This is a genomic window from Shewanella marina JCM 15074, from assembly GCF_000614975.1.
In the GTDB taxonomy this organism is placed as follows: Bacteria; Pseudomonadota; Gammaproteobacteria; order Enterobacterales; family Shewanellaceae; genus Shewanella; species Shewanella marina.
Map to the genome: position 1 here is coordinate 1 of NZ_BALM01000015.1, position 57,671 is coordinate 57,671.

Consider the following 57,671-nt stretch of genomic DNA (forward strand, 5'->3'; position numbering starts at 1 on the left):
CAAAAACAAATGTTAGAAATAAATATCAGCTAATCGATAACATCGAGCTTGCTGAATCGAACGGAGTCAGTGCAGATTTGCTGCGTGTTCTCAATCGATGGAGCCAGTTTACTCTCATCGCTAAAAGTAACAATGCGGTGTTTTTGAAAATGATTATTACTGTGTGGTAATAATTTGAGCGTTAATTCGTGAGGTGGATCGCGTTTATCTTAGAGGGGATGTTTTATTGATAATGCTGTTAAGGATTGTTCTTTAATCGCTAGAGTTACTGGTTTATTACTTCAGTTTAATGTGAGTAGAAAGGGATTAATGTTCCAGTAAGAGAAGCGTATGATAATGATTTACTATCGAATTAATGAATTATGGCAAGTTTAATCAGTACTCCATTTAAACGTATGCGTCGTATGCGCACTAGCGCCAATATGCGTGATTTAGTGCGTGAACATGAATTTAAATTAGCAGATCTTATTCATCCTATTTTTATTGAAGAAACACTGACCGAAGCCGTGCCTATTACTACTATGCCTGGCATTGATCGTATTCCTGAAAGCATGCTTGCTGATGAAGTGACTGAGTTATATCGATTAGGGGTACGTTATGTGATGCCGTTTGGTATCTCACACACTAAAGATGAGATTGGCAGTGATACTTGGAATGATCAAGGATTACTGGCGCGAATGGTGACCACGATAAAAACTGCTTGCCCAGATATGATGGTGATTCCTGATATCTGTTTTTGTGAGTACACCACCCATGGTCATTGTGGCGTTTATCATGATGATCAGGTGCTAAATGATGAAACCCTAGCTTTGCTTGTGAAGCAAAGTGTTACGGCTGCTCGTGCTGGAGCCGATATGTTAGCGCCATCAGCAATGATGGATGGGCAAGTGCAAGCGATTCGTCAAGGATTAGATGCTGCTGGCTATGAACATGTGGCGATTTTAGCGCATGCCGTTAAGTTTGCATCGGCATTTTATGGTCCATTCAGGGTTGCGGTTGATTGCGAATTACATGGGGATCGCAAAGCGTATCAAATGGACTGTGCTAATGGTCGCCAAGCATTGCAAGAAGCGTTACTTGATGAAGAGGAGGGGGCTGACATTTTGATGGTGAAACCGGGCACACCCTATTTAGATGTGGTGGCTAATTTACGTCAGCAAACCCATTTACCGCTAGCGGTTTATCAAGTGGGTGGTGAGTATGCATCCATTAAATTTGCTGCTCTTGCCGGTGCGCTTGATGAAAAACGTGTGGTCTATGAAACCCTTACAGGCTTTAAGCGTGCAGGCGCTGATCTTATTGTGAGTTATTACACCAAACAAGTTGCTCAATGGTTAGCTGCAGATAAAAACAGTTAATATTAGCGAGTGAGTGGCAATAAAATAAGGGCTATGACGATGTCATAACCCTTATTTTTTGTTTGTTCTAATTAATTGCCATCATCTTTTTGCATTTAGGATAGTTACTACAACCCCAGAATTGATTACCTGCATTACTGCCTCGCTTGGCAGTACGTAATACCATTGATGCACCGCATTGAGGGCATTGTGGTGCCATATCAGTTTTGGACATTGTTACTACGGGCTCTTTTTGTTCAATATCCTGTTGTTGCTTTATCTTAATTGGCGGTACTGGTTGCAGACTTGGTTCAAGTTTCGCGGCCTTGATCGTTTTGACATGTTTTACATGCTGCATATGGGTTTTGATATTAGCGGCTAAACGCTTATCTGCGATTGCGTGGTGATTTGTGCAACTTGTTCCAGTGTTAATACTTGCTCCGTCTGAGCACGAATATAGCTTAGGCAAGCAGATGCATAAGTCACATTGTCAGGCATGGTTGTCTTAAAAGTGCTATCACCAATAAAGACGATAACAGAGAAAATAACATCGTTTGGGAGTTCAAGTAACTGCGCGAGGGTTTGGGTATGTTTATAGTTTTGGCGTAGCGGATTTTGAAATTGATTACGATGACGATATATCTGTTGCGTCCACATAGCTTGATTCGCATTACCAAAAATCCAACCTTTAATATTTTTAGTTTCAATCACGAAAATACCAAATTGAGATACCACAATATGATCAATTTGAGTGGTGCCATCAGCTGTTGGTAAGGTAATATTTTTTAGGCAGTGATACTCTGTTTTAGGTAGACGTTTGAGCATCATATTGACTTGAAACTCGCCCCAAATTCCTTTCCACCAGTTGGTTTTTATAATTGCCAGTAGCACCATTAGTACTGGAATGTACCAAAAATTAGTTAATAGCTGAGTCAGTGTTTGTTCGACAATTTGAGAAATATTCATCGGCATTTATTAGTTAAATCAAATGAATATTAGTGTAGAGGAATGGGCAGAATATGACGGGAGGTATGTCATGGATTCACTAGTAATTTCTAGTTATTGCAAACAAAAAGGGCTATGACTGTGTTATAACCCTTAAAGATCGAACGTTTATCTAGACTTGCGCATGGTGCATAAATACTATTTATGTTTGTTTTTGGAGAATTTAAATTTCAGATATCTCACTCTCCAAAAAGATGCTTAGGTATAAAAGCTGATAGTTCAGAGGTTGAGTTCATCTCGCTGATATTGAATGTATCACCATTCACGAATCCACAATGAGTAGGGAATCTTTTATAATGGGATGTGTTTTTACTCCACCGTAATGCGGAATAACCTGCCATGATACGGTGTCCAACCCATCTTTCATCTATCAGTTTGTATCCACTAGGTTTGTTTAGCAGAAGTAAACTACCCATAAATTGAAGCCATTGGTCATGAGTCAGAAGCCTGTTTCCATATGCATGGAACGATCTACCACTTTCATAGATGCTGAAGTTCATATTCCAATACCTACATAATTCTTTAATACTTTCTGATGCTGATGGACTGTTTCCTTTCGAACCAAAGTCAATCATAGGTAGATGATAAGACTCATTGCCAATAGTAACTTTTGAATGTACAGCTAACTCATACTCAGATTCTAAAGAAACTAACATTTCTAATAGGGAGCGCTCAGTAATATCACTTATAGGTAAAGTGAAAATAGCCCTATAATCATGAAATGATTGAGGTACATAGTGATATTTACTCATGTATAAATGAGCATGACTAAGAGCCCATGGGGATAAAATTTGTGACACCCAGGCAATAGGATGGCGATTTAGCTTCATACCATGGACACTATTGATGTGACTATTTGACATTTATCCCCTTAAGCATTTGGAAAAACTCCATTGAGAATTGGTCTGTCATACCAGAAACAAAGTCAATGATCAAATGAGTACGTAAATTCCATTCTTTATATAAATCAATTTTGTCGAAATGTTCTTTAAAAGTGTTGTTTAGATAATCTTGAAAATGATTAGCTAAGTATTCAATTTGTTCTTCTTTATTTTTAATACCTTTTTCAGAAAGTAAAGTCTGTTTTAGTTCTGGTATAGACTTGTCTATAATTGCAGTTTTGTATGCATTGAGGTGTTTTTGAGGTAAACGGTTGAATAATCTACGGTGTATATGGAGTTCATTATTTTTAATGCCATCAAAGTGGTTGATAACTAAATATATAAACTTTTTTTTTATTTAATGATAATAGAGGCTTATATTCTTCTAATATTCCCGAAATTATTGAAAATCCAGATAACTCCATACGCTCAGCTTCGCTAGAGGTGAATAGATATTTTCCAGTATAATCCTTTAATAAGCTGAGTAATTTATGCTCAGTCGAATTTTTAGAAATTATCTCTTCCTGAATATCGAAAGTAATGAATTTTTGATAATTGTCGATAAACTTCTTCGCTACGGCACTTACAAGATAATTAGATAGATATGTTTTGAAGTTTAAAAATGGTCCTATTGCCGTGTCAGGATCTGGATTGAGACTTTCTATTAATTTCTGGTAAATTGGGTGAGGATCATCACTTTTTTGGAGAGATTGGATTCCTATTAGCATATCTTTCTTGAATTGAGATTCTTGAATAATCCCTTTTTCTATTCCATCTTCAATATCACTAATACAATAAGATATGTCATCAGAAGCTTCCATCAGAAAACCAAGTGGATGCCGACTATGTTCAGGCATGTTAAGTTTAGCCCAAGCTGCTTTTATTACATCAATCTCGGTATCGAAAAATCCAATCTTTTTAGAGAAAGGAGCAGATGTTTTTTGCTGGACTTTTGACATTGGGCTATGAGTATATTTGATGAATGCAGCTAATTGAGTGTAAGTTAGATTTAGTCCATAGAAGCCGTCTTCACCCTGTAATTTCGTAATAATTCTGAACCCTTGGGGGTTGCCATCGAAATACTTGAAGTCATCCAATGCGGTAAGTTCTACCTTTTTTTTGTCGGTATTGGTTGCTATACACAAGCAATTAATTGCATCATCTGATCTTGCCCATTGAGATATTGCTGCTTCTCCAAAATGCCCAAAAGGTGGATTACCAATATCATGCATAAGACATGCTGTTTCCACAATATTTGACATTGCTAAATTATTGTCGAGCCAATATTTTTTTATTTCATTTGTTAAGTTTGATGCTGATATTTGTTCGCTGATACTAGCAATAATATAGCGACCAATATGAGAAACTTCTATAGAGTGAGTAAGTCGAGAGCGAACGGCTGAGTTGCTTTCTAGTGAAAATACTTGAGCTTTTTGTTGTAGTCTGCGAAATGCAGCGGAATAAATAAGCCGTGCTTTGTCGCTTTGTGTTGATGCTAAAAATGTAGAGTGGCTAGCATTAGATTTTCTATGACGGTCTATTTGATTATATTTATCCATATTACTTTTGAGTAGTGATTAATATTATTAGGGATTTTACACCTTTTTTCGAATAAATATTTACTGGTGGCTTATTTTTTCTTTTATAAACAAAAGCTTAATTAGGTTTTTAGTGTTTAAGTAAAAGGGCTATGACTGTGTCATAACCCTTAATGGTTAAACGCTTATCTAAACAAACAGCGTTTAACGCATGGTAACAAACTCTTCTGCGCCTGTTGGGTGCAATGCTACGACGGCATCAAAGTCTGCTTTAGTTGCGCCCATCTTAATGCTACGCCAAAGCCTTGTAGGATCTCATCCATACCAAAACCGATACCGTGAATACCCACTACTTTTTCATCTTCGCCAGCACAAACTAACTTGAATTTACACTCTTGGCGATGCGCGGTAACTGCGGTGTACATTGACGCAAATGTTGAGTTGTACACTTTAATGTTGTCTGCGCCATATTGCTTAACGGCATCTGGCTCGCTTAAGCCCATAGTGCCGATAGGTGGGTGGGTAAATACCACGGTTGGCACTGTTGTGTAATCCATTTTGGCATCTGTCATGCCGTTAAATAGACGCTCTGATAATAGACGACCCGCTTTAACTGCAACTGGCGTTAGCTCAATGCCACCCGCCATAATATCGCCGACACAGTAGATGCCTTTAGCTGAAGTGTTTTGCTGTTCATCAACAAAAATAAAGCCTTTTTCATCCATAGTCACATCGGTATTTTCTAGGCCGATATTGCCAGTTGATGGGTGACGACCAATTGCCCAAATGAGGCAATCAACCACATGCTGCTCACCACTTTCAAGCTCTAGCGTTAAGCTGCCATCATCGTTTTTAACCACAGCTTTTGGGGTGCTATTGGTGTGCAGTGTTGGGCCTTCTTTGGCCATAACTGCCATTAATTGCTCTGACAACATTGGGTCAAAGCTACGTAGCGGTGAATGCTTACGTACAAATAGATGGGTTTCACTGCCTAGTGCATTTAATACGCCTGCAATTTCGACGGCAATGTAACCTGCACCCACTACCGCAACACGCTTTGGTTGCTCGGTTAGGGCAAAGAAGCCGTCGGAGTCGATACCGTACTCTGCGCCCGGTACATTCGGGATACTTGGGGCGCCGCCAGTGGCAATCAAGATATGATCGGCGGTGTAATGCTCGCCATTGACTTCAATGGTACGGTTATCGACAAAACGGCCATAACCTTCTAAAAATGTAACGCCATTGCTGGCTAAACCACGGTCGTAACCTGCATGAATGCGATCAATATAGGCTTCACGACTGTTGACTAGGGTTTGCCAATCAAAATTATTCACGGTGACATCAAAGCCATAATCCTTGGCATATAGGTGCATTGCCTCTGCTACGTGTGCGCCATACCACATCACTTTTTTAGGTACGCAGCCGACGTTGACACAAGTTCCACCTACTTTCTTGGCTTCAATTAACAGCACTTTTGCACCGCGCATTGCTGCTCGGTTAGCTGATGCGATACCGCCGCTACCTGCACCTAAGCAGATATAGTCGAAGTGTTGAGCCATGTTTCTCTCCATGTAATTGTTGATATCAACGAGAGTCGATTAAGTATTAGATTAACTGCAGATTATTGTAGGCGGATTTTTTTGTGATAACTAGACTTATTTAATACCAATCAAATTAAGAAAATGAACATTCAGCGGGAATTCAAGGTGCTGTAAACAAGGCGAATATTTGACTGGAATAGTTATTCTCGGCAACTGCTCCTGCGTTGCTCTACCTCCTGCGTCCATGCAGTCGTATTTTGAAAATATGCAACGCAGTATACAGTGCCTTGAAACCCGCACTAGGTGAGCTTTTCAGACCTTTTCATTTCGGTGTTGCATTGATTTGAAAGGGGATAGCCATTACTACATCAATGCGCCTAGAACTGAAAAATCTGACAAGCTCTGAATGGCTCATATCTTTAATGCGATTGGTATATTGACACTTCCGATAGTCACGATAGGTATTGCCGTTATTACATTTCAGGCACTTCCATTCCTTTTTTAATGCTCGAAGCTCTTGTTTTATTGGGTCGGTTTGACCGAGTTGTGGAGCTTGTTTGATCTGTTTTTTAAGGTGTTTGATGCGTTGATTTAGCCAGCGGCAGCTTGGGTCGGAATGACTTTTAACTAACAAGCTTGGGGTTTGTATCGTTGTTGCTGCGCTGGCTAAATTGGGACTTATCAGTAAGGGACAGATAAGTAAAAGTGCTATTTTTATGGGCATATCGGCCTCGGCTGTGGTGCTTCCTTGCATACAGCCTAGACCAATAAAAGCTTAGAATTGGTAAGTTAAGTGAATACCTGCAAAGGTTTGATCTAATTTCGCACTTGGGTCATCGGCATTTTCTTGTTTGATATCTTGCTGAGCAAAAGATTGGTTAATCTGAGCGCTTAATACAAGCTGTGATGTCAGCTGGTATTGCGCCTCTACACCGATAAGCAGGTTGTTGACACCATCGTGCTCGGCGCTGACATAACCATAGTCAAAACTCTGGTGTAAATACGGACTAATGGTCAGTTTTGAGGTTACTTGCCAGTCGTGTTGTAGGGCTAATTCAATAAAGTAGCCATCTGCCTCTGTGGCATAGGTATAGTTAATACTTGGCGTGATCCAACTGAGTTGCTGATAGCTAATCTCGGCTGAAAATTCATTGTCATGGCTGCGTTCATCACCATAGATTTCATTACGTTGATAACCTAGAACTGTTTCAAATCCATAGACTTGCGGCAAACTGTATTGTAGGCCGTAATTCCATTCTGTGTAATGGACACTGTCACCGCGACCAACAGTGGCATAGCCATGCAGATTGCCTTGTTCAACGGCTAAGGTACTCCAATAAATACCGCCTTTATCTAAATTATCACGACCTTGCGACACATATTTACTGTCCCAGCCCATATCAAGGCTTACTTGTGGTGCAGCTAATGTCGTAATTGGCAAGCTCGCTAAAACTGCTGAAAATAGGCAATGTTTAAAGGTCATAATCTGCTCAGGTAATCGGTAATTGCGATCATAGTAATCTATTTTATGATCAAGTAAATGATAATTGTTACTATTTGTAACCTAATTCTCATTTGTTGAAATTGTTATCTTAATGCTTGATAGAGTGTGATCTTAGTCGATGTTTTAATGATTTTTGTTTGTTAGGTCATAAGACTAATACTGATCTAAGGACTTGAAATTTGCGATTAAAGCCCTTATTAAAGAAGCTATACCCAAGTTGTTTGAGGAATCATAATGAGTAATCCGTTGCTAAGCCAAACTGAGTTACCTCAGTTTTCTAAAATTAAGCCTGAACATATTCAGCAAGCGGTCGAGCAGGCAATTACTCATTGCCGCGATACCATTGAGCAAGTACTGGCAGATAACCAAGAATACACTTGGGCCAATTTAGTGGCGCCACTTGAAGAAGCCGATGACCAATTATCTAAAATTTGGTCGCCGGTTTCGCATATGAACTCTGTGGTGAGTAATCCTGAGTGGCGCGAAGCCCATGATGCATGTTTACCTTTGTTGTCTGAGTTCGGCACTTTTGTCGGCCAGCATCAAGGTCTGTATCAAGCTTATAAAGCATTAGCGGCGAGTCCTGAATACGCGACTTTACCTCGTGCTAAGCAACAGGTTATCGATAACAGTCTGCGTGATTTTGAATTATCAGGTATTGGTTTATCTGATGAGCAAAAAGTACGTTATGGTCAGATCGTTAAGCGTATGTCTGAACTGACTAGCCAATTCTCAAACCAGTTATTAGATGCGACCCATGCGTGGAGCAAGTTAATTACTGATGAAGCTGAATTAGTCGGCTTACCTGATTCTGCAAAAGCTGCCGCTAAGGCGATGGCCGCAGCTAAAGAGCAAGACGGTTGGTTATTTACCTTGGATTACCCATCGTATATGCCAGTGATGATGTACAGCGAAAACCGTGAATTACGTGAAGAGTGCTACCGCGCTTTTGTGACTCGCGCATCTGAACAAGGCCCTAATGCGGGTGAGTTTGATAACAGCGAATTGATGGAAGAGATTGTGCGCTTGCGTCATGAGGTGTCACAACTGTTAGGTTTTGCTAACTACGCTGAAAAATCATTAGCGACTAAAATGGCTGATACCCCTGAGCAAGTGATTGAGTTTTTAAACGAGCTAGCACTGCGTTCAAAGGCACAAGCCAAAGCAGAATTGTCTGAGTTAACTGAGTTTGCTCAAACTGAATATGGTGTGTCTGAGCTTGCTGCTTGGGATTTAAGTTTTTATGCTGAAAAATTAAAGCAGCATAAATATGAGATTTCACAAGAGGAGTTACGTCCTTACTTCCCTGAAGATAAAGTGATTTCTGGTTTGTTCTACACAGTATCTCGCCTGTTTGGTTTGAAGATTGAAGAGCAATATGATTTTGACCGTTGGCATAACGATGTGCGTTTCTTCCACATTTATGACAGCGAACATACCCTACGTGGCAGCTTCTATTTAGATTTGTACGCCCGTGAAGGCAAACGTGGTGGTGCTTGGATGGATGACTGCCGTGCGCGTCGTTTAAGCCAAGGTGAACTACAAAAACCTGTGGCGTATTTAACCTGTAACTTTAGTCGTCCTGTTGATGGCAAGCCTGCGTTATTTACCCATGATGAAGTTACGACTTTATTCCACGAGTTTGGTCATGGCATTCACCATATGCTGACTAAGATTGATGTGGCGGGTGTGTCTGGTATCAACGGTGTGGCATGGGATGCGGTTGAGCTACCAAGTCAGTTTATGGAAAACTGGTGCTGGCAAGAAGAGGCATTAGCTGAGATTTCTGGTCACTATGAAACAGGTGAGCCATTACCCAAAGCGATGTTAGACAAAATGCTAGCAGCGAAGAACTTCCAATCTGGCATGATGATGTTGCGCCAGCTTGAGTTATCGCTATTCGATTTCCGTCTACATTATGAATTTAAGCCTGAGCAAGGCGCACAAGTACAAGCCATGCTTGATGAAGTGCGTCGCCAAGTGGCCGTGATTATTGCACCTGAATTTAACCGTTTCCAACACGGTTTTGCGCATATTTTTGCGGGCGGTTATGCGGCTGGTTATTACAGCTATAAGTGGGCTGAAGTATTGTCTGCTGACGCTTTCTCTCGTTTTGAAGAGGAAGGCATTTTTAACGCTGAAACAGGCCATGATTTCTTGGTGAATGTGTTAGAGATGGGCGGTAGTGAGGCACCTATGGAGCTATTTACTCGCTTTAGAGGTCGTGAGCCGAATATTGACGCATTACTGCGCCATAGTGGTATTCAAGCTTAATATTTAAGCAGTTAACACACTAAAAAAGGTGCCTAAGTGGCGCCTTTTTTGTTTAATTGTTAATAAGTGTTTATTTTAAATCACTTTATTGGTTTTATTTTAGCTAATCATTGCTGCAAAATTATGCTTTACAACGGCAGCGTTTCAAATTAGATTGAAACTCCATTATTTCACGAGCGTATGAGTTATGTTTCTAAATACTCGCAACAATCAGGCTGTATCTAATACTGCATCTGCCAAGATTGCGGCCGCGCTTGTCTCTGTCGTCATCGTCATTATTAACTGACGCTGACGGTGTATTTATTCGTCAGCTAAGCTGGCGGATATCAAGTCTCTCCTTTTTAATCTTCCAGCAAACTGACAAAACACTTTGATATGAGGTATGTCGTTTGAATAGAAGAGAACTCGCCGCCATCGGATTTATGACATTTGCACTGTTTTTAGGTGCAGGTAATCTTATTTTTCCGCCATTAATGGCACAACAAGCTGGTGAAAATTGGTTATATGCCATTGCTGGATTTTTAGTGACCGCAGTGGGTCTGCCTGCGCTAACCTTAATTGTATTAGGTCGCTTACCTTCAATTGATAAATTAACTGCGGCATTACCACAGTGGATGGATCGTAGCTTCTGGTTTTTAATCTTAACCACCATTGGCCCTGCATTTGCGCTACCGCGTGCAGTTACCGTGGCGTATGAAATGGGCATCAAACCATTTTATTCGGGTAATGGTTTATTACTGTTCTCAATTATTTTTTGCGGACTCACCCTCGCGTTAGCATTAAAGCCGGGTAAATTGGTTGATTATATTGGCCGTATAATGACGCCTGCATTGATTATTATGCTGGCACTATTGACGGTTTTTGCGCTGTTTAATCCACTTGGTGCCCCGATGGCTGCAACTGAAGCCTATCAGCAGTCGCCAATTGCCAATGGCTTAACTCAAGGTTATATGACCTTAGATGCGATTGCAGCGGTAGTATTTGGTTGGGTGATCATCAACACTATTCGTCTACGTAGCAGTGGTAATGAAAGCGCGACTTTCCGTTATATCTTAATTATTGTGGCAATTTACGCGGCATTAATGGCGCTTTGTTATCTGGCAATGGGCTATTTAGGCGCGACTTCATCTAACATTGCCGCCCATGCAACCAATGGCGGTGAAATCCTAGCGGCTTATGCGGCAGGTCAGTTTGGTGCGATGGGCCAAGTGATGTTAGCGGTGATTACCTTAATTGCGTGTTTAACCACGACGGTGGGGATTACTACGGCAAATGCTGAATATTACCAAAACAGTTACGGTTTTAAATTTAAGATCAGTGCAGTAGTGATTACGTTATTAACTGCGACTATCTCTAATGTGGGCTTAGAAACCATTATTAAAGTAAGCTTGCCTGTGATTTTAGTGTTATGTCCGATTGCGATTGCCTTGATTATGGCGGTTATTTTTATCCCTAAAATCAGCCGCAGTAATGTACGTGAAATCTCTGTGGGTCAATTGGTGGTAGTGACTATTGCTACACTATTTGGCACGCTTGATGCGCTAAATATTCTGGCTAAACTGCCTGAGTCGGTCATCAAAATTGCACAGCAATATTTACCATTATTTAATGACAATGTGTCATGCTATTGCCAGTAATGATTGCGCTAGTATTGGTGAAGTTAACCCGTATGTTGACCCCGCAAAAGCAGCCATTACTTAATTAATCTGAGTTTTATGCTGTTAAAAGACGCCTATTATGGCGTCTTTTTTGTTGGCTTGTTCTCTGGTAAGACCTCTGTTAGCCTTGATCTCAATTATTTAGGGATGAAGATATGAACTTATATTTTAGATTGATCTGGTTATTTTTGTGGCGCATTAAAAAACAGGCGCGTCATATCGACTTTTTAGGGACAAGCCATATTCGTTACCGCGCACTGCCAAGCGATTGTGATGTTAATTTTCACCTAACCAACTCCCGTTATCCTGCTTTTATGGATTTAGCTCGCACCTTTATGCTGGCTGAAATGGGCTTATTAAATAAGTTTTTAAAGTTGAAGTGGATGCCAATCGTTAATGCGGCTGAGTTTACCTATATTAAAGATATTAAACCCTTTGCGACCTTTGATATTGCCACTAAGTTAGTCGGCTGGGACGAGAAATATTTTTATATAGAACAGCGCTTTGAAAGTGATAAAGGGCTACATTGTATTGTCCATGTGCGGGGTGTATTTGTGTGTAAACGCAAGCAAGTCCCCGTCGCCGATTTAGTTGAACAAGCGGGTTATGTGGGCGAGGCACCGAGCTTGCCACCCGAAGTACTAAAGTGGAAAGCCTTTTTAGAGGTGAAGAAGCAGCAGAATTTGAAGTAAGGAGCCATAAGTGGCAGCTGAAAAGTTTGAAACCATCTATCAGCGGGCTGCTGATAGAAAGGGCGGTGAGCAAGCATTGGCGTTATTAATGCCAACCACCTTATCTAATGCCCAAATTGGGCATTACACCGATGCTGAGTTATTGTCAGCAATGAGCAAAAAAGTATTCCAATCTGGTTTTGTATGGCGCGTGGTTGACAATAAATGGCCTGCTTATGAAAAGGCCTTTTTTGATTTTGTACCGCAAAAGGTATTAATGATGTCGCCTGATCAAATCGATGCCAGAGCCAGTGATGCGACTTTAATTCGCCATCAAAAGAAAACCCAAGCGATCTATGATAATGCCTTGATGATCCATGAGCTTACTCTAGAACATGGCAGCTTTAGTGAGTTAATTGCCAATTGGCCGAGCGATAATATTATTGAGCTATGGCAGTTATTAAAGCGTAAAGGCAGCCGTTTAGGCGGTAATACAGGCCCTTACTTTTTACGTGAGATTGGTAAAGACAGCTTTTTATTAACCCGTGATGTACAGAGTTATTTAACGGCACATAAACTGGTGGATACTGGTTTTAGCTCTAAGTCAGGTTTAGCTCAGGTGCAGCACGTATTTAATCAGTGGCAGCAGCAGAGTGGTTTTGGCTTTGCTGAAATCAGCCGTATTCTCGCCTGCAGTGTCGGCGATAATCATTTATAAATCGTGGCCTATAGATAACAAAAATCCCCGTAAAAACGGGGATTTTTTTTGAGCTTCTTAGTAGAGATTAGAAGCTCTTGCTAACACCGATAACAACTCGGTCATCAAAAATAAGGGTTTGATCGCCATAAACTTTATGGTCTGTATCAACTGTGCTGCCGTGGTAACGTAAATCGAATTTTAGACCAGCGTATTCTTTTGATACACCAAGGTTCCAGTGGCCCCAGCCTTCAGCGCCATTACCTGTTAAGTCTTGGTATCCGACAGAACCAGAAATCTTAAAGCCATTATCGAAGTTGTAGCTAGGGTGCATGGCGTAGTTAACACCGTGCCAGCCATCAACACCGAACCAATCATCAAGGGTTGGCGTCACTTCTAACTGTAAGCTTGCATGGCCAAAGTCTTTTGACATCTTTAACCATAATTCTGTGTAGTTTGAATATGAAGCACCAGGATAAAGGTAAGAGAACACCATGACGTCATATTTGAAACCACTGTCGCCAAATGCGCCCGCTTTACCAATAAAAGGTGCGGTTACGATTTCAAGATTAGGATCTTTAAATTTAATGTTTGATGCAAATACACCAGCGTACCAACCATCAGGGTTGCTCCAGCCTAGGGTGCCTTGAACTACGGGTACATCCCCATCCATTGTTTCTGATTCGCCACGGAATACGTAGTCAGACGCAAAAGTAAGGTTACCGTTAATGGTGCCGCCAAGCACTTCATTTGGTTGCTCTGCGTAAGCCATGCTTGAAGAAGCGGCCATTAGGCCTGCGATTAGTAGTGCGTATTTTTTATTGATCATCATTAAACTCCCATCTCTGTTGACTTCATATTAGGAAACCTTTGTTAATGAATTTCTGGTACAACATGAATTGCTTAATAAGGGTTATGAACAATTGTGAACAAATGTAGCAGTGGCGTGATGACGATCACTTATGTTCTGTTTTTATTAATAGTTTTTGGTATCTGGTTCCTATCTTTTTCAAATGTTGCTGCAAATTTATACTAAATTTGCAGTGATACAGCGTGATACAAAGGTTTTTTTAATTGGAATAAGTTGGTTAACTGTTTCATTATTGTTTATTATGGGTCAGTTTTGTGAACATGTTATTGGTTCATTATCTAAATTTTCATTCCTTTACAATTTTGTTGAAATTCGAGTTGTTGATCGGTTGCCTTTGTGAGATAAAGCGCTGATTTATTTTGTTCAAATACGTGCTCCCTACGCTAAATATCGATGGCTTATTGCCTAGTGCTAGGGAAGATAGCAAGGAGTTTTCATGCGACAGCTAGTTAAAATCACCTCCGTGGTGTGTATGGCATTAGGGATTGCAGCTTGCGAACCTAAAACCGAAGCACCAAAAGGAGCCGGTGCACCTCATAGTGTTCCTGTTACCGCGGTTGAAGTTAAATCGCAATCTCAGTCGTTAATGGTTGAGCTACCGGGCCGAACTAAAGCATTTTTAGAAGCAGAAGTAAGACCGCAAGTAAGCGGTATTATTGCAGCTCGTAATTTTGTGGAAGGCGGTGAGGTTAAGGCTGGCGAGTCATTATATTCAATTGATGATTCGACTTATAAAGCGAATGTATATAGTGCTGAAGCTGAATTAGAGCGTGCAAATGCGGCTTTATCTGCGTCATCATCAACTTATAAGCGTTACCAAAAGCTCGTTAAAACCAATGCCATTAGCCAAGAGCAGTATGATACTGCTGATGCTAACTATAAGCAGGGGTTAGCGAGCGTAGCGCAAGCTAAAGCAAATCTTAATAATGCACGTATTAACCTTGCTTATACCAAAGTTGCTGCACCAATTTCTGGCCGTATCGGTCAGTCAAATGTTACCCCAGGTGCATTGGTGACCGCGAATCAAGGCAATGCTTTAGCTACAGTACAGCAACTTGATCCAATCAATGTTGATATCGTCCAATCAAGCACTGAGATGTTGCGCTTAAAGCAGCAATTAGCATCAGGTGCATTGGATAAAGCGGCTAATGCTAACGTGAGCCTTATTCTTGAAGATGGCTCTAACTATAAGCACATTGGTCAGCTTAAATTTACTGAGTTAAGTGTTAATGAAACCACTGGCTCTGTGATTATTCGTGCGCAATTCCCTAACCCTGAAGGTTTACTATTACCGGGTATGTTTGTGCGTACTCAGTTAAGCGTTGGTATTGATCCACAAGCGATTTTAGTACCGCAAAAAGGCGTGACACGTAATCCTAAAGGTCAAGGCGTTGTGATGGTCGTTAATAGCGACAATAAAGTGGAAGCAAAAATTGTGACTACTGGCGGCGTGATTAACAACCAATGGGTAATTACTTCTGGTTTAGCTGCGGGTGATAAGGTGATTGTTGAGGGATTACAGAAAATCCGTCCCGGCGCACCAGTAACCGCGACCCTTGCTAATGCCACTAATTCTAAGTAAGTAGGGCGATAATATGGCACGTTTTTTTATCGATCGCCCCATCTTTGCATGGGTAATTGCGATCATCATCATGTTAGCGGGAACCATGGCCATTTTTGGCCTACCAGTTTCCCAGTATCCTAGCATTGCACCGCCAACGGTAGTGATTAATGCTAACTACCCTGGCGCATCTGCTAAAACGGTTGAAGACTCAGTGACTCAGGTGATTGAGCAACGTATGACGGGTCTTGATTACTTACGTTATATCAACTCAACCAGTGATAGCTTTGGTAATGCGACTATTACTTTAACTTTTAACTCTGAAGCGGATCCTGATATTGCTCAGGTACAGGTGCAGAATAAACTACAAGCCGCGATGCCATTGCTACCTCAAGAGGTGCAGGCACAGGGTGTTAAAGTTGATAAATCCAGTACTGGCTTCTTAATGGTACTTGGCTTTGTGTCACAAGATGGCTCAATGAATGAAAGCGATATTGCCGACTACGTGGCAGCTAACATTCAAGATCCTATGAGTCGTGTGGCAGGTGTAGGTGGTATTCAGCTGTTTGGTTCTCAGTATGCGATGCGTATCTGGCTTGATCCATTAAAGCTAAACCAATACCAAGTAACGACTTCAGAAGTGTTGCAAGCGATTCGCGAGCAAAACGCACAGGTATCTGCAGGTCAGTTAGGTGGCACGCCATCACTAAAAGGCCAAGAGCTAAACGCAACCGTATCGGCGCAAAGCCGTTTAAGTTCGCCTGAAGAATTTGCCAATATCATTTTAAAAGCGGATACCACTGGTGCCAAAGTGCACTTAGGTGATGTGGCTAAAGTTGAAGTGGGCGCTGAAAGCTACGCCGTTGCAGCATATTACAACGGTCGCCAAGCGTCAGGTATGGCAATCCAATTAGCGACAGGTGCTAACGCACTGGATACCGCTAAATTGGTGATGGAACAAGTTGAAGAGATGAAACCATTCTTCCCGCAAGGGCTAGAAGTGGTGATTCCTTACGATACAACCCCGTTTGTGAGCGAGTCGATTGAAGGTGTGGTACATACGCTGATTGAAGCGATTGTACTGGTATTCTTGATCATGTACTTGTTCTTACAGAACTTCCGCGCAACGTTAATTCCAATGATTGCGGTACCAGTAGTACTACTGGGCACCTTTGGTATTTTAGCGGTAGCTGGTTTCTCGATTAACACCCTAACCATGTTCGCGATGGTACTGGCCATTGGTTTGCTGGTGGATGACGCGATTGTGGTGGTGGAAAACGTCGAACGTATTATGAGTGAAGAGGGCTTAAGCCCGCTTGAAGCGACTCGTAAGTCGATGGATCAGATTACTGGTGCATTAGTGGGTATTGGTTTGACCCTATCTGCGGTATTTGTACCAATGGCCTTTATGGCGGGTTCAACGGGTGTGATTTACAGACAGTTCTCAATTACGATTGTGGCTGCAATGGCATTGTCAGTATTAGTGGCAATGATTCTAACCCCTGCACTATGTGCAACCATGTTAAAGCCAGTTAAGAAAGGTCACTCGTTAACAGATACCGGTTTCTTCGGTTGGTTTAACCGTAAGTTCGACTCGTTAACTAACCGCTATGAAGCAAGTGTTGCTGCAATTTTAAAACGTTCTGCTCGCTTCTTTATGCTGTTTTTGGCAATCGTGGTGGCAACAGCGTGGATCTTTATGCGCATGCCAACTTCATTCTTACCGGATGAAGACCAAGGGGTAATGTTTACCCAAGTTATTTTGCCAACGAACTCAACTCAAGCAAGCACTCAACAAGTATTAGATAAGGTCAGTAACTATCTATTACACGAAGAGAAAGACGCGGTTAATTCAGTATTCACCGTATCAGGCTTTAGTTTTGCGGGTATGGGCCAAAACATGGGTCTTGCTTTCGTTGGCATGAAACCTTGGGCTGAGCGTACTGCACCGGGGACTGATGTACAGTCAGTCGCTAACCGTGCAATGGGTTACTTCTCGCAAATTCAAGAAGCGTTTGTATTCGCTTTCGTACCGCCAGCGGTAATGGAATTGGGTACGGCCAGTGGTTTTGATTTCTATCTTCAAGATAAGAATGGTCAAGGTCATGACGCACTGATTCAAGCACGTAACCAGTTATTAGGCATGGCAGCGCAAAATCCTAACCTAGTGGGCGTGCGTCCAAACGGTCAGGAAGATGCTCCTCAGTACCAGCTTGATATTGATTACGGCAAGCTTAAAGCGATGAACGTCAGCATTTCAGAAATGAACAATGTGTTGATTACCGCGTGGGGTGGTGCTTACGTTAACGATTACTTAGACCGTGGTCGTGTTAAGAAAGTAATGGTACAAGGTGAAGCCTTATACCGTATGCAACCTGAAGATCTTGATAAGTGGTACGTACGTAACAATCAAGGTGAAATGGTACCTTTCTCTGCCTTTGCAACGGGTCACTGGACCTTTGGTGCGCCGCGTCTAGAACGTTTTGGTGGTTTACCAGCTGTGAACATTCAAGGTGCGACGGTACAAGGTTATAGTACTGGTGTGGCAATGAATGACATTGAAAATATGGTCGGTAAGTTACCACCAGGATTTGGTGTTGAGTGGTCAGGTTTGTCATATGAGGAACGTTTATCAGGTAACCAAGCACCAATGCTATATGCATTGTCAGTGCTAGTGGTATTCCTTGTATTGGCGGCACTTTATGAAAGCTGGTCAGTACCGTTCTCAGTTATCTTGGTGATTCCATTAGGTATTATTGGTGCCTTGATTGCGATGAATACCCGTGGTTTATCAAACGACGTATTCTTCCAAGTTGGTCTATTAACTACGGTGGGCTTGGCAACCAAGAATGCCATCTTGATTGTGGAATTCGCCAAAGAATACTACGAGAAAGGTGCAGGCTTAATTGAAGCAACGCTACATGCTGTACGCGTACGTTTGCGTCCAATCTTAATGACATCATTAGCCTTTGGTTTAGGTGTTGTACCGTTAGCCATCAGTACCGGTGTAGGTTCTGGTGCGCAAAACGCGATTGGTACCGGCGTATTGGGTGGCATGGTGGGTTCAACCTTCTTAGGTATCTTCTTCGTACCGTTATTCTTTGTGCTGGTGGAGCGTCTGTTTAGCCGCAAAGTTAAAGCGCCAGAGATGAAGCCAAGCGAATCTAAGCCTGAACACTAATCATTAGTTTGATGTGATAAATCCCCAGCCAAGTGCTGGGGATTTTTTTATTTCGATATTTAAATAAATACAGTAATAAAGTGATGTTTTTTTGTTCTTGTGATGGAACAAAGAATAAATAAAAACTTATCAAGATATAGTCCAAGTAAGTCATATTGTTGGTATAGGTGTTTTCATGGAATGTAAAGCTACAAGAATATGTTGGAATTCAAATGGCTGGATAAAGCCATCTGGTTGCGAAGATAAGAGTAAAGATAAAAAGTCATTTGAAATGAATCCTGGGTATGGTCATGAAGAGTGGATCTTTGATTTAACCAAAACAATTTCAGGATTTAAATATGCCTTTTTACAAGGAGTTAATACTCCTAATAAAAGTCATCAAGGCAAATATTATAAAGTTAATCTATTCACTGTTTATCAGGGGAAAAAGCTTTGTGTTGGCTATATCAAGAAAATGGAATGTCTAACGAGAGAGCAAGCTGAGGTTGCTGCAGGTGTGTATCAATCCAATAATTGGTTTGGGGAAATGCAAGATCAGTTAGAAACCATTAATCTTAATTCCATCAATCTTATAGAAGATGATCCGTTATTAAATTTTAATATTAGATTTATGCCTGATGATCTTGTTATTTATGATACGCCCAAAGATGTATCGCTACGCTATAAGAGTGCTAGATATAAATTACTGTCTGATGAGCATAACATCTCTCATGATGCTCCATTAATTGATGATATTTTAGAGGTTATGGATGCTGATTTATCACTTACTGAAAAGCAACAGTTAGTTAAGGCTAGAGTTGGGCAAGGTCTGTTTAGAGAACGAGTTGCTCAGACTTGGGGTAGTGAAGTTTGTGCCGTCACTCTTGTTGATATTCGAGAGATGTTAATTGCATCTCATATAAAACCATGGAGTGAATGCCAAGATAGTACAGAGCGCTTAGATGGCGCTAATGGCTTATTACTTTGTGCGCATATTGATAAGTTATTTGATCAGCATTTATTATCCTTTGAGCAAAGAAATAAGCGTTTTTATTTGAGAACATCAAAAAATCTTGATAAGAAAACCTTATCTTTACTTGGGATTAATGCGGGTATTGAGCTTGGAACAAGCCATTTAAAAGTCGATGATATTAGTCGATTTGAAAAATATATGAGTGAACATTTTGAACAGTTTACTCAAAAGCAGAACGAGTCATAAATTGATTGTAGTTGTTTGATTTAATTAGATGATAAAAAGCCCGCCACTCTCATGAGGGCGGGCTTTGTTATTGTAATCTACTAGAGACGACTAATGGTGCTTATGGATTGTAGTAAGTTGCTGCACCTGGGCCGACAGGAATACCCAATACGAATACCCAGATAAAGAAGAAACTCACCCAACCAATAAAGAAAACGATGGTGTAAGGCAACATGGTCGCAATCAAGGTACCGATGCCGAGATCTTTCTTATAGCGACAAGCCACCGCCAAAATTAAACCAAAGTAACTCATCATTGGTGTAATTAAGTTAGTGACCGAGTCACCAATACGGTAAGCGGCCTGAATCGTTTCAGGAGCATAACCAATCAACATTAACATCGGCACGAAAATTGGTGCAGTTACAGCCCACTGCGCTGAAGCACTGCCGAGCATGAGGTTAATCACACCACACATTGCAATAAACAGTAAGAACACTAATGGGCCTGTTAAGCCAATGGCATTTAACGCATCTGCGCCCATGACCGCTAATACCGCGCCTAAATTAGTCCAAGTGAAGAACGCCACAAACTGAGATGCAAAGAAGACCAACACGATATACATGCCCATTGAGCTCATGCTATCGGCCATGGCATTAATGACATCTTTATCCGTTTTCATGGCGCCAATGATTTTACCGTAGACTAAACCGGGGATGGCAAAACCAACAAAGATAAATACCACAATCCCTTTTAAGAAAGGTGAGCCAGATACTAATCCTGTTTCTGGATTACGCAGAGGTGCGCCTTCTGGAACGACAAGTAACGCCAGCACGATGGAGAATATTAAGGTAGCAATACCGGCAAACTTTAGTGCGCGCTTTTCATCGGCAGATACCGTGTCCATCTGTTGGTTTGATAGATCAATTGAGGCTTCATTGGCATCGTATTTACCAAGCTTAGGCTCAACAATCTTCTCCGTCACAAAGGCGCCTAAAAAGGTAATCACAAACGTAGAAGCAAACATGAAGTACCAGTTTACCTCTGGGCCAACCGTGTACTCAGGGTCAATCATTTGCGCTGCGGCTTCAGTAATACCAGACAGTAATGGATCAACGGTACCCAATAATAGGTTAGCGCTGTAACCACCAGATACGCCCGCAAATGCAGCGGCTAAACCTGCTAATGGATGACGCCCTAAAGAGTGGAATATCATTGCCGCCATTGGGATTAATACCACATAGCCAAGCTCAGACGCGGTATTAGAAATAATACCTGCGAAGACAATCGTGACTGTCACTAAGCGCTTTGAGGTGCCAATCACTAATAAGCGCATTGCTGCCGATAACATGCCTGAGCGCTCTGCAATGCCAACACCCAATAAGGCAACAAGTACCGTCCCTAGCGGGGTAAAGCCGGTAAAGTTAGTCACCAAATTAGAGACGATCATCCGCAGTCCTTCAGGGGTCATCAGGCTGACAACATGAATAAGACCATCGGCACTGCGACCAGAGGCACCTTCTGGACGAGGATCAACAACAGATACGCCAAAGAAACCTGCCACACCACTAATTAAAATAACGGCGACACAGAACAGCGCAAATAGGGTGATAGGGTGGGGTAAAAGATTACCTAAGCGTTCAACAACATTAAGAAAACGAACAAACCACCCAGATGGTGGCGGCGATGCTGGTGGCGCGAGATCGCCATTTGAAAGTTGGGACATTTTTTTCTTCCTTCAACGGCATTAATTGCCTTTTTATAGTTTTATTCTTTTATGTAGGTGTTCATCCATGATCATCACGAATGCTTAGATGACATTAGCATTCGGTCATTTTTTGCATATTAAATAACAACTTTAACGAAATTGCTAAGAATTGTCAGCAAACACATCATAAGTATGAGTTAAACACCCGTTTAATCGTGGTATATGTCAATAATAAATATAAGGGTGTTGAAAAATGACACAATTTTTCTATAGCTACTATTCCATTAAAAACAATGCGTTAGGTTTGATTGGTGAGGGTGGTGATAAGGGGGGGTGAATTAAATATCAGTTTCAGTTAAAAAAATGTGTAACTGTAATAAATTGTATTAGAAAGGATAAAATTTAGCCCGATTCAGCTGTAATAGCTGAAATCGGGCTAAAAATGCATCATATAAGGTTGAGGTTATTCGCCCACTTCCCAACAAACGTTAGTGAAGCCACCTTGACCACCTAGTAATGGCTCAAGGTAATCTAGCATTTCAGTGGCGATGGTATCTAACTGCCAAGGCGGATTGATTACCCATAATCCCGCAGCTGTCATACCAAATTCATTGCTGTCGGCACTAATGGCTTGTTCAATACGTAATTGACGCTTAATGCCGCTGTTTTTAAGCAGTTGTAGCATCGATTCAGTTTGTTCACGATTTACAACGGGATACCACAACATATATACGCCCGTTGCAAAACGTTTGTGCGCTTGAATAATCGCGTGGGCAACATCTTGGTAGTCTGTTTTGATCTCATAACTTGGGTCAATTAGCACAATACCGCGACGTTCTAGTGGCGGAACTGCCGCAATTAAACCTTTTAAGCCATCTTGATTTAATACTTTAACGTGGCGATCACCGTCAAAATACTCATCTAATGTTTGGTAATCAGTGCCATGCAATTCATGCAACACCATACGGTCTTTATCAGCAAGATGCATATCAACCATGGCAGGTGAACCTGGGTAAAGTTCAAGCTCATCTTGCTGGTGGTTAAAATGCTTAACCGCTTCCACGTATTCAGCTAAAGATTCTGGTAGGTCTTGTTTGTCCCACAGTTTGGCTACACCATCTAAATATTCACCCGTTTTTTGAGCAAAATCATCAGTTAATGCATAGCCACCGGCACCAGCATGGGTATCGATATAAACCAGAGGCTTGGCTTTTTTATGCATCAATTGCAATGTTTGCAATAAAATGGCGTGTTTAAGTACATCGGCATAATTGCCTGCATGAAAGCCGTGGCGATAACTCAGCATGATGATTCCTGATGGTCAGTTGCAAAAATATTAGGAGTGATTTTTGATTATAACATACCCCGTTGCTTGGCAATAAGGCATATACAAACCGAGTTTATCAACTTCGCATCTTTAGGTAGCTTGGGTATAATAGCGTCATTATTGACTACTAAAGATGACCTGAGTGACAGCTATTTATTTTGATCAACAAGATTCCCGCTTAGTTGATATTGCCAATCGTTGGCAATTAAGCTGGGATGAACATAGTATTTTTTCGCTGAGCTTTATTGATGACCAGCTCACTTTGCTCAAGCGTGATGAGCCTAAATTAGGCGGTATTAGTGTTGATTTTGTGTCAGGCGCGGTAGCGCATCGCCGTAAATTTGGTGGTGGTCGTGGTCAATCAATTGCCAAAGCCGTGGGCTTAAAACAAGGCATTTCACCTACCGTAGTTGATGGCACAGCAGGACTTGGGCGTGATGGTTTTGTGCTAGCCAGCTTAGGTTGTAATGTCACTTTAATTGAGCGTCATCCGATTGTGGCTTCTTTATTAGAAGATGGTCTGCGCCGTGGTTATCAAGATGCCGATATTGGCCCTTGGTTAACTGAGCGTATGCGCTTAGTACATGCCTCTAGTTTGACGGCATTAGTCGATTTAGGTCAGCAAGTGGATGTGGTTTATCTAGACCCTATGTATCCCCACCGCGAGAAATCAGCGCTGGTGAAAAAAGAGATGCGAGTATTCCAATCATTAGTCGGTGCCGATACCGATGCCGATGGTTTATTAGCGCCAGCAATGGCGCTCGCCAGTAAGCGCGTGGTAGTTAAACGCCCTGATTACGCCGAAGATTTAGATGGCGTCAAACCGAGCATGGTTATCGCCACCAAGAAAAATCGCTTCGATGTTTATGTCAAAGCCGCAATGAACGCTTAATGGTTGTTCACTATTGATGCTGCTAGAGATTAATGCTTAATAAAAACAATCGCTTTGATGTTTATATTAATGCACAAAATGTCGAGTCGGCAGTAAATAAGACCTCTTTTTACTTTGTGTGAGAAGAGGTTTTTTATTACATCCTTAGTTTGAGATTTTTACGTGCTAACAGGTTTCTGCCTCGAAATGAGTTTCGCAGTTCAAAAGGTAAATAGGGCAAGCAAAGCTTTGGCTTTAGAAACGCCTCTTCAAAAGAACTGTTCATATAAACAGTTATAATAAGCATTGTGAATTTTCAGCATTATTTGGGTGTAAGAAGGAAAGCAATTTAGCGTTAATGACTTATAAGTGCTTGTTTAAAAACATTTATAGCCAATAGTTAAATCAAATCACATCACAAATAAGTAAATTCTGACTTTCACTATCAGAGGATGTTAGTGAAATGGCTGTAAAATATTTCATAACGCATTGAGAAAATGAGCATTTAAGGATAATTTACAGGTATAAAATTATCTTGGCTGTCTGTTCTTATTCGGAACTCAGCCTAATATACTGTTAAGTAGCTCGATAGGATATCAAATGCCATTAAATCATACATCTAAATATTCAGAGTTAACGGAGGAGCACTTTTCGTTAATTGGAAAGGTTGTCGTTGAATGGTCAAATGTTGAATTTATACTCGGTTCTATTCTATCTAGATTGCTTTTTACCCCTGAATTTCCTGGAAGAGTTTTTTCTAGTGGAATGGGGGCAATGAAACTCCAAAGAGCCATAGATGAGGCTGTGGAGCTTCATAAGTTAAGATACCGTACAGAAATAGTTTCAGAAGAAATATTGGCTGAAATTACTTCTATTAATAAAAAATTAACTAAGTTAAGAAAAACAAGGAATCAGTTTGCTCATTTTTGTTGGGCTCGCTCAAATGACGATGAAATTTTTGGTGTTGGTTTTTCTAGTGCTACAGCTGGTTCTAAGAGGGAAGGTAAGGATTTTATTACTTTAAAGGTTATTGAACTTAAAGACTTTTACTCTCAATTGTATGAAGTAGTTGATGATCTGAGTAAGGTTTTAGAGTCTTTACCTGAAATGGAAGAAGATAGAATATCAACCAAGCTAACTAAATAGCTACTTAACAAGTTGCTTAAACGGACGTATAACAGTTGGCTCATGCTCGTTCCTCGCAAGTTTAGCCAATTGCCACACGCCGCTTAGCAAGGCGTTAGGTTTACGGAGAAAACAATGAATCTCGAAGAGTTTATTTCTCAGTCTTTGTCCCAGATAGCTAAGGGTATAGAGAAAGCAAATGATGAGTTATCAGAATCCCAAGCACTTGTATGTCCGCAAGGTGTTACAGGTATTAAGTCCGAAAGCAAATATGGAACACTAAAGGTTGATCAGGACACTTACCTAAAGGTCAATGAAATTTCATTTGATGTGGCGGTTACTGTCACCAGTGGGACAGAGTCTGGTGGAAACTTAGGAATATCTGTTAGTGGGTTTTCGATCGGAGCAAAGGGTAAGGAAAATCAGGCTGATAGTTCTCAATCTAGAATCAAGTTTTCAATTCCTATGGTGTTACCGCAAGTAGCATACAACAAGAAGTAAACATAACAAATTGCTCAAGCAGACAGCTAACAGTCGGCGAATTTGGTTAGCTTTAGTGATTACGGTGGCTTTGTTTGGGGGCAGTGGTAATTAGCTGCTACTTAACAAGGCGTTACCTTATATCTGCTTGCCATACTTTCCCCTAATAAGAGTCATCACTTTAAGAGCTTTGACTCTAACTGATTTCTGTCCAAAAATGAGCCTGAAAGTACTTATTCTCTTAGTTGTCATACCTTGATTGGGCATTATATGCTAAGTTTGTCTCTTTTGGGATACGATGCTATAGTTTAATCAGATTTGATGATTAGAGGTTGCTATGCCAGAGATTGATGCATTGCTTGGGCTTTCATTTTGTTTGTATTTTTTTGATAACAAGCAGCATAAATTACCTCATATTCATGTCAAATATGGTAGTTATGAGCTAATCATAGCAATTGAAACAGGCGAGTGCTTAGAAGGTTATTTACCAAATAAGCAACGAAAACGAGCAGAAGCTCACATTGAAAGTAATCGAGTAAAATTGATGACAATGTGGGAGCAAGCCGTTGCTGGTATTAATCCGGGTAAATTATAGGTGACGTATGTTAAAAGTAATTGATGTTGATTTGATAGCTGATTTTATACTGGAGCTTACTTTTAGTGACGGTTATATCGGTGAAGCGAACTTAACTGAGTATTTCCAAAAAGAAGCATTTAGTCATGTGATTAATTTTCAAAAGTTTGCATTAACTGCTGATGGCTCTCTTGATTGGAGTGGTGTTGAATTATCAGCGGCAACGTTAAAAGAAATCACGGTTGGTCGTTATACTGAATCTGATTTAACGCCATTTGATGTTAAAGAAATGGAAATGGTCATTAAACAGGCCTCATGGGATTCAATGCAAGAAGGTCGAGCTGACATTTTGCAAGCAGCTATTCGTTCTTATGTGGAACAATTTGGTCATAGTGTTGTAATTGAACGCGCAGGAATTAAAAGTAGAACGAGTGCTTATCGTTCATTAAAACCTGAAACGACGCCAAGTTTTGGTACTTTGGTTCAATTAGGTCATGCTGTTATTGAATTGGCTAAAGAGAGAGTATCTGCTCATGCTTTGAATCGCATGTAGCAAATGCATCAACACGATTTGCAATATTATTTATCTATTCAAGATTGTTTTCGTTTGTCAGATTTTGCTTGCTGTGACACTTCTAATGACAATAAAAAACACCAGTCTTATCACTAAGACTGGTGTTATTTTTTAGGGATTAACAGCCTTGATTAAAGTGGCGCAAAATTGCGGTAACTTCAGTAATTCTGCGGCTAAAACTGCTTTTTGATGCGCGTTCAAATTCAGTGTGGTCGCCATCGCCGAATGGGCCAAAACCATCTAATGTCGGGACACCTGCACCTGCGGTTACGTTGGCATCACTGACGCCGCCACGTTGTTCGGTTTTTAATGGATAGCCGATAACCGTCCCTAACAGATCAATTAATTGCTGCTGCGCTGGGGTTGGGGTCATCACATCACGTTGTAAACCACCACCTAGCGTTGTGGTAACGCCTTCAACACCATGTTGCTCTGTAGCAGCTTCAATGGCGGCAAGGACTCGTTGTTGCTCATTGACTTGGGTAAAGCGAGCTTCGACAACTAGGCTGGCTTTAGGTGAGATGGTATTGGCACCGATGCCGCCATCAATTTTGCCAACGTTAACGGTAGTGCCTGCGGCAATATCACTGAGTTCTGTAAGTTTAATTAACAGTTTAGCTGCGGCTAGGTTGGCATCGCGTCCTTTTAGGTAATTGTTACCTGCATGGGCAGCAACACCTTGTAATTCAATATAATAGGTTGCCACACCTTTACGACCATTAACCACTTCATGATCGACACCTGCGGCTTCAAAATCCAAACAAGCTTGGTAGTTTTTTGCTAGCTCTCGGGTTACCAGTTTGCTGTCATCACTGCCGGTTTCTTCATCACTGACCAGTAGGAAATCGATATTACAAATCTTGCCAGATTCTTGTTTGATGTTACGCAGTGCGGTTAACGCGACAAAGTTGCCGCCTTTCATATCACAGGCGCCGGGGCCATAGATCCACTCATCATCTTCTTTGAAACCTTCAAATGTGTTTGGTGGAAATACGGTATCTAAGTGACCCATTAACAGCAGTCGTGGCTGGTCGGTGAGGGTTGGACTGCAAAATAACAGATGATTACCTATCTCTTTTCGCTCAAAAACGTCTAATTCAAAGCCGAGATCTTTCATCCAGATTTGCATTTTTTCGCCATAGCTATCGACGCCTTTTTTATTCTTGGTCCAAGAATTTATTGCCATTGCCTGTTTCAAATCGGTGAAATCAATATGGTTCATAACTTGCTTCCTTGCACAGCTTTTTAGATTCGCTGTCATCGTTAATAATATTTTTAACTTAGATCACTATTTGCGCCAATAAACACATATACAACAACATGATGCGAGCATATATTACAACCACGCCTATTTTATTAACAACGATTGATTGGCAGATATTTGATCTATTCATCATTAAAGGAGTAACGAATGAGTAACCATCGGATTGGGTTATGGATGTATGAAAATTGTGGTGGACAGGAAATCGAACGTAAAATTGTTTCGCAGCTACAAGAGCGCGAAATTGAAGCGATTGTGGGACTCAATTTAGCCCATGCGACTGCTCATGATAAAAATATTTTCTGTAATGGCCATCGTCTAGACGAACTTGATCTGTTTTTTTCTTATAACGCTGGGCAGCAAACGCCATTCCAAGTCTATTTATACCAAACGCTTAATACCATGATGCCGATGATCAACAACTATGAATCATTCGCGCTAACGGAAGATAAGTTTCGTACCGCCCATCGCCTAAAAATCAATGATATTCCAACCACTGATTATATTGTTTGCAGTAAGGACAATATTGGTCAGCTCAAAGAGCATATGCGCTTTTGGCAAGGTAAAGCCATTTGTAAGCCAGTTGATGGCTGGGGTGGCAATGGCATTATTAAGTTAGAAAATGAGCGCGATTTAGATTTATTGATGCCTTATATCTCGCAGCATCATGCACCACAGTTCTATTTAGAGCGTGTGATTGAAAACGACTTCACTGATTATCGCATTGATATCGTTGATAATAAATTTGTGGCTTGTTATGGCCGTAAAGCAGCGCCGGGTGCATGGAAAACTAACGTCACTAGTGGTGGCAGCGTAATTATGCGCGAACCTGTACCTGAAGTGGTCGATTTAGCATTAAGAGCCGCTAAGGTGACTGGGTTAGAAGTGGCAGGTGTTGATATTATTTATGACATTGAATACCAACGTTATGTGGTGATTGAAGTTAATGGTATTCCTGCTTTTGCGACGCCAGATCAAGAGCTGCAAGGCTTAAACTTTAATGACACCAAGATCCAATATTTGGTTGATTTAATTGAGCGCACCGTAAATCAACCCAAGCAACAAACAGGTATTACTCCTGATATTAGCCTACCTACGATCGATCCTATGCTAAATCCTATATTACAAGCCGAGGTACCTACAGTATGACGTCTAAAAAGGTATCCAGCCCTAAAATTGGCCTGTTGTATCTTGATTATGTGCTTCGTTTTTTTGACCGCTCTAACTTTAAGGGCTGGCCAGATAAAATTGAGCAGGTTGTCTATCACTGGGGTAATGATAAACAACGCTTTATTAATGAAGTTAAGCGTAAAAAAATTGAAGTGTTAATTGGTAATATTCCGGCAACGGCTTATGAAACATTTCGTGAAATTGCCCGTGCACTGCCGGATGTGAGATTTATTCCTTCACTTGATACGCAGTTTAGTAATAAGTCGAAAGAAAACGTGACTCATTTTTGTGAAAAATATCAGTTACCTATCCCGGCAACTAAGATTTTTTATCAAGTTGATGAAGCATTAGCTTTTTTAAAGCAGACCAGTTATCCAAAAATCGTCAAACGCTCTTACGGTCCATCAAACTATGGCGGTTATTTCGTACATAAGGTGGACTGTGTCGAAGAAGCATTAAGGTTATTCTCTGAAAAGCGCTATTACCCTGCTTATATCCAAGATTTTGTGCCAATGAAGGCGGATATTCGGGTCATGTTGGTCGGTCATCAACCTATGTGTGCCTTTTGGCGCCGTCCACCTGAAGGTGAGTGGTTGACCAATACCAGTCAGGGCGGAAGCATGGATTATCAAGCGATCCCTGAAGCCGTATTAGAACTTGCCGTTAAAGCATCGAAAGCCGCTAATGCTGAATACTGGGCTTGTGATATTGCAGTGAGTATGGACGATGAATACACCATTTTAGAGTGTGCTACGGCTTTTGCTGCGTTCCCGTATATTCGTGACTGGATTGGTCAGTATTTAATGTGGACATTGAATCCTCAACAATTCAGAAAGCCGTATATTGTGCATAAGAATTGGGAAGAATTAGGTAAAATTGATTCATCATTGTTGCGTACCATGCGCCATATTACTTTTGGTCAGCCTGACTTTTCGACCGATACGGGCGAATATGCACCAACTGATGCACGCTATCAGTTATTGCAAACCCAGCATCAAATGCTTGAAGAGTGGCCAAGTGAAGCGTGGAATTTCCAAGATATGCATCATTATCAGGTGATCAAATCTGAGCCTGTGGCCACGGTAGCAAAACCGATTGATGTGGTGGTTGTGCCTGAAATTGATGCCGATGAACCGATTATAGTTAATGATCTTCAAGGTGTGACTCAGATGGTTGATGCCGAGCTTGAAACGGTATTAATTGATGACACTCCGGCGATGACTCATGAGCAGCTGGTTGAATTTTTTATGACTGTCAAAGGGATTGGACGGTCATTTGCCAATAAAATTGTTGATACGCTAGGTGTCGAAGACACATTACATGCGTTGAATCATGCTCCGCAACAACTCCTGACGGTTCAAAAATTGAAGCAGAAGAAGTTAGACTTAATCTTGGCCAATTGGCATATGAATATTGAGGTTCAAGGATGAAAAAACGATATCTCTCCTACCAAGATACCATCGATTTCTTAACGGAAGCGATGGCAAAGTACCCTGATTTGATTCGGCTACAAAGTATAGGTGATACCCATGAAGGGCGACCTATTATGATGGTCACCATCTCACAAGATGTGGCCTATGCTGATCTCAAACCCGCGCTATTGTATACCGGTACCATTCACGCAAGAGAATGGATTGGTATTGAATTAGCAGTGAATTTTATTCAATATTTGTTAGATAACTACCCAAGTAATCCTGAAGTCGTTGAAGCGCTGACACGTAATACCATGTATATCGTGCCGTGTCTTAACCCTGACGGTTTTGAATATTCACGTAACCATTTTTCGTTTTGGCGTAAAAACCGACGTGATAATGGTGATGGTACTTTTGGTGTTGATTTAAATCGTAATTTCAGCGTTAACTTCCGTCAGTCAAACAATACGCAATCTAATATTTATGGTGGTCCTGCTGCTTTTTCTGAGCCTGAAACGCAAGCGATTAAGCAGTTTGTTGAGCAACATAACAATATTAAAATTGCACTCGATTACCATTCTCAAGGTAATGTGTTTTTCCCTGCTCATAAGTTTAATCATGAGGCTGAAATTGAGGGTACAGATTTAAATATCATGTGCGCTAATATGGCGAAGGAGATCCACAAAGTTACCCGCAGAAAGTATGGTATTCACCGTGGCAAGCCACCTGCAAACTTAATTCATGGCAGTGGCCGTGAGTATTATTACGACCGTGGCATTTTAGCGGCCGTGGTGGAGGTGGGCAGCCGTAATATCCCTGATTATTTAGTGAATATGTCGCAAAGTGTGGATGAAAATATTCCAGCGCTATTGTACGCATTGGGCACGGCGATTAACTATTCAGAGCTTGCACCTAAGCGACCAGAAAACTTTACCGTGCGTGATTACTCTGCCAACCATGTTGAGTTGGTTTGGGATCATAACCCTGAAGATGAAGGTTGTTATTACCAGATCTATCGTAATGAAGCGGCTAAAGATCCTTGTACCCGCGATAACTTGATTGCGATTACTTCGCAAAGTGAATATACCGATAAGCAGATTAAGTCTGGTCATCGTTATTATTATAACTTGCGCAAAGTTAACCGCGTCAGCCGCATTACTTCACCCTTTGCGCCAGAAGTTAAAATAAAAACCAATCTTGAGAAAGATGAGTTTTCATACACGCTATTTCCTGCTCCTGAAAAAGTGGGTTATGTAGGGGAATTTGCTGGCACTCAAAATAGCGAACACTTTGGGCTTAACTCATTATTTATTGGGGTTAATAAAACCAAAGGCGTCTGCTACGGGGTGATTGACTATGATATGAGTAAAATCCCGACGGATGCTCAGATCAAAGATGCGGTTTTCTCGTTATATCCAATGAATCGTGTTGGCGCCAAAATTGAGAATTATGGTGAATGGTCGGTGTCGATTCTGAATCCAGATGATATTTCTGATATCACTAACTTCGAGCAAATTCATCATGCGGTGGCATTGCAGACATTGGGTAATGCCATTGATTCTGATCAATTGACTCAAGGTATCTGGAAAAACTGGAGCCTAAGCGCATTAGAAAAACAGTTAATCCAAGATCAGTTAGAAAAAGGTCGTTTATTACTGCGCTTGCAAGGCCCTGATAGCCTGCCGCAAGGGCAAGATTCACAAATGATGCAGTTTGATATTGGTTACGGTCGTTTTGGTGGTGGTATTCACTATCGACCAAATCTCGATATTATCTATCATCGTCGCTCACAGGTATTAACCTGTAATGCACAGTGTGCCATACCGTTAGCCAACAAGAAGTTATTGAAGGCCCGCTACAAAGCGGTTTTGATAATGATGGTGAGCGCATCTTTGGTCATATTGAGTTTGCATTGCCTAAGTTGTCAGAACGTACTGATGTGGTGATAACTAATGCTTATTTAGTGCTGGAAAGTACCGCCATTAATGGTGTGTCGCAACCCATGCGCTTTACTGTAGGCATGGTCGATAATGATGAGCTTGACTACGCCAGCATCAAAGCGAGCGAGTTAATTGAATATTTAGGTTATGAGGTGAGTAGCCAAGAACTGGCTAAAACAGCGCGTCAAACTTTCACATTCGATAGCTCCGCACGACAACATTTAGAAGATTTACATGATGAAGGTAAGTCAGCTAATTTAATTATTCGTGCTACTTCGGCGTCGCGTCAGCAAGATGCTAAGGTGCAATGGAAAACACGTGACAACGATGGCATCGTGTATCCACAGTTGGTGATTGAATATATTGAACGCCGTAAACAACCACTCGCTACACCAGAAAATCTACAAGCCACGATTGAAGATAATTTGGTTAAGCTAAGTTGGAACAATCCTGATAGTCAAGATTGGGTTGGCACGTATGTGGTACGTAATAACTTCCACCCACCTCGCTCACCATTTGACGGTGTTAAGCTGTATGCGGGTAAAGATGGTTATACGTTAGATCGCTTTGGTAATATTAATATTCCGAAATACTATTCAGTATTTAGTTTTGATAATGTGCCTAACTATTCAATACCAGCCACGTTAAGGTTCTGTACTGATAGTGTCACGCCAGTGATTTATGATGAGTTTGAATCTCAGGATGAAGAAGATCAGCGTCATCGCGAAGGCGATTAAGCCTTAATCAATATTCTGACTTTTTGAATATCTTAGAAAGCTCTACTTATCATAGGTAGAGCTTTTTTATTTCTTATTATTCAATAAGCTCCGTACTGGCTAACAGTTGGCAAAATAGCCGTTTAATTAAAATATCACTGATAAAAATAATGGTGATAGTGTCATCTGTAACGATATAAGCCACTCTACAGGTGAGCTGTTTATCTGCCACAATCTTATACTCATAAATTTTATGGCCATTAAATCGTAGTGGCTTAGCCAATTTAATTTTTGGACTATTTTCCATTATTAATTTGGGTAAACGTTCGCTGATATCTTTACGAATCGCGAGTTCTGATTGACTGTGACGTTGTAAGAAGCTGCGTAGATGACGATTGTCGTCATAAATAATATGCATATTTTCGTAATTAAAGATAAATCATGGTCATGACTATACTCGCAACGACTGCGTAATAAAGTGGATGTTGTTGAAGTTGAGTTTCAATATTTTTGAATGAAAGACGCTCACGCTGGATACACTCTGTATCTTATGTTGCAAAAAATAACTGAACTGTGATTGAAGACATTGAAAAATATTTTGAATAGTGGATGATCGTCCGCTCTCTTTTTGTGACTTGTATGTTGATTTACAAGTATTAATTTCAAGATTCGGGTATCACACTTGGCAATTCATCAGTCGTTCAATCTCTTTAAAATTTCTCCTTTAATTGTCATTCGTTTATTGTCACTGATACTGCTTGTTTGTGGTGCGATTGCTACCCCATTGGCAATGGCAGCTTCTTGCCAAGATATTTTTACTGATCTCGCATCAGGTGATCATCCTAATGCATTAACACCACCGATTGATTTAGTGTCTAAAGGAAATGTGCAGTGTGATAAGGACGGGTGTAGCTCTCACTTTCTTCGTCGCTTCAAGCCCGGTGACTACAAATATAGTACGGGTCATTTTTCTAACTTAAAAACTATTTTTACTGATGGAAAAACGACGCGGTTATATTTCGATTCTTTGCATTTAGATCACGCCGATATTAATCCCGAAATTGAACATCAGAGATTAGATGGTGATGAGCACGATTTAATTATCTATGTTGCGGGTACATTGACCATGCGTAACCACAGTCATATTAATGGCATTGTGTATGTTGCTGGCTCGGTTGATATGGACGCTAGCTCGAGTATTGAAGGTGGCCTCGCAAGCGGAGGAGCCTTAACTACAGCAATTAAAAACCAAATAGATGTTGAGCTAGATGATATTAACGAAGCTGATTTTGGTAGCTTATGTCATAGTTCTTGGGAAACAGAACAGCCGTTTCATATTCAATATGGGCAAGCTTCTTCATCCACAATAAGATTCAAACAAGCATTTCCAATTGGTGTTAAACCCTTGGTTTTTCTTATGCCAACAATTAATAGTCAAGCTCCTTTAGCGACCACGCCTGCAACTGCAATTTTGACTGATGTGACTCGAACCGGCTTTACGTGGCAAGCGTTGGCTGCACCACCATATAGTTACAGTACTGTCACTATGAATAATGTTGACTGGATTGCTATTTCACCCGGTGACCATCAATTGGCTAATGGTCTGGAAATGATGGCTGGAGTAGTGACGACAAATAAAGTCACCGTAGGGAAGAGTCTTAACTATAAAAATACACCTATTCCATCTAAATTAAGCGTGGTACTGAATCAAATTCAAAGTAGTGGCAGGGAATATCAAAATAGATGTTGGTTGACGAGTTATTCTGCTAAGAGTCAGTACAAGGCTGTATTGGGGATAGATGCTTCTCAAGCTTATCGCTACTACTCATCTCAACCTGAATGTCTGCCGAGTTCTACACCGTTTAATCAATTAGCATCACGTGATATTGCTTACCTTGCAGTCGCTCCTGGACATGGCAGTACAGTATTTAATGGGAGTAATGTTCGTTATCAATTTGCGGCAGCAACTACATTAAATAGGCAATCTGGTAATTTACAGCAGCAATGCGATACGACGACAGAATTTGTTCCAAATTGGTTTAGTGAAGCGCCGATTATAGTGGCAGGAAAAGACTCTCGTTATGGTCATGATGGTGGCTGGTTACGACGTTGCAAGTTGAGTAATGCTAATGTCAGTATGGTGGTTGATGAGGACCAAAATAAAGATAATGAGCGTAAACATACTCAAGAAAGCTATGGCTATATAGCCCTACAAACTGTAGACAAAGTGAAACCTGAGCAGTGTTTAGTTGATGATTTCTCTAGTCAGTCGATGGATAAAAATTGGATTGCTCAACATCGACAAGGGTCAATGATACCGCATATTGATCAAAGCAATCATCTGATGCTGGTGACAGATAACCGCCGTAATCAATCAGCTTCTATTACTTACAAACATAAATTCCGAGGAAAGGGTAATTTGATTACTGTTTCTTTTGATTATTATGCTTGGTCTGCGTGGACTAAAGATGGCGCAGACGGTATGGCGTTGGTGTTTTCAGATGCAGATGTACCGCCCGCTCCCGGTGGCTTTGGTGCTTCTTTAGGTTACGCTAATTCAGAGTCGGTGGAAGGCTTTCACGGTGGTTGGTTAGGCATAGGTTTTGATGAGTATGGTAACTTTTCTGAAAAGGCCTTTGGACGAGATACCGGGATAAATAGTCCATCTCAGTCAATTGGTATTCGCGGCGCTGAATCAACTCGATATGCTTATATCACAAATTCAGCAAAGTTATCCCCTCCATTATCAGAGACTAATGGCACAGATACACCTGGCGTGGTGATCGCTATATTGTGACTTTAGATACACGTCAAACCAACGCCACTTATGTCACGGTACAACGTAAGGTTAAGGGATCTGCTATAACTGAAACGGTTATCCCACGCTTTAGACTTACTGGACAGCCTCCCTTACCCGAGAATTTTTATATTTCATTAACTGGTTCAACAGGCATGTTTTATAACAATCATGCTATTGGTGATTTTGAAGCATGTGCTTTAGATTCTGAACCTATTGGTGAGCAAGTTGACCATTTTGAGTTTGATTACAGTGGTAGCCCACTATCTTGTGCGCCTTTAGCTGTAACCATTAAGGCATGTAAAAATGCGGCCTGTAGCGTGTTATTCGATGCACCAGTAATTGCAACTTTAAAAAATCCTAATGCGGGCACTGCGACTTGGCTGGATAGCAATATGCGGCCATTACCTCAATCCAAACTGACGATTAATCAGGGGCTGGAACGTGTTTATTTACAGCAGTTCAGTAGTTGGAAGTCAACTGAGTTAGAGGTCGCTCACTCGGTGCCGTCAGCAGTTCCTTACAGTCAAACTGTTTGTAAACAAAATGGCCAAATTGGTTCTTGTCAGTTACGGTTTGCTGAAGCGGGATTTGTGATTAGTGATGTTAAAACTTACGCCAATAAACCTGCTGAATTTATGGTTAAAGCCGTGCGAAAGTCTGATAGTAGTTTGCAATGTGTGCCCACCTTTGGCGGTCAGACAAAATCATTAAATTTTGGTGTAAATTATATTACTAAGCCTTTTATCCAACACGGTGACACTAAAACATTTGATATTTGGCAAGGTAAAAATAATCCAAGTAAATGGTATCAGTGGCAAGAAGATATGAAGCCGGTCTCTGTCACATTTGATTCTTATGGTAAGGCAAAGTTAACACTAAAGTATCCTGATGCTGGCAAACTCATCATCTTGGCTAATTATCGCGGTAGTGACAAGACTCATGATGCTGGGTTAGTTATGAATAGCACAAATGGCAACGTCTACAGTGTGCCATTTGGATTTTGTGTTAAACCATCAGATATAAATGCAATTTGTAAAAATAATCCTGCCCTATGTGATGTCTATAAACATACTGGTGATGAGTTCCCTTTAGCTGTGTCTGCAAGAGCTTGGTCATCTCATCCTTATGCTGATATTTGCGATAATATCGTGACCCCAAGTTTTGCGATGGATAACATTTCGCTGCGACATTCGCTGCTGGCGCCAACAGTTCGAGATGGTGGCTTTTTAGGGGAACTAGGTACAACTAGCATCAATATGCAACAAGGTCTAAATACCAACGTAAATCAAACCGTGAGTGAAGTTGGCGTGTTTAATTTCAGTGCTAAAACGGAGAGTAACCAGACCTATTTAGATGCGGGGTTACCGATTAAAGCTGGGATAAGTCAAGCAATAGGCCGCTTTGTACCATCGGCGTTTGAAGTCACGGATTATTCGTTAACACCTGCCTGTGCCAGTAATCCTGATAAGCCATTTAGTTATATGGAACAGCCATTTTATACACGCTTTTTAGTTAAGGCTTTAAATCAGCATAGTGATGTGACGCGTAATTATTTTGCAGGATTTGCTAAAGCCAGTGCTGGTTGGGCTGCTGATGACTATTTAGTTGGGCATGAATTAGGTAATCGAGTTGATGAATTACCTACATTAAATTGGCAACGCGGTATCGCTGAAATTGCTAGTCATACTATCTTTCATCGATTACAAAAACCTAAGCCTGATGGGCCTTATACCGAATGGGAGCTGGGGGTTGCCTTAAATGATAATGATGGTGGATATACCAAACTGATCGATACTGATATGAATTCGGCACATGCTGGCGACTGTGGTACTAACGGCGTGACTTGTACTGCTAAACGCCTTGGTGTTCAACAAATGTTATTTGGGCGAGTGGTGATGGATAACGTTTATGGTGCTGAAGCTGATATTTTGAGAATGCCTACTACTGCTCAATATTGGGATGGTCAGAATTGGCAAGTTAATCAGCTCGATAGCTGTACTGTGATTGACAATACTCATCTGCTTGGTCATGGCGAAGATCTCTATTCTCCCGCGATTGTGGCGGGTCAATCAGTCACTCGAGAGGGTAGTCCTCGTTTGTCACATTTCCAACAGGGTAAGTTTGAACTGTTATGGCAAGATCAGTTAAATGACGCATTACCTGCAGATAAACAATACTATCGAGGTGAGATTACTGCGCCATTAGCCGTACCTGATTATCTAAAATATTACTGGCAATGGCTAACTGATACTCCCGCTGAGAACAGAAACCCAAGAGCCAGTGCTGACTTTGGACTTTACCGCGGTAACGATCGCATTATTTATTGGAAAGAAGTGTATTAAGCTTTAAATACCATACCGATTAGTCTTATTCAGAGATTAAATTTTTACTCTAAATAGAGCCACTAATATTAGTGGCTCTAATGACATCAACTAATCATTAATTAGATTGGTATGTGACATTGAATTGATAAATTTGTTTGAATGAGGGGTCATGCCAGCCTTTACGTAATAACTTAAATGAACCCATTAAGGTTAAATTTTTAGGTAGGTGTTCGTTATCATCAAAATTAAGTATTAGGCCTTTGCCTTCACGAGAATTACAAGTAGCGGTTGAATTTAATGCACCGTATCTACAAGCCCCATAACCAAGTGTGCCACTTAAATTAACGGGGTACACTATTCCTGTTGAATCTTTTAGATTGATAACAAATTTAGTTGGATTGGAATTATTCCATACCAGTTTTGAAGGGAAGTGTAGTACACCACTATATGCTAGAAATCCTGTTGCATTATTAGGTTGTTTAGGAATGGAGTACTGAGTACCTGACTTGCTAAAATCGATTTGTATTTCTTTTTGTTTTTTGGCGTCTGGAGGCGTAATTATTGAACGTTTTTTTCGTGAGTAGCCAACGATGCTATCAATCCAGTTAGCGAAAGCATAGTTGCTTACATATATTTCGTATGAGTAGTATTTTTCACCGCATTTATATATTTTCCCACCACTTAAAATCCCATCTAAAAACCAATATTTATAATCATTTTGGTCATATGAAATAATGGGGCCTCCAGATGAACCGGAAGGTTTATAAATCTCTTTATCACTCTCATTGAATGCAAAGATAAAGTTATCGATCAAAGTATGTTCTATATCAGCAAAAAGGTTTACATTAATATTTGTTATACCGCAATTTTCTAAAGTATTTTTAATATCAACAAATTTTTGTCTCGCTTTTTGACCAGGGAATAATTTTGTTTGATGGTAATTAAGTTGAATATTTTTATTACCTAGTGAATCTTTAATTACTTGGCTACGATAAACCGTCCATAATAATGAATCTACGTTATTTAAATATCTATTTAAATTTCCATGTTCAAGAGTTTTGTCCGTATCATTATTTGGTAAGGATACGGATTGTGATAATTTTAGTACTGCAATATCGGCATATGATGTTCCTTTAAAATCAGGGTGAATATTAACTGAGTCTACTCTTAGAAGATTTGAAGTGTCCATATTGTTAATTGTTGGTATTAAAGGTTTGTCAGGTTGCTGTATTAATATGACTCTTGGGTTGACAGGGGAACCTTTAATATCGATAACGCAATGAGCTGCCGTTATTACATGCCATGAGTCTATAAATACACCTAAACAGTTGCCACCACTTGTTGCATTATGTCTTGTTATAATAAGACTCACTGCTGCATCTGGGTAGAGTGATTTATCAATTGCATTTGCAGAGGGTATTAAAAATGAAAAATACAAAATTAAAATATAAAATATTATCCTCATGGATTACTCCTATCTGTTGGTGCTTTTATTTTTATCCTTAAAGTAAAATAATTGTCCTTTTATTTTACTCTCATGTTTTATCTTATATAGCAAACTGTATAAGATAACCCAGTTATCATTAACCGTTATTTTGAATTTATTATTACTAGTTAGCTTACTATTAGTTATAATGATTTTTGATTTTGTATCTTTATCATATAAAATAAAGTTGTTATAATTGCTTTGCATAATAAGATTATCTTCGTTTTTTACACTTAAAACCAAGTTGTTTCGGTATTTATAACTTTGAATGACAATGTAGTTATAGTGTTTAAGAGTATTGTTAGTTAATTTGAAATTATATTTGCTTTTAGAATTGCTCCAAAAAAGATTGTTGATTGATTTTATTTTGGGGATTGAGGTCATTGATTGACTTCTATCTGTTTTGATTATTAGATTTTTTCCGTTATTTATATATAACTGTTTGAATATACCAATCATCTTAGCTGAATCTTTGTGATACCTATATAGTTTATTAGTTGTTTGATTGTAAACATAATCACCACCATCAACAGCCTCTCCTATATATTTTACTTTTTCTTCATTTTTTTGCATTTTCGCAGTAAAAATACGTTTACTTTCAAATAAGTACCAAGTGGGATATTTATGTCCTATCAGTTTGATTTCTTTTGAAATTCTATATTTATCATTGAGTTTATTGATCGATTCTGACAAGTTATTATTTTTCTTTTGCCATTGAGGTCTAATAGCAATGAGAAGTGGCTTATTAATATTCGCAGGATCGACATCTTTATCAATAGTTAATACTAATCCATTTATTGTTATCAATTGTATTTGTTGACCAATAAGATTGGCTTTTGCAATATTGCCAGATAATAATGTAATTTTCTGGGCTTCATTTATTGGCGAAATTAACTTCAATTTGTCATTAATCGAAACATCACCAGTAATGATAGATTGTTTGTATAAGCTATTATCTTGTTTGTTGAATAACCATGCTGATTTTTTATCTGATGTAACTCCGAGTAGACTGATCGTTTTATTGTTAAGGTTTTTACCGGTAATAATCAGCAACATGGTTTGAGTATCTAACCAAAAATTTACTTTATCATTATTGTCATTCGTTAGTCCTAAAATGCTCAGTTGTGCAACTTTGTTTGATTGACTTTGAGTCAGAGTGGTTATTTTATTTAATACTTGAGTATGGTTTTTTTTAAGCCAGTTCGGTGTGACACCAAATAACCATGCTTTTTGGTTTATTAACCAAATATTGTTATCTGTAGTGATAGCAAATAATTTGTTATTGTTTAAAAAAACTTTTTCTATTTTGCTGTTTTTTTGAGGTATTTTTATTAGTTTTGATTGTGAGTGAGTACCTTGCTGGATATAAAGCTGTTTTTTATTAGCACTATAAAAATAATGACTTTGTTGTTTCCCATCTGTATGAACTAATATCAGATCGTCAACATTTTTTTTATTAATATTAGCTTTTAAAACACCTGTATCTCCTGTTTGTTTTGAAAATACCCAAAATCTATGCTTTTTACCATTAACGGTGGCAGATATGGAAATAATGTGTGCCAAACTTGCATTGACCCACTTTTGAGGTTGCAGATCTGTTTTACCGTTTAAGTAATGATCTGTTATTTTGAAAAATGCTCGAGTATCTGTTTCATTTCTTGCATCATCTGAATTTAGAGCCGCAATAAGTTGCGTATCACCATTGATGCTAATGAGTGCCAGTTTGTTTTTTTTAACCCTATAAGTCCACTTTGCATTAAGGCCATTATCCATTTGTTGAGTAACAGCAAAAAATAAATTTTGTCCTTCAACCCATGCATGCGTTTTTATTGGTTGAGTTTGGGTGTGTAGCCAATCAAATAAACGATATTGACTGACAACTTTTTGGCGTTTTAAATCTACTCGCCAAAGTTCATTGGCGGCATGAAAATAAGCATCGTTATCTTTGATGGCGATAAGTTTTGCCTGATTTAAAAATGCCCCTTGTGCAGCTAATGGGGTATAAACAAAGCGCTTTTTATTCGTTTGATAGTAAGCGGTACCGACTGGCTGAGTTTTTCCTTGTGGGATAAAATTATTTATTTGAATAAATTTGCTATTAAGATGTTGACTATCGATGGTGGCGTCTAAATGTTGACTTAATTGTGTCAATGACTGCCATTGAGAAGCATCTTCACTTAATGGGATAAATTTTTTTGTATTTAGATCAACAGATAGAAGTTCATTATATTGATTAATGATGATGATTTTATCTTGAGCTAATGATGAAATATTAATCGTAACAGTGCCAATTTTTAGGACTTTGCCAGTGAGTGAGTGGGCTTTATGTGTGAGACTACGAGCATCTAATATCCATGTACTCGATTGTGTTTGGTTGCGTAATGTTAACTGGGCGCCGGTTTGCAAATGAATATGATATAGGCTGCCATTACCAGCCAGATCATAGTGTAGTTTATTCTGGAATGCTGAACTTAGTTTGCGCATTATCAGGGTTTGTTTATGTGTTGGTAAATCAACCGTAATTTTAGTATCAATATATTCCTGAGTGATTTTTCGAACGATATATTCAGAAGGGAAACTATAAAAATCATAATCAAAGGTGCGTGCTTTTTCTAGCTTGCGTAATACATCAAAACCACTCGCTTGAAGCGTTGTTGCCCCTGGCAAGATTTGGTAGGTATAACCGATATAAGATTTAGGCGTAATCGGTAATACAATCATTTGATCTTTTGGTGATATTTTCGAGTTAGCTGGATAGTTAAGGGCAATTCTAATATTGATGGCTTGTGATTTATTAGTTTGCATTTGTGGGAAGTCACCGGCCCAAAAGAAATAGTTGCTATCACCAGATCCCGTTTTGCCATGATGGCTCCGGTAGAGATATTGGCTATCAAAAGTGATTTGGTTATTGGTTAAATCAAGATGAGTAATGACAGCACCATCTAACGGGCTATAAAAATTATATTTGGTGCCATCTTTCAGTTTTTTATGGGCAGTTTGGTAGCCGCCTAATTTGTACGCATTATTGATAATAGCAAAATAGCGACCTACCGCTTTGGCATCATCTGCAACTTCGCCTAATGTTTGTGCTAACCCGATAAAACCAATGCTAAGCCCTGCGAAAATATCGCCACTAAAGCCTAATATGGCACTTGCTGTCGTGGCACCAATGAGGCCTGTTCCTAGCTCTGCAAGCCCAATGCTAAATGAGGTAGAATCAAAGCTAAGTTGGGTTGCAAATACGGCTTTTTGTTGCTCGTTTTGAGCATGAGCTAATTCATAACTATCAAGTACGATTGCTGCTGGGCCATAAATGATACTCGCGCCTTGGTTGATAATATGAGGAATTTTACTTAGAGTCATTGTGGTTTGAATAATTCCACCATTAAATACTGCACGATATATCTTAAATATTTTATTGAGCTGGTTTATATCATCATGAATAACTTGAGTTAAATTAATATAGGAATGGATTTCCATAGCTGTTGAAAGTTTGCTATTAATACTTTCATTTTGTTTTTTATTATAATGATTTTTAAAAAAGTTCATGACGGTTTGTATCGTTATTGCCGCACTTAATCCATTAATGCTTTCTATGTCACCAATATGATTATCAATTAATGGTTTATTATTTTTGAAGTCATATATTTTCTTTATGCTTTCAAATTTTTCATCTAGATGATTTTTGAATTCCCATAGGCTTTTATCTTTAAATTTAACAATTTTAATCTTATCTCTATCACTCTGTATAAAGTGAAGAGTGAAATGATTTTTTTTTATTTTTTGTAAACTATCAAATACTGGGAACCAATTCATATTTAGTTGGTTAGCTTTATAAAGATTTTTTATTGAGTCGATGGCTCGGTTGGTTATATTGATTGTTCTCAATATATTCATATTGGATTTAAAGTCTGCATTTCTGGTTAAATTGTCAGCAATGTCTGCAAATTCATGTGCGGTAGCTTGTGATAGCTGTTGGCGGGGACTATCTTGCGGATCAATCATAGTCTCAATTGATAATCCGGTAGAAAGATTAATATTTCCTAATTGAGATGGATTAAGAAGATCTATATCAAATAATGGTTTGCTTGTTGTACCAAAAGATTCATATTTTTCTGCATATTTGTTTTTTATAAAGTGCTGTCTAAGTGCTTTTTTTAGCGCTTTGTGACTTGTAAATTTAAATACACCGAAATTAGGGTCATAAAAATAATAACTAACTTCATTGTTAATATTAGTCTTCCCCGCTAACATCGCATGATTTTGAGTATTAATTGTGAGCATAATACTACCATTATTAACACTGGCTCTTTTTAACATTGAGACAATATCTTTAATTGCTATTATGCCTTTATTGATTGAAGCTCGATCAGCTAATGGGTGCAGGTGTAACTGTTTTAGACTGTTATAGACATTAATGCTGGATATCGATTTTGGGTTTGCCATAGTCTTAAACAGAGTCGCAGTGAATTTATTGATTCCATTATCACCTTGTTGAGCAATCGCGACGGCCATTGAACGAGATAGTCCGACGCAGTTGCCTATTTTTCCTAATAAAATCATATCTTGTGGTGCTAGTTTTATCTGTTTTGCTCCTTGATTTTGCATGTACTGTTTAACTCGTTGAGTCTCATTTAATACATAATTTACGACAAATGACTGATAGGATTCTTCTGTATGACGAAATAGTGCACCTTTTTGCTCATTAGTTAGAATATGGTCATTATTAAAAAATAGAGCCATCAGTTCAGTAAATGTCATTGATTTTTCTGTTCCCGGAATGGGAATTTTTTTAAAATGCTGCATGCCATATTTGAAACCCATATTATGTTGACCAGATAGGTTTTCTAGCCGTTCAGATTCAAGCAGATATTTGGTGATGAGAAGTCTATTTGGGTCTATAGATGGGTCATTATAGGGAGCAAGAACATTATCAATACCCTCATGGACTTTCTTTTGTAACCACAGCCATGTGGTATCAAGTAAATAACTTCTTCCCAAGGCTTTTGTATATCTAGAGTCGTAGTATTCAAGCGTATGTTCATTAATATCGATTTGGTTGTATAGTTCTGTTTTTTCTGGTTCTTTTGCTTTTTCTACTTGAGAAAATAATTCCCCTTGTTGCTGGATTATTGGGGCTAAATCATCATTAATTTTACGTTTTATGAGCTCTCTTAATTCATGCCATTCTCTTAATGCGGTGCTTTCATCAACTCTCATTGATGTACCATCGATGTAATCATGTTCAGTCGGTATGTTTTGTATATCAATGCCTATCTCTTTAGTTAACATAACAATATGAGATTGGAGTTGTTTTCGTATATGGGTGAATTGTGTTAACAATAATTGGTCATTTATATCGCCTAGGTGCTGTACCATTGTGTCAGGTAAATTATTGCGTTTAAGCAATAATGTTTTTAATGGTTGCTGAGGATCATTAATTAACTGAAGAGGCTGTAGGATCAGTTGCCACTGCTGGTTTTTATAAATAAGAAGTGCTCCCGCGATATCTGAATTGGGCTTTTCACTGTGGTAGTTTGCTTGTTCAGCAGCAAACACGACATTATCGTAGACAACGGCAATATTAGTACGGCTATCTCGATATACTCGATAAAAGTGCCTATTATGATCAGTTACAACAATAGAAGCTCCAGTTAAAGGTGGGGTTAACACCAAAGTGCCATCGATAATCGCTTTTTTGGGGACATCAATATAAGATGGCGAGAGATTGTTAGGCCAAGTATTGGCAAGAAAAAATGTAGGTGTGGTGTTATCTGCAGCTGTTTGCGAATATTCTGCTTGGAAACCATTAAGGTTCTCAGAGGTTAATTTTACATAACCACGGTATGGTAAGTTCTTGTCTTTAAAAATCGCCTGGGTATTGAGATGAAATTTATCTAAGAAATCCTCGGGATCATTAATTAAATTATCCATTGCATCTTTTGAATTAGGCATCGCCAGACTGACTAATGGGATGCAGAGTCCTAGAGTCGCGATAACTATAATTAGTGCGAGATTATATTTCATCATTTTCACCTAAATACTCAGTCTGATTTACAATGATTATTTTAATAGTTGATTTATCGTGAATATTTGATTTTTGATTAGTCTATTTTTTTCTATTAATGACAATATACTGTATAAGTAATACCACCCATTAAAAGTGTAAAACATAAATTTATTATTACTGGCTTTGTTCGCATCTAAAATTAATATATTTGTCTTAGATAATGGGTCATAGATCGAAAAGTTATTATTGTCACGACCGATTAATAATTTTTGTGGATAGTCGAATTTTATTCTAAGTTTATTTCTTCTTTCTGTAGACAATATGAATATGTTGCCGTAATGCTTTAAATTAGTTTTGTTGATGTATAATTGGTTACGGTTATCAGCCCCGCTGACTAATAGGATATTAATATTCTTAATTCTAGGTAGTTTATAGTGTGGTGCATTTTTCTCAATTCTTAATGTTATGCTATGGCCTGCTTCAATATTGATATATGAATACTGACCCATATTGATAACTTTACTTTTCTGCCAATATAATGTTCTTTTATTTTTACTATAGAAATAGTCTCCTCCGTCTATAGATTCTCCAATATAAACTAATGGTTTCTTATGATGTATTCTTGCACTAAAAATACGCTGCTGATGGGGTAAGTACCATGAGGTACTATTGAGTCTAACTTGTTCGGCTAGTTGATATTGTTTTTTTAATTGTTGTAATGCTAATTTAATATCTGCATTCGATTTTTGCCATTCTGGTGTTAATGCTATAAGTCGCGGTTGCTGTTTATTATGGTCTATTTTATTAATTTCGAATACCATTCCATCTGGAGTGTGTAATTGTAATTGTTGACTTAGAATTCTAGCTTGTATTATTTTTCCTGCTAATAATGGGCTGCGAATCGGTTCAGCGATGTCTGAGGCAAGAACTAACTTATTATTAAGTGCAATATCATTTGTAATTACAGCCTGTTTATATAAAGTGTTATCTGTGTGATTTAATAGCCATGCCCATTGATTCTCCTCGCTAAGACCAACATATTGCATCGACTGTCTGGCTGGGGTTTGAATTGTTCCTATGAGTTGAGTTGAAGCTTGATCAAACCATAAATTAACTAAATTACCTGCACTGTCTTTTGCTCCTATGATTTTCAGTTGGGCCTGCTTTCTGTGGAATTGATTTGAGTGACGGGTAATTTGATTAATGACTTGTGCATAATTCGTCATTAGCCAGTCATGGCTCACTCCTGCTAACCAAGGGAATTTGTCAATTAGCCAGATACTATTATCAGATGTGAGAGCAAATAACTTTCCTTGTTGATTAAATACCCTTGTTAATGTTCCTGCTGGTGTTTCAAACTTAATCTTTTTAGCTGGCTTATTATAGCCTTCTTGTAGGTAGAGATTTTTTTGGTTGTGAGAATAAAAATAGAATCGAGATCTTTGTATATCATGATTGACCAGCAGTAAGTCATTCGGTAAGTCGGTATCGAGATTTGCTGTTATGACAGTCGATAATATTTTTGATTTTTTTATAATCCAATAACGATAATTATGAGCTTGAATACTGGCTGAAGTTGAGACAACCTCTGCACGAGAGGCGAAGATCCTCTTTTCTGGGGAAAGATCAATATAGTTGTCTGTCTCATGTCGCATATGGAAAAATTGATTAGTCATTGTTGCACTTTTTTTCACATTTTTAACCAGTTCTGCCATGAACTGAGTATCGCCATTAATATCAATGAGGGACAATTTATTCGGTGTGACTTTATAGGTCCACTTTCCGACGTTTCCGTCATCAAGTGTATGTTTTACCGAAAAATATACAGAATCACCTTCTATCCATCCCTGACTGTATACTGGTATGCTCACGGTATTATCTGGAATAAATAGATGATATTGAGAGATAACTTTTGGTTGCTTGACATCTACCAGCCATAGTTGATGTTTATTGGAGAAATAGGCAAGGTCACCATTGATAGCAATTAATTTTGCGTCATTTAAAAAGGTGTTTTGGACTGGTACTGGAGTGTAAATATAACGCTTTTTCTTGCTCTGGTAATAGGCGTTACCAACAGATTGTGTTTGACCTTGAGGGATAAAGTTTTTCACTTTAATTAACTGGCTATCAAGATGTATTGATTTTAATTCTGCTTCAAGCTGCTGGTTTAATTTAGTTAAAGATGGCCATTTTGATAAATCTTCATTGATGGGAATAAATTGACGACGATGAATATCCACTAACAACATTTCATTGTGTTGCTTGATGATCATTATTTTAGGCGTAGTCAATTTTCCTATGTTGATATTGATATCACCAATCATCAATGTGTTGTTGTTAAGTGTTGGCTGATTATTTTTTAAATAGCGGGCATCAAATATCCACCAAGTTGTTTGGCTTTGGTCAATTTCACTCAATTGGACATTAGCACCAGTTTGTAGGCCGATACGATAGCGTCCACCTCTACCTGTAAATTGGTAATTTATTTTGTTTTTTAATCTGCTATCGAGCTTACGCATAATGACATTTTGGTCATGATCATCAAAATCAATTTTTATATTTGTGGGTTGATATTCTTGGGTAATTTTGTAGGCGATGTATTCAGAAGGGAAAATGTAAAAGTCATAATCGAAATCTTGTGTCTTCTCTATTTTTCTTAAAATATCAAAGCCTTTATCGTGACGGCTTGTTGCACCTGGTAATATTTGATAATCATAATTGATATAAGATTTAGGGGTTGCAGGCAGTAGAATTAGTTGGTTATTGGGTTTTATCTCAGCGGTAGATGGGTAGTTAAGTGCAGCTCTAATATTGATTGACGCTGATTTATTATGTTGGACTTGTGGGAAATCTCCTGCGAAAAAAAAATAATTACTGGCTCCTGACCCCGTACTTCCATGATGGCTTGGATATAAATATTGACTATCAAATGTTATCCTATTTTTAACTAAATCAAGATGAGTAATGACTGCACCTGCAAGTGGGCTATAGACTTTAAAAGAACTACCGTCTTTCATTTTTTTATTAATAGTCTTATAACCACCTGACTTATAAGCATTATCTATGTCTGAGAAATAACTGCCCACTGCTTTTGCATTATCTGTAACTTCGCCTAAAGCCTCGGCTAAGCCAATAAAACCAACGGTAAGACCTGCAAAGATATCACCGCCAACACCTAGGACAGCACTTGCGGTAGTCGCACCTATTAGGCCAGTTCCTACGCTTGCTAAGTTGATTGCTAAATAGCTGCTATCAAATGCCAGTTGAGTACCAAAAATGGCTTTCTCTTGTTCACTCTGAGCATTGGCGTATTCATAACCATCTAATATAGCTGAGGTGAATCCTAGCCCCATTGCAAAACCTTGATGGGCAATATGGCTTATCTTATTTAAGGTGCTGGCAGTATGAATAACGCTACTTTTTAATGCGATACGATATAAATTAACAACTTTAAGGATATCAACTACGGTACTATCAATCATCTGAGTTAAGTTAATATCAGTATGAATAGCGAGTGCTTTATTTAAGGTACTATTTAGATTTTTGTTTTGATGATGTTCGTTTATTTGTTGTCTAAAAGTATTAATAATGGCTTTAATATTAAAAGCGGCATTCAAACTGCTAAGATGCTCTACTTGTGTGACATCTGGCTCTAATTCGCTTGGCGTTGAAGAGAAATCATGGGTTTTTCTAAGTTGCTTTAATTGTTTAGTATAGTACTGCTTAAATTCCCAAATCTTGTCATCGTCAAACACGATCTGAGTCATTTTTTGATCTTTATTGCGGATAAATGTGAGACTGTAATCGCCATCAGAGTGCTTTTGAATACTGTCAAATACAGGTAACCAAGAAGCGTCCAGTTTATTTTTGTTATAGATTTCAGTAAGTGAGTCTGTGAACTCATTCGCTAAATGAACACTTTCAAGTGCTTGCAGGTTACTTTGAAGCTTCATATCGTTTTCGAGTTGCTGTTCACTGCTGGAACTGGCGAGTTGGAGTTGATTAATCGAACTATTATGAGGGCGTTGTTTAGGCATAATGAGATCTGTAATCGTGAGACCTGTTGATAAGCGAAATCTTGATAATTTATTCGTATTTATCAGTAAAGCATGGAACATCGGGTCTGTGCCTGAGCCATAACTGTTATACATTTTTGCCAGTTTTAGAGTGATAAAATACTCGTGAAGTGAGCTTTCGAGCTCTTCTGTGGTATGAAATTTAAATACACCAAAATTAGGATCGTAGAAGTAATAATTAACAAGGCTACTTTGCTTAACTTTACCAATCATCATAGAGTGGGTGTGAGTGTTCAATAAGAACATAGCTGAATCGTTTTCTTTGAGTGCCATCTGACTCAGCATGCTGATAAGATCTGGGATATTTTTTTTCCCTACGGTTTGTTTATATTTCATTGCCGTAATATTCATGTGTAGGAATTTTATACTGTTAAGAACATTAATTGATGATTCTGAGTCAGGATTATCGGCAGCAGTGTTAACAGTATTGATAAAACTGTATACACCGGTATCACCATATTGAGCTATAGCAGTTGCCATGATTTTTGAAAGTGGTAAACAACGTCCCATTTTTTCTAATAACATGGTTTTCTGATTTGTTAATTTTACGGTTTTTGCACCATGATCTTGTAAGACGTTAATTATTCGCTCACGACCTTTTGACTTTATCTCTTTCAAGTGTTGTCGATAATCAAGCTTTATTTTTTGGACTAAAGCCCCTTTTTGTTGGTAGTTTAGGATTAAAGTATCATCGAATAATACGAGTATTAAATCTGTAAATTTTGCATTCGTAGGTATTTTATCAATTTGTAATAGTATTTCCTGATAGTGACTTTTTCCATATTCAAACGCTTTGGCTTTAGAGCCGTTTAAATTTTCTAATAATTCAGATTCGCTGTGGAATTTATCAATTAATCGTTTATTCATTTCGGTAAAGGGGCCGCCGTGCGGCTCCAAAATAACTTGACTACCGTCATGATTTTTTTTACGTAGCCATAACCATATCCAATCTAGGTTTGTACTGGTTTTGAGTGACTCATAATATTTTGTGTCATATTTATCAAGCGATAGTTTTAAGTCATTGAGGTTTATTTCAAGTTCTGATTTTATTTTTGTGTTTTTAGTTTTTCTTATTTTCTGATTAATAATATTCATCTCTTTTATTAATGGTGATATTCTATCTCTTAGACTTCTTCTTATTAACTCCCTTAATTCGTGCCATTGACTTGTATTAATACTCTCATCAACTCTTGGGGGATATTTTGATGGGGAGTCAATATCTTTTGGTATTTTTTTTATCTTGATATCAAGATTTTCTGCTGCAGATATAATAGCCTTCTGATAGACACTACGGGATTTATTAAAGTTATCTAGTATCATTTGGTCATTAACATCACCCATATTTTGTATCATGGTAAGCGTTTTGTTATTACGGAATGTGTATTTATTTTTAAATGGTTCATCAATACTGGCAGTGATTTGTAATGGCTGTATTAATAATTGCCATTGTTCTTGATTAAACATGATATAGGCACCCGCGACATCATGATTGTGATCTTGGTAATTTAATTGGTTGGCGGTTAGTACAACTTTGTCATATAGCACTGCAGAATTAGGACGACTATCACGATAGACCCGATAGGTATTTGCACTATAGTCTGTGACGATAATGGAACTTCCTGACAATGGTGGGGAGATAACTAAGGTGCCTTCTAATGACTTTTTAGGAATATCGATATAGCTTGGAGCCGTGTTGCTTGTATATTGCTGATATAAAAAATATACAGGTATACTGGCTCGATCTTTTTCAGTTGTGAATTTAAGTTTAAAACTTTTATCTATTTCGACTAGTTTGATATATCCAAAAAAATTCAGGTTGTGCTGATGTGATAGATTCTTATCTTGAAATATTTCTAATGTATTTATCGGGTATTGATCTAAAAATTTAATAGGGTCAGAATTGAATAGTTTTTTTGCAGCAACAGGATCTACTTCCGCAATAGCATTAGAGATAATAAAAATTCCGCTTAATAGAATAGAAATCAAGAATAGTTTATTCATTTTATTAAAATTATGAATATTCATTATGCCCTCGTTTTAGTTAGGCTAAATATTTTTTGTCGCCATTTGTTAATGATAAATTAACGATGAAGGGGAGTGTTGGCGGTATCTGAATAGCAATAAAATATATATTCTGAGCAATAAGGTGGGAGGAGCAAAATATAGGATTTAAGAAGTTAATCTTCCGTTTTTGGTAACCAAATTTGTACTGATAAGCCGCCCTGTTGGCGGTTTTTTAATATGATTTGACCTTGATGGCGTTCAACAATTCGTTTCACAATCGCTAATCCTAATCCCGAACCTAAACTGCCTCGGGCACTGTCACCTTGGGTAAAAGGTTGGAATAGTTTTTCGATATCTTGCTCGTTAATGCCGGGGCCATTATCTTCAACGGTAAAACTCACTGTGGACTCATGATCAAATGAGCTAATTTTTATCAGACCATGGCCATAGCGATGAGCATTTTCAACTAAATTGGTGAGCACCCGTTTGACTGAAATAGAGTTCATCGGAATGGCTGGGCAGTCATTTAAATTGAGTTCAAATTCGCCGTGACGTTGAGTTTCAGCTTGCACGACTTCATCGATGAGTTGGTTGATATTGGTCAGCTCACGCCCGCCTTCTTGGTCTTGGCGAATATAGGCAATAAATTGATTAATAATGGCATCCATATCTTCAATGTCATTAATAATGCCTTCACGTAAATAGTCGTCTTGGGCACTCATCATTTCGCTGGCAAGCCTGATTCGAGTCAATGGCGTGCGTAAGTCGTGTGATATCCCCGCCATAATTAAGGCTCGGTCTTGCTCCAATTGCTGCATGCTTTGTGACATCTGATTAAAAGCACTGGTTACTTCTACAATTTCAGATGAGCCTGATAGCGGTAATGGCTTAGGAAAGCTGCCGTGTGATACTTGGATAGCAGCCTGTTCTAATCGTTTTAACGGTTTGTTTTGCCGACGAGCAAACCACCAAGCGCCTAATACACTGGTGATGCCGATAACGATTAAGAAAATGGTCAGTGGTGAAATATCAGATTCACTCAACCCTGTCAGTGGTACTTTAATCCAAACTGATGGGGCTTGCGGCGGTTTAACCCAAATCTGAATATCGCTGCTTTGATCGATTCTTACTTCGGTTTTACCACCCAAATATTGCGACATTTGCGCGGAGATAAAACCATAATATGTCGCTTTTTCAATACCCGCAGCGATAGCTTGCTTTTGATTGTATACGCGCATGCCATCATCAATCACCTTGGCATTTAGCGCATCGACGAGTGAGGGATTATCGCGGTCAATATTCACCCCATCAGCAAAGAGCAGCTTAACTTGGCGGGCGATTAATTGGTTGATTTGCAGGTAGCTAGGCTTAACCACATAGTTAACCACTGTACCGTATAAAATTAATTGGTTGATTAATAATAAACAACCAATTAATAAAACCGTTTGACCAAAGGCACTATGAGGTAGCCGGCAGCGTAAAAAGTTTGGCATTATTTATTGCTGCTGCCATCTGGAATAAATACATAACCAAGGCCCCACACGGTTTGAATATAGCGTGGGTTAGTGGCATCTTGCTCAATCAAACGACGCAAGCGTGATACCTGAACATCAATCGAACGCTCTAATGCTGAATAGTCACGACCGCGAGCAAGGTTCATCAATTTATCCCGTGACAGAGGTTCACGTGGGTGACTGACTAAGACTTTGAGTACTGCAAATTCACCACTGGTCAAGGCGATAGATTGATCGCCTTGATGCATTTCACGAGTAGCAAGGTTTAGGCTAAACTCGCCAAATTCGATAACTTGTTCTGTTTGCGTTGGTGCGCCGGGTATTTCTTGGGTTTGACGTCGCATAACAGCATTAATTCGCGCTAATAATTCACGTGGATTAAACGGTTTTGGCAGGTAATCATCTGCGCCTAATTCTAGGCCGATAATGCGGTCAACTTCATCGCCTTTTGCTGTCAGCATAATAATGGGAATTGGGTTGCCTGAATCACGTAAACGGCGGCAGATAGAGAGACCATCTTCGCCGGGCAACATAAGGTCGAGTACGATGAGATGAAAATTCTCACGTTCAAGTAAACGATCCATCTGCTCTGCATTACCGACGGCGCGGACTTGGAAACCTTGCTCAACTAAATAACGTTCAAGTAAGGCGCGTAGGCGCATATCATCATCAATAACGAGAACTTTACTGGTTTGCTGGCTCATAATTTACCTTAAAACACCCAACATAATAGTGTTAACTCTACTAATATTGCCGCTAAATATCATCAAGTTAATTGTAACAAAGGGCGAATGAGTATCGCCCTTTAAGAGTGCTTAATGGGGCGCTGCGCTTGAGGCGTTTTTCATTTTGGCTTTAAACAGTAAAACCAATGGCAGTAGCACAATATAGGACACCAAAATAAAGCCAAATGTATGTACAAAAGCAAGTAGAGTGGATTGCTGATGTAGCAATTGGCCTATTTGTGCCATAAAGTCTGGATTGGTGATGCTGGTATGTTGGCTGGCAGCCATTTGCTGCAGTACAGGATTTGATGGGCCTAAATCTGCACCTAATGCATGCCACTGTGTTTGTTGTTGGCGACTAAAGTAGGTATTAACGATTGAAATACCAAATGAGCACCAATGGTTCGGCAGAGGTTAAATATAACCGCGCCGCCAACGGTATCACTGGCTGGTAATGTGGCATAGGCTAATTGGCTTAATGGTGCAAATACCAGTCCCATGCCCGCGCCTTGGATAATACTCGGCAAGATGACCCAATAGAGATCGATATTCATCGAATACTGCAACATGTAATAAGTGCCGATAGCATTTAAACAAAGACCGATGGCAATCAATACTCTGGCATCGATTCTATCCATAAATCGCGCCATCACCAGTAATACAATGGCTGATGTAAGGCCTCGTGGTGCCATTGCAAAACCTGTGGTTTCAACCGGATAGTTTAGTAGTTGCTCCAGCAACATAGGCTGCAATTGGGTGATACCAAAGAGTCCCATAGAGAAGCCTGCCATCATTAAACATGACACCGCTAAGTTACGGTTTTTAAGCAGCCAAACGGGGGCAATATCGCCTTTAGTGATCAAAGAGCGTCTGACAAAATAGATGATTGCAATACCAGAGATAATGGTTGAAAACAGAATCATATTTGACTCAAACCAACCCTCTTCATTGCCTCTATCTAATACCATTTGCAGTAAACCAATGCCGATGGTCATGCCTATTACTAACGGCCAATCCATTTTATGTTTACCGCGACCGTCAAGATTGACAAAACGGTATAGTAAAAAGAGACATAAACCGCCAACAGGTACGTTAACGTAGAAGATCCAGCGCCAATCCATATGTTCGGTAATAATACCGCCAACAGTTGGGCCTAAGATTGGGCCGAGTAAGACGCCGACACTAAACAACGCCATGGCTTTACCACGTTGCTCTGGTGGATAAATTTGTACCATGATCGATTGCGATAACGGGATAACAGAAGCACCAAATGCCCCTTGTAATACCCGAAAGAATACCATTTCAGCAAGGCTATCTGCTTGACCACATAATGCCGATGACACCACAAAACCTGCCACGGAGACCAGCAGTAGATTACGTACGCCAAACTTGAGTGACAGGTAACTTGCAAGTGGAATAAAAATGGCTTCGGCAACTGAGTATGAGGTTAATACCCAAGTGACCTGCTCTGATGTTACGCCTAATGCCCCCATCATATGCGGCAGTGCCACATTGGCGATGGTCATATCAAGTAACACCATAATGGCCGACAACATGACGGCATGGTGATTAAGGTACGGTTGCCCTCAGATATAGGGGCTTGTGTGACTTGAGCGGTGGTATCGCTCATTGGTGATTAGCCTGTGATGCATCAATTTCAATGTTGGCACTGGCACCGGCACGCAATACTGGCGCATTAGCATTATTATCTGGAATGAACAGTAAGCTTACAGGGAAGCGTTGCGGCACTTTAACCCAGTTACCTGTCGCATTTTCAGGGGGCAATAATGAAAATGATGAACCACTGGCGGGTGAGATAGCTTGCACTTGTCCTTTAAATACGTAGTCAGGATACATATCTAAGGTGATTTTTGCCGACATTCCCGGTTTGATATAGCTGATTTGAGTTTCTTTATAGTTGGCTTGTACCCAAAAACTATGTGCTTCAACTAATGGCATCATTGCTTGGCCTGGGGCAACTACACTGCCGGGTCTAATACTGACTTTACCTAAATGACCACTGTGCGGGGCAATAATATCGGTATAAGAAAGATTTAATGTGGCGATAGTTAATGCTGCCGCGGCTTGCTTGACTTGCGGTGCTTCGGTGCCTTTTGCGCCTTGTTGATTGATCAGCTGTGACATTTTAGCGCGGCTGGCTTCAAGGCTGCTTTGAGCTTGGGCTAGCTGGGCTTTAATATTGTCGCCTTCTTGCTTAGACAATACGCCTTTTGCGACAAGCTCCATATTACGGCGATAGTTAGCTTGTATATCTTCAAGTTGAGCTGAGGCTGCGGTGACACTTGAACTGGCAGCGAGGATGGCATCATCGGTCGCTTTGTTAGATTGTGTCGCTAATTGATAAGCTGCCTTAGCTTGGGCTAATTGTGCTTGATATGGCGCGGGATCAATTTTAACCAGTAAATCCCCTGCGGTGACTTGTTGGTAATCTTTAACGTTAACTTTTAATACCTTACCACTGACTTGTGGTGCGACATAAAGTACGTTGGCATGCACGTAAGCATCGTCAGTACTTGGATATTGTTGCTGATGTTTAACGTAAAAGTAGCCAGCGATAATTAATGCCAGCGCAACCAGCGTTAAAATTAGCAAATTACGTACTAAATGGGGACGAGTTTGGCTCATAGTACTTACCCTAAGTCGGTTAACAAGGTATAAAGACACAAAAATAGCTTAGTTAAGCCATAATAGTTTTGCCATAAATCAGGCGTTTATTATCGAATAACGGAGGCTATTATTGGGATTAAATCGGTTGAGAGGTCGCCAATTTACTTGTAGATACAAATTGATGCAAGTATTAAAAGATTAAAAGTAAACTTTGGAGTGTGTTTTTATAACTGAAATTTTGAGGTGTATTTTTACTAGCTGAACTTAGCAATGTTCAGCCAGTAATCGCAATAATTGGATGAGTTCGTGATTAGTTTATTGATTCACGCATTTTTTTAGCAGTATCTTCAGTCCATTTTAGACCATCTTTTGCCATCTGCTTGGCATCCTTCCATGCATCTTTACTGTCTTGTTTAGCTGAATCTGCACTGTCATTGATTGCATCTTTGCTATCTGAAATAGTGTCATTGGCACTATCTTGAGTGTTAGCTATCCCTTTATTGATGGCCTCTTTACTGTCACTGATTGAGTCATTAATGGCATCTTGAGTTTTATCCATTGATTCATCAATCGCATCTTTGCTGTCATCAACCCCTTGGTCAATTTTTGCTTTTGATTCATCAATCATTTGTTGGCTAGCTTGTTTGGTTTTTTCTAGTAAATCTTGGCCACTGGTTTTACTTGTTTCCCATGCCGCTTGAGCGGTTTGCTTAATCGCTTGGCCAGCTTGTTGGGCCTGCTCTTGTACTTGTTGCCATGTTTCAGCATGGGCGCTACCAGATAATAGTAATGCGAGTAAAATTATCTTAGTTTTCATTGCGAGTTCCTTAATTGGACGAAACTTATGTTGATGACTCGCAGCCATGCAGCGTACGAATGATCAGTTAGATTGTGCCATATCATTTTGTGACATGCTGACACCTTTTATCTGTGCATAGACGGTTTTTCCTGCGCAAAGTTCCAAATCATCACATGCCCACGGGGTGATATTAGCCCATAGTTCATCTTTTCCTAAAGCGATTTTTACCTGTATCTGGTCGCCATCAGCACTTG

At 39.4% G+C, this 57,671-nt stretch carries 40 protein-coding genes and 1 pseudogene (1 of these 41 running past the window's edge); 19 read left to right on the forward strand and 22 right to left on the reverse strand.

Annotated elements, in window-relative coordinates:
- Positions 1-362 precede the first annotated feature (362 nt).
- Positions 363-1,358: a porphobilinogen synthase gene (gene hemB / locus JCM15074_RS12205; protein ID WP_025821455.1), complete on the forward strand. Its 996-nt coding sequence runs from the start codon at positions 363-365 to the stop codon at positions 1,356-1,358.
- A gap of 67 nt (positions 1,359-1,425) precedes the next feature.
- Here the strand turns inward: hemB and JCM15074_RS24595 are convergent, their stop codons facing one another.
- From JCM15074_RS24595 to JCM15074_RS12235, 7 genes and pseudogenes are all read right to left on the reverse strand, one after another.
- The gene (locus tag JCM15074_RS24595) at positions 1,426-1,695 is read right to left on the reverse strand and encodes a topoisomerase DNA-binding C4 zinc finger domain-containing protein (RefSeq protein WP_199899806.1); all 270 of its coding nucleotides are present in this window, start codon (positions 1,693-1,695) and stop codon (positions 1,426-1,428) included.
- Positions 1,696-1,715: 20 nt separating this feature from the next.
- Entirely contained in the window at positions 1,716-2,303 is a 588-nt protein-coding gene (locus JCM15074_RS22020) for a nuclease-related domain-containing protein (protein ID WP_199899807.1), read from the reverse strand.
- Positions 2,304-2,521: 218 nt separating this feature from the next.
- On the reverse strand, positions 2,522-3,205 hold the full coding sequence (locus tag JCM15074_RS12215; RefSeq protein ID WP_025821456.1) for a primase 1D-like protein: 684 nt from the start codon (positions 3,203-3,205) through the stop codon (positions 2,522-2,524).
- A 335-nt stretch (positions 3,206-3,540) separates the two neighbouring features.
- Positions 3,541-4,782 (reverse strand): dGTP triphosphohydrolase, encoded by a 1,242-nt coding sequence (gene dgt, locus JCM15074_RS22025; RefSeq protein ID WP_199899808.1) that lies wholly within the window; start codon positions 4,780-4,782, stop codon positions 3,541-3,543.
- A 183-nt stretch (positions 4,783-4,965) separates the two neighbouring features.
- A pseudogene (gene gorA, locus JCM15074_RS22030) lies at positions 4,966-6,320 on the reverse strand (glutathione-disulfide reductase).
- A gap of 304 nt (positions 6,321-6,624) precedes the next feature.
- Positions 6,625-7,056, reverse strand: coding sequence for a hypothetical protein (locus JCM15074_RS23635; RefSeq protein WP_025821457.1), 432 nt, complete (start codon positions 7,054-7,056; stop codon positions 6,625-6,627).
- Between the two features lie 21 nt (positions 7,057-7,077).
- Positions 7,078-7,785 carry a hypothetical protein gene (locus tag JCM15074_RS12235; protein WP_025821458.1) on the reverse strand — a complete coding sequence of 236 codons (708 nt, stop codon included), beginning with the start codon at positions 7,783-7,785 and terminating at the stop codon, positions 7,078-7,080.
- A gap of 255 nt (positions 7,786-8,040) precedes the next feature.
- On the opposite strand from JCM15074_RS12235, the gene prlC reads away from it, so the two are divergent.
- The 4 genes from prlC to JCM15074_RS12255 all read left to right on the forward strand — a co-directional run bounded on the left by prlC (position 8,041) and on the right by JCM15074_RS12255 (position 13,127).
- Positions 8,041-10,080, forward strand: coding sequence for an oligopeptidase A (gene prlC / locus JCM15074_RS12240; RefSeq protein ID WP_025821459.1), 2,040 nt, complete (start codon positions 8,041-8,043; stop codon positions 10,078-10,080).
- Positions 10,081-10,469: 389 nt separating this feature from the next.
- On the forward strand, positions 10,470-11,717 hold the full coding sequence (brnQ, locus tag JCM15074_RS22040) for a branched-chain amino acid transport system II carrier protein (protein WP_199899809.1): 1,248 nt from the start codon (positions 10,470-10,472) through the stop codon (positions 11,715-11,717).
- 176 nt (positions 11,718-11,893) lie between these two features.
- On the forward strand, positions 11,894-12,430 hold the full coding sequence (locus tag JCM15074_RS12250) for a thioesterase family protein (RefSeq protein ID WP_025821460.1): 537 nt from the start codon (positions 11,894-11,896) through the stop codon (positions 12,428-12,430).
- 10 nt (positions 12,431-12,440) lie between these two features.
- Positions 12,441-13,127: a DNA-3-methyladenine glycosylase I gene (locus JCM15074_RS12255; protein WP_025821461.1), complete on the forward strand. Its 687-nt coding sequence runs from the start codon at positions 12,441-12,443 to the stop codon at positions 13,125-13,127.
- A gap of 67 nt (positions 13,128-13,194) precedes the next feature.
- On the opposite strand, the gene JCM15074_RS12260 is transcribed toward JCM15074_RS12255, so the two are convergent.
- The gene (locus JCM15074_RS12260) at positions 13,195-13,938 is read right to left on the reverse strand and encodes a TorF family putative porin (protein WP_025821462.1); all 744 of its coding nucleotides are present in this window, start codon (positions 13,936-13,938) and stop codon (positions 13,195-13,197) included.
- Between the two features lie 475 nt (positions 13,939-14,413).
- Here JCM15074_RS12260 and JCM15074_RS12270 point away from each other — a divergent pair, with 475 nt between their 5' ends.
- From JCM15074_RS12270 to JCM15074_RS23640, 3 genes are all read left to right on the forward strand, one after another.
- Positions 14,414-15,559: an efflux RND transporter periplasmic adaptor subunit gene (locus JCM15074_RS12270; protein ID WP_025821464.1), complete on the forward strand. Its 1,146-nt coding sequence runs from the start codon at positions 14,414-14,416 to the stop codon at positions 15,557-15,559.
- A 13-nt stretch (positions 15,560-15,572) separates the two neighbouring features.
- Positions 15,573-18,719 (forward strand): efflux RND transporter permease subunit, encoded by a 3,147-nt coding sequence (locus JCM15074_RS12275; RefSeq protein WP_025821465.1) that lies wholly within the window; start codon positions 15,573-15,575, stop codon positions 18,717-18,719.
- A gap of 175 nt (positions 18,720-18,894) precedes the next feature.
- Positions 18,895-19,917, forward strand: a complete 1,023-nt coding sequence (locus JCM15074_RS23640) for an HNH endonuclease (protein ID WP_025821466.1) — start codon at positions 18,895-18,897, stop codon at positions 19,915-19,917.
- Between the two features lie 100 nt (positions 19,918-20,017).
- Here the strand turns inward: JCM15074_RS23640 and JCM15074_RS12285 are convergent, their stop codons facing one another.
- Both JCM15074_RS12285 and JCM15074_RS12290 read right to left on the reverse strand, forming a co-directional pair.
- Positions 20,018-21,619, reverse strand: a complete 1,602-nt coding sequence (locus JCM15074_RS12285; protein WP_025821467.1) for an AbgT family transporter — start codon at positions 21,617-21,619, stop codon at positions 20,018-20,020.
- A 445-nt stretch (positions 21,620-22,064) separates the two neighbouring features.
- Positions 22,065-22,907 (reverse strand): 23S rRNA (adenine(2030)-N(6))-methyltransferase RlmJ, encoded by an 843-nt coding sequence (locus tag JCM15074_RS12290; protein ID WP_025821468.1) that lies wholly within the window; start codon positions 22,905-22,907, stop codon positions 22,065-22,067.
- Between the two features lie 163 nt (positions 22,908-23,070).
- Between JCM15074_RS12290 and JCM15074_RS12295 the strand changes: the two genes are divergently transcribed.
- The 5 genes from JCM15074_RS12295 (at position 23,071) to dhiA (ending at position 26,531) form a co-directional block, all read left to right on the forward strand.
- Positions 23,071-23,820: a class I SAM-dependent methyltransferase gene (locus JCM15074_RS12295; protein ID WP_025821469.1), complete on the forward strand. Its 750-nt coding sequence runs from the start codon at positions 23,071-23,073 to the stop codon at positions 23,818-23,820.
- 579 nt (positions 23,821-24,399) lie between these two features.
- A complete protein-coding gene (locus JCM15074_RS22050) occupies positions 24,400-24,945 on the forward strand; it encodes a hypothetical protein (RefSeq protein WP_025821470.1) in 546 nt (181 codons plus the stop codon).
- A 114-nt stretch (positions 24,946-25,059) separates the two neighbouring features.
- Complete coding sequence (locus JCM15074_RS12305; protein ID WP_025821471.1) at positions 25,060-25,425, forward strand: trypco2 family protein; 366 nt, start codon at positions 25,060-25,062, stop codon at positions 25,423-25,425.
- A 316-nt stretch (positions 25,426-25,741) separates the two neighbouring features.
- Positions 25,742-25,999, forward strand: coding sequence for a type II toxin-antitoxin system toxin DhiT (dhiT, locus tag JCM15074_RS12310; protein ID WP_025821472.1), 258 nt, complete (start codon positions 25,742-25,744; stop codon positions 25,997-25,999).
- A gap of 7 nt (positions 26,000-26,006) precedes the next feature.
- The gene (gene dhiA / locus JCM15074_RS12315; protein WP_025821473.1) at positions 26,007-26,531 is read left to right on the forward strand and encodes a type II toxin-antitoxin system antitoxin DhiA; all 525 of its coding nucleotides are present in this window, start codon (positions 26,007-26,009) and stop codon (positions 26,529-26,531) included.
- Between the two features lie 139 nt (positions 26,532-26,670).
- Here the strand turns inward: dhiA and JCM15074_RS12320 are convergent, their stop codons facing one another.
- Positions 26,671-27,774: a M20 family metallopeptidase gene (locus tag JCM15074_RS12320; RefSeq protein ID WP_025821474.1), complete on the reverse strand. Its 1,104-nt coding sequence runs from the start codon at positions 27,772-27,774 to the stop codon at positions 26,671-26,673.
- A gap of 189 nt (positions 27,775-27,963) precedes the next feature.
- On the opposite strand from JCM15074_RS12320, the gene JCM15074_RS12325 reads away from it, so the two are divergent.
- Genes JCM15074_RS12325 through JCM15074_RS24930 form a run of 4 tightly spaced genes read left to right on the forward strand, consistent with a single transcriptional unit; the run spans position 27,964 to position 33,072 of the window.
- Positions 27,964-28,962, forward strand: coding sequence for an ATP-grasp domain-containing protein (locus JCM15074_RS12325; RefSeq protein WP_025821475.1), 999 nt, complete (start codon positions 27,964-27,966; stop codon positions 28,960-28,962).
- Positions 28,959-30,413, forward strand: coding sequence for an ATP-grasp domain-containing protein (locus JCM15074_RS12330; protein ID WP_025821476.1), 1,455 nt, complete (start codon positions 28,959-28,961; stop codon positions 30,411-30,413). Before JCM15074_RS12325 ends, JCM15074_RS12330 begins: the two co-directional genes overlap by 4 nt.
- Complete coding sequence (locus JCM15074_RS22055) at positions 30,410-32,341, forward strand: M14 family zinc carboxypeptidase (protein WP_234400218.1); 1,932 nt, start codon at positions 30,410-30,412, stop codon at positions 32,339-32,341. Before JCM15074_RS12330 ends, JCM15074_RS22055 begins: the two co-directional genes overlap by 4 nt.
- Entirely contained in the window at positions 32,308-33,072 is a 765-nt protein-coding gene (locus tag JCM15074_RS24930; protein WP_234400219.1) for a hypothetical protein, read from the forward strand. Before JCM15074_RS22055 ends, JCM15074_RS24930 begins: the two co-directional genes overlap by 34 nt.
- A 76-nt stretch (positions 33,073-33,148) precedes the next feature.
- Here the strand turns inward: JCM15074_RS24930 and JCM15074_RS12340 are convergent, their stop codons facing one another.
- Complete coding sequence (locus JCM15074_RS12340) at positions 33,149-33,469, reverse strand: hypothetical protein (RefSeq protein WP_025821477.1); 321 nt, start codon at positions 33,467-33,469, stop codon at positions 33,149-33,151.
- Between the two features lie 264 nt (positions 33,470-33,733).
- Between JCM15074_RS12340 and JCM15074_RS12345 the strand changes: the two genes are divergently transcribed.
- Both JCM15074_RS12345 and JCM15074_RS12350 read left to right on the forward strand, forming a co-directional pair.
- Positions 33,734-35,848, forward strand: a complete 2,115-nt coding sequence (locus JCM15074_RS12345) for a DUF8470 domain-containing protein (RefSeq protein WP_025821478.1) — start codon at positions 33,734-33,736, stop codon at positions 35,846-35,848.
- Positions 35,845-38,193: a DUF6701 domain-containing protein gene (locus JCM15074_RS12350; RefSeq protein ID WP_025821479.1), complete on the forward strand. Its 2,349-nt coding sequence runs from the start codon at positions 35,845-35,847 to the stop codon at positions 38,191-38,193. Before JCM15074_RS12345 ends, JCM15074_RS12350 begins: the two co-directional genes overlap by 4 nt.
- A gap of 97 nt (positions 38,194-38,290) precedes the next feature.
- On the opposite strand, the gene JCM15074_RS12355 is transcribed toward JCM15074_RS12350, so the two are convergent.
- From JCM15074_RS12355 to modC, 10 genes are all read right to left on the reverse strand, one after another.
- Positions 38,291-39,640 carry a trypsin-like serine protease gene (locus tag JCM15074_RS12355; protein WP_025821480.1) on the reverse strand — a complete coding sequence of 450 codons (1,350 nt, stop codon included), beginning with the start codon at positions 39,638-39,640 and terminating at the stop codon, positions 38,291-38,293.
- A 9-nt stretch (positions 39,641-39,649) separates the two neighbouring features.
- Positions 39,650-45,688: a TcdA/TcdB pore-forming domain-containing protein gene (locus JCM15074_RS12360; protein ID WP_025821481.1), complete on the reverse strand. Its 6,039-nt coding sequence runs from the start codon at positions 45,686-45,688 to the stop codon at positions 39,650-39,652.
- Positions 45,689-45,724: 36 nt separating this feature from the next.
- Complete coding sequence (locus tag JCM15074_RS12365; RefSeq protein WP_025821482.1) at positions 45,725-51,772, reverse strand: TcdA/TcdB pore-forming domain-containing protein; 6,048 nt, start codon at positions 51,770-51,772, stop codon at positions 45,725-45,727.
- 152 nt (positions 51,773-51,924) lie between these two features.
- Positions 51,925-53,244 (reverse strand): two-component system sensor histidine kinase EnvZ, encoded by a 1,320-nt coding sequence (gene envZ, locus JCM15074_RS12370; RefSeq protein ID WP_025821483.1) that lies wholly within the window; start codon positions 53,242-53,244, stop codon positions 51,925-51,927.
- Entirely contained in the window at positions 53,244-53,969 is a 726-nt protein-coding gene (gene ompR, locus JCM15074_RS12375) for an osmolarity response regulator transcription factor OmpR (protein ID WP_025821484.1), read from the reverse strand. Before ompR ends, envZ begins: the two co-directional genes overlap by 1 nt.
- Positions 53,970-54,080: 111 nt before the next feature.
- Positions 54,081-54,278 carry a hypothetical protein gene (locus JCM15074_RS24935; RefSeq protein WP_234400220.1) on the reverse strand — a complete coding sequence of 66 codons (198 nt, stop codon included), beginning with the start codon at positions 54,276-54,278 and terminating at the stop codon, positions 54,081-54,083.
- 38 nt (positions 54,279-54,316) lie between these two features.
- The gene (locus JCM15074_RS22060) at positions 54,317-55,546 is read right to left on the reverse strand and encodes a DHA2 family efflux MFS transporter permease subunit (protein ID WP_234400221.1); all 1,230 of its coding nucleotides are present in this window, start codon (positions 55,544-55,546) and stop codon (positions 54,317-54,319) included.
- 70 nt (positions 55,547-55,616) lie between these two features.
- The gene (locus JCM15074_RS12385) at positions 55,617-56,636 is read right to left on the reverse strand and encodes an HlyD family secretion protein (RefSeq protein WP_025821485.1); all 1,020 of its coding nucleotides are present in this window, start codon (positions 56,634-56,636) and stop codon (positions 55,617-55,619) included.
- Positions 56,637-56,928: 292 nt separating this feature from the next.
- A complete protein-coding gene (locus JCM15074_RS12390; protein ID WP_025821486.1) occupies positions 56,929-57,435 on the reverse strand; it encodes a hypothetical protein in 507 nt (168 codons plus the stop codon).
- 63 nt (positions 57,436-57,498) lie between these two features.
- Positions 57,499-57,671, reverse strand: partial view of a molybdenum ABC transporter ATP-binding protein ModC gene (modC, locus tag JCM15074_RS12395; protein WP_025821487.1) — the final stretch only. The gene runs 922 nt beyond the window's last position; 173 of the gene's 1,095 nt are visible here — the last part of the coding sequence; the start codon falls outside the window, past its right edge; it ends in the stop codon at positions 57,499-57,501.

Excerpts from the sequence above, each read along its gene's own strand:
- hemB (WP_025821455.1), top strand. The coding sequence starts at position 363 with ATGGCAAGTTTAATCAGTACTCCATTTAAACGTATGCGTCGTATGCGC.
- JCM15074_RS24595 (WP_199899806.1), bottom strand. The coding sequence starts at position 1,695 with ATGCAGCATGTAAAACATGTCAAAACGATCAAGGCCGCGAAACTTGAA.
- JCM15074_RS22020 (WP_199899807.1), bottom strand. The coding sequence starts at position 2,303 with ATGAATATTTCTCAAATTGTCGAACAAACACTGACTCAGCTATTAACT.
- JCM15074_RS12215 (WP_025821456.1), bottom strand. The coding sequence starts at position 3,205 with ATGTCAAATAGTCACATCAATAGTGTCCATGGTATGAAGCTAAATCGC.
- dgt (WP_199899808.1), bottom strand. The coding sequence starts at position 4,782 with ATGGATAAATATAATCAAATAGACCGTCATAGAAAATCTAATGCTAGC.
- JCM15074_RS23635 (WP_025821457.1), bottom strand. The coding sequence starts at position 7,056 with ATGCAAGGAAGCACCACAGCCGAGGCCGATATGCCCATAAAAATAGCA.
- JCM15074_RS12235 (WP_025821458.1), bottom strand. The coding sequence starts at position 7,785 with ATGACCTTTAAACATTGCCTATTTTCAGCAGTTTTAGCGAGCTTGCCA.
- prlC (WP_025821459.1), top strand. The coding sequence starts at position 8,041 with ATGAGTAATCCGTTGCTAAGCCAAACTGAGTTACCTCAGTTTTCTAAA.
- JCM15074_RS12250 (WP_025821460.1), top strand. The coding sequence starts at position 11,894 with ATGAACTTATATTTTAGATTGATCTGGTTATTTTTGTGGCGCATTAAA.
- JCM15074_RS12260 (WP_025821462.1), bottom strand. The coding sequence starts at position 13,938 with ATGATGATCAATAAAAAATACGCACTACTAATCGCAGGCCTAATGGCC.
- JCM15074_RS12270 (WP_025821464.1), top strand. The coding sequence starts at position 14,414 with ATGCGACAGCTAGTTAAAATCACCTCCGTGGTGTGTATGGCATTAGGG.
- JCM15074_RS12275 (WP_025821465.1), top strand. The coding sequence starts at position 15,573 with ATGGCACGTTTTTTTATCGATCGCCCCATCTTTGCATGGGTAATTGCG.
- JCM15074_RS23640 (WP_025821466.1), top strand. The coding sequence starts at position 18,895 with ATGGAATGTAAAGCTACAAGAATATGTTGGAATTCAAATGGCTGGATA.
- JCM15074_RS12285 (WP_025821467.1), bottom strand. The coding sequence starts at position 21,619 with ATGTCCCAACTTTCAAATGGCGATCTCGCGCCACCAGCATCGCCGCCA.
- JCM15074_RS12290 (WP_025821468.1), bottom strand. The coding sequence starts at position 22,907 with ATGCTGAGTTATCGCCACGGCTTTCATGCAGGCAATTATGCCGATGTA.
- JCM15074_RS22050 (WP_025821470.1), top strand. The coding sequence starts at position 24,400 with ATGCCATTAAATCATACATCTAAATATTCAGAGTTAACGGAGGAGCAC.
- JCM15074_RS12305 (WP_025821471.1), top strand. The coding sequence starts at position 25,060 with ATGAATCTCGAAGAGTTTATTTCTCAGTCTTTGTCCCAGATAGCTAAG.
- dhiT (WP_025821472.1), top strand. The coding sequence starts at position 25,742 with ATGCCAGAGATTGATGCATTGCTTGGGCTTTCATTTTGTTTGTATTTT.
- dhiA (WP_025821473.1), top strand. The coding sequence starts at position 26,007 with ATGTTAAAAGTAATTGATGTTGATTTGATAGCTGATTTTATACTGGAG.
- JCM15074_RS12320 (WP_025821474.1), bottom strand. The coding sequence starts at position 27,774 with ATGAACCATATTGATTTCACCGATTTGAAACAGGCAATGGCAATAAAT.
- JCM15074_RS12325 (WP_025821475.1), top strand. The coding sequence starts at position 27,964 with ATGAGTAACCATCGGATTGGGTTATGGATGTATGAAAATTGTGGTGGA.
- JCM15074_RS12330 (WP_025821476.1), top strand. The coding sequence starts at position 28,959 with ATGACGTCTAAAAAGGTATCCAGCCCTAAAATTGGCCTGTTGTATCTT.
- JCM15074_RS22055 (WP_234400218.1), top strand. The coding sequence starts at position 30,410 with ATGAAAAAACGATATCTCTCCTACCAAGATACCATCGATTTCTTAACG.
- JCM15074_RS12340 (WP_025821477.1), bottom strand. The coding sequence starts at position 33,469 with ATGCATATTATTTATGACGACAATCGTCATCTACGCAGCTTCTTACAA.
- JCM15074_RS12355 (WP_025821480.1), bottom strand. The coding sequence starts at position 39,640 with ATGAGGATAATATTTTATATTTTAATTTTGTATTTTTCATTTTTAATA.
- JCM15074_RS12360 (WP_025821481.1), bottom strand. The coding sequence starts at position 45,688 with ATGAAATATAATCTCGCACTAATTATAGTTATCGCGACTCTAGGACTC.
- JCM15074_RS12365 (WP_025821482.1), bottom strand. The coding sequence starts at position 51,772 with ATGAATATTCATAATTTTAATAAAATGAATAAACTATTCTTGATTTCT.
- envZ (WP_025821483.1), bottom strand. The coding sequence starts at position 53,244 with ATGCCAAACTTTTTACGCTGCCGGCTACCTCATAGTGCCTTTGGTCAA.
- ompR (WP_025821484.1), bottom strand. The coding sequence starts at position 53,969 with ATGAGCCAGCAAACCAGTAAAGTTCTCGTTATTGATGATGATATGCGC.
- JCM15074_RS24935 (WP_234400220.1), bottom strand. The coding sequence starts at position 54,278 with ATGGCTGCCAGCCAACATACCAGCATCACCAATCCAGACTTTATGGCA.
- JCM15074_RS22060 (WP_234400221.1), bottom strand. The coding sequence starts at position 55,546 with ATGTTGTCGGCCATTATGGTGTTACTTGATATGACCATCGCCAATGTG.
- JCM15074_RS12385 (WP_025821485.1), bottom strand. The coding sequence starts at position 56,636 with ATGAGCCAAACTCGTCCCCATTTAGTACGTAATTTGCTAATTTTAACG.
- JCM15074_RS12390 (WP_025821486.1), bottom strand. The coding sequence starts at position 57,435 with ATGAAAACTAAGATAATTTTACTCGCATTACTATTATCTGGTAGCGCC.